Annotated in this window: 38 protein-coding genes, 1 tRNA gene and 2 pseudogenes; 31 read left to right on the forward strand and 10 right to left on the reverse strand. The window is 50.5% G+C overall.

Features of this window, described 5'->3' with window-relative positions; translation table 11 throughout:
* Positions 1-276 precede the first annotated feature (276 nt).
* Entirely contained in the window at positions 277-1,827 is a 1,551-nt protein-coding gene (locus B5D40_RS03705) for a hypothetical protein (RefSeq protein WP_078775819.1), read from the reverse strand.
* A gap of 73 nt (positions 1,828-1,900) precedes the next feature.
* On the opposite strand from B5D40_RS03705, the gene B5D40_RS03710 reads away from it, so the two are divergent.
* The 3 genes from B5D40_RS03710 to B5D40_RS03725 all read left to right on the forward strand — a co-directional run bounded on the left by B5D40_RS03710 (position 1,901) and on the right by B5D40_RS03725 (position 4,465).
* Positions 1,901-2,335 (forward strand): type II toxin-antitoxin system VapC family toxin, encoded by a 435-nt coding sequence (locus tag B5D40_RS03710; RefSeq protein WP_078775820.1) that lies wholly within the window; start codon positions 1,901-1,903, stop codon positions 2,333-2,335.
* Positions 2,336-2,656: 321 nt separating this feature from the next.
* Complete coding sequence (gene gatB / locus B5D40_RS03720; protein ID WP_078775822.1) at positions 2,657-4,111, forward strand: Asp-tRNA(Asn)/Glu-tRNA(Gln) amidotransferase subunit GatB; 1,455 nt, start codon at positions 2,657-2,659, stop codon at positions 4,109-4,111.
* A 63-nt stretch (positions 4,112-4,174) separates the two neighbouring features.
* A complete protein-coding gene (locus B5D40_RS03725) occupies positions 4,175-4,465 on the forward strand; it encodes a hypothetical protein (protein ID WP_143159479.1) in 291 nt (96 codons plus the stop codon).
* Here the strand turns inward: B5D40_RS03725 and hflX are convergent.
* From hflX to B5D40_RS03740, 4 genes are all read right to left on the reverse strand, one after another.
* Positions 4,407-5,561: a GTPase HflX gene (hflX, locus tag B5D40_RS03730; protein WP_078775823.1), complete on the reverse strand. Its 1,155-nt coding sequence runs from the start codon at positions 5,559-5,561 to the stop codon at positions 4,407-4,409. The two genes, B5D40_RS03725 and hflX, sit on opposite strands and share 59 nt — an antisense overlap.
* A gap of 91 nt (positions 5,562-5,652) precedes the next feature.
* A complete protein-coding gene (locus B5D40_RS15550; RefSeq protein WP_158222083.1) occupies positions 5,653-5,802 on the reverse strand; it encodes a hypothetical protein in 150 nt (49 codons plus the stop codon).
* A gap of 64 nt (positions 5,803-5,866) precedes the next feature.
* On the reverse strand, positions 5,867-7,627 hold the full coding sequence (locus tag B5D40_RS03735; RefSeq protein ID WP_078775824.1) for a 1-deoxy-D-xylulose-5-phosphate synthase: 1,761 nt from the start codon (positions 7,625-7,627) through the stop codon (positions 5,867-5,869).
* 110 nt (positions 7,628-7,737) lie between these two features.
* On the reverse strand, positions 7,738-8,376 hold the full coding sequence (locus B5D40_RS03740; RefSeq protein ID WP_078775825.1) for a hypothetical protein: 639 nt from the start codon (positions 8,374-8,376) through the stop codon (positions 7,738-7,740).
* 193 nt (positions 8,377-8,569) lie between these two features.
* Between B5D40_RS03740 and B5D40_RS03750 the strand changes: the two genes are divergently transcribed.
* The 4 genes from B5D40_RS03750 (at position 8,570) to trmFO (ending at position 14,508) form a co-directional block, all read left to right on the forward strand.
* Positions 8,570-11,077, forward strand: coding sequence for a fibro-slime domain-containing protein (locus tag B5D40_RS03750; RefSeq protein ID WP_078775826.1), 2,508 nt, complete (start codon positions 8,570-8,572; stop codon positions 11,075-11,077).
* A 584-nt stretch (positions 11,078-11,661) separates the two neighbouring features.
* On the forward strand, positions 11,662-12,714 hold the full coding sequence (locus tag B5D40_RS03760) for an IMP cyclohydrolase (protein WP_078775828.1): 1,053 nt from the start codon (positions 11,662-11,664) through the stop codon (positions 12,712-12,714).
* A 10-nt stretch (positions 12,715-12,724) separates the two neighbouring features.
* Positions 12,725-13,174, forward strand: a complete 450-nt coding sequence (locus B5D40_RS03765) for a hypothetical protein (protein ID WP_143394377.1) — start codon at positions 12,725-12,727, stop codon at positions 13,172-13,174.
* On the forward strand, positions 13,174-14,508 hold the full coding sequence (gene trmFO, locus B5D40_RS03770) for a methylenetetrahydrofolate--tRNA-(uracil(54)-C(5))-methyltransferase (FADH(2)-oxidizing) TrmFO (protein WP_073305754.1): 1,335 nt from the start codon (positions 13,174-13,176) through the stop codon (positions 14,506-14,508). The genes B5D40_RS03765 and trmFO overlap by 1 nt, the downstream gene beginning before the upstream one ends.
* Before the next feature lie 2 nt (positions 14,509-14,510).
* Here trmFO and tgt read toward each other — a convergent pair whose 3' ends face one another.
* The 3 genes from tgt to B5D40_RS15210 are packed head-to-tail and all read right to left on the reverse strand — an operon-like array spanning position 14,511 to position 17,140.
* A complete protein-coding gene (tgt, locus tag B5D40_RS03775) occupies positions 14,511-15,653 on the reverse strand; it encodes a tRNA guanosine(34) transglycosylase Tgt (protein WP_073305752.1) in 1,143 nt (380 codons plus the stop codon).
* Positions 15,654-15,671: 18 nt separating this feature from the next.
* Entirely contained in the window at positions 15,672-16,733 is a 1,062-nt protein-coding gene (locus B5D40_RS03780) for a polyamine ABC transporter substrate-binding protein (RefSeq protein WP_073305750.1), read from the reverse strand.
* Positions 16,730-17,140, reverse strand: coding sequence for a hypothetical protein (locus B5D40_RS15210; RefSeq protein WP_143394376.1), 411 nt, complete (start codon positions 17,138-17,140; stop codon positions 16,730-16,732). The genes B5D40_RS03780 and B5D40_RS15210 overlap by 4 nt, the downstream gene beginning before the upstream one ends.
* A gap of 466 nt (positions 17,141-17,606) precedes the next feature.
* Between B5D40_RS15210 and B5D40_RS03790 the strand changes: the two genes are divergently transcribed.
* From B5D40_RS03790 to B5D40_RS03810, 5 genes are read left to right on the forward strand one after another with little or no spacing between them, the layout of a single operon-like run.
* The gene (locus B5D40_RS03790) at positions 17,607-18,098 is read left to right on the forward strand and encodes a hypothetical protein (RefSeq protein WP_073305746.1); all 492 of its coding nucleotides are present in this window, start codon (positions 17,607-17,609) and stop codon (positions 18,096-18,098) included.
* Positions 18,098-19,192 carry an ABC transporter ATP-binding protein gene (locus B5D40_RS03795; protein WP_078775831.1) on the forward strand — a complete coding sequence of 365 codons (1,095 nt, stop codon included), beginning with the start codon at positions 18,098-18,100 and terminating at the stop codon, positions 19,190-19,192. Before B5D40_RS03790 ends, B5D40_RS03795 begins: the two co-directional genes overlap by 1 nt.
* A 14-nt stretch (positions 19,193-19,206) precedes the next feature.
* The gene (locus B5D40_RS03800) at positions 19,207-20,553 is read left to right on the forward strand and encodes an extracellular solute-binding protein (protein WP_143394375.1); all 1,347 of its coding nucleotides are present in this window, start codon (positions 19,207-19,209) and stop codon (positions 20,551-20,553) included.
* Positions 20,550-21,482 (forward strand): carbohydrate ABC transporter permease, encoded by a 933-nt coding sequence (locus tag B5D40_RS03805; RefSeq protein WP_078775833.1) that lies wholly within the window; start codon positions 20,550-20,552, stop codon positions 21,480-21,482. Before B5D40_RS03800 ends, B5D40_RS03805 begins: the two co-directional genes overlap by 4 nt.
* Positions 21,475-23,646 (forward strand): carbohydrate ABC transporter permease, encoded by a 2,172-nt coding sequence (locus B5D40_RS03810; RefSeq protein WP_078775834.1) that lies wholly within the window; start codon positions 21,475-21,477, stop codon positions 23,644-23,646. The genes B5D40_RS03805 and B5D40_RS03810 overlap by 8 nt, the downstream gene beginning before the upstream one ends.
* Positions 23,647-23,729: 83 nt before the next feature.
* Here B5D40_RS03810 and B5D40_RS03815 read toward each other — a convergent pair whose 3' ends face one another.
* Positions 23,730-24,008 carry a hypothetical protein gene (locus B5D40_RS03815; protein ID WP_078775835.1) on the reverse strand — a complete coding sequence of 93 codons (279 nt, stop codon included), beginning with the start codon at positions 24,006-24,008 and terminating at the stop codon, positions 23,730-23,732.
* Positions 24,009-24,115: 107 nt separating this feature from the next.
* On the opposite strand from B5D40_RS03815, the gene B5D40_RS03820 reads away from it, so the two are divergent.
* From B5D40_RS03820 to B5D40_RS03870, 11 genes are all read left to right on the forward strand, one after another.
* The gene (locus B5D40_RS03820) at positions 24,116-25,945 is read left to right on the forward strand and encodes a DUF1015 family protein (RefSeq protein ID WP_078775836.1); all 1,830 of its coding nucleotides are present in this window, start codon (positions 24,116-24,118) and stop codon (positions 25,943-25,945) included.
* A gap of 36 nt (positions 25,946-25,981) precedes the next feature.
* Positions 25,982-27,160 (forward strand): hypothetical protein, encoded by a 1,179-nt coding sequence (locus tag B5D40_RS03825; RefSeq protein WP_078775837.1) that lies wholly within the window; start codon positions 25,982-25,984, stop codon positions 27,158-27,160.
* Positions 27,157-27,507, forward strand: a complete 351-nt coding sequence (locus tag B5D40_RS03830; RefSeq protein ID WP_078775838.1) for a hypothetical protein — start codon at positions 27,157-27,159, stop codon at positions 27,505-27,507. Before B5D40_RS03825 ends, B5D40_RS03830 begins: the two co-directional genes overlap by 4 nt.
* Positions 27,508-27,537: 30 nt before the next feature.
* A complete protein-coding gene (gene smc / locus B5D40_RS03835) occupies positions 27,538-31,086 on the forward strand; it encodes a chromosome segregation protein SMC (protein ID WP_078775839.1) in 3,549 nt (1,182 codons plus the stop codon).
* A 155-nt stretch (positions 31,087-31,241) separates the two neighbouring features.
* A tRNA-Arg gene (locus tag B5D40_RS03840) sits at positions 31,242-31,314 on the forward strand.
* A 13-nt stretch (positions 31,315-31,327) separates the two neighbouring features.
* Positions 31,328-32,818, forward strand: a complete 1,491-nt coding sequence (locus tag B5D40_RS03845; protein ID WP_078775840.1) for an alginate O-acetyltransferase AlgX-related protein — start codon at positions 31,328-31,330, stop codon at positions 32,816-32,818.
* Positions 32,818-34,092, forward strand: coding sequence for a glutamate-1-semialdehyde 2,1-aminomutase (hemL, locus tag B5D40_RS03850; protein WP_078775841.1), 1,275 nt, complete (start codon positions 32,818-32,820; stop codon positions 34,090-34,092). The genes B5D40_RS03845 and hemL overlap by 1 nt, the downstream gene beginning before the upstream one ends.
* Complete coding sequence (locus B5D40_RS03855; RefSeq protein WP_073305733.1) at positions 34,093-35,421, forward strand: TldD/PmbA family protein; 1,329 nt, start codon at positions 34,093-34,095, stop codon at positions 35,419-35,421. It begins immediately after the preceding gene.
* Positions 35,422-35,619: 198 nt separating this feature from the next.
* Positions 35,620-36,720, forward strand: a complete 1,101-nt coding sequence (locus tag B5D40_RS03860) for an efflux RND transporter periplasmic adaptor subunit (protein WP_078775842.1) — start codon at positions 35,620-35,622, stop codon at positions 36,718-36,720.
* Positions 36,717-41,102, forward strand: coding sequence for an efflux RND transporter permease subunit (locus B5D40_RS03865; RefSeq protein WP_078775843.1), 4,386 nt, complete (start codon positions 36,717-36,719; stop codon positions 41,100-41,102). The genes B5D40_RS03860 and B5D40_RS03865 overlap by 4 nt, the downstream gene beginning before the upstream one ends.
* A 65-nt stretch (positions 41,103-41,167) precedes the next feature.
* On the forward strand, positions 41,168-42,181 hold the full coding sequence (locus tag B5D40_RS03870) for a hypothetical protein (protein WP_143394374.1): 1,014 nt from the start codon (positions 41,168-41,170) through the stop codon (positions 42,179-42,181).
* 540 nt (positions 42,182-42,721) lie between these two features.
* On the opposite strand, the gene typA is transcribed toward B5D40_RS03870, so the two are convergent.
* Positions 42,722-44,578 carry a translational GTPase TypA gene (typA, locus tag B5D40_RS03885; RefSeq protein WP_078775846.1) on the reverse strand — a complete coding sequence of 619 codons (1,857 nt, stop codon included), beginning with the start codon at positions 44,576-44,578 and terminating at the stop codon, positions 42,722-42,724.
* Positions 44,579-44,939: 361 nt separating this feature from the next.
* Between typA and B5D40_RS03895 the strand changes: the two are divergent.
* The 8 genes and pseudogenes from B5D40_RS03895 to ruvX form a co-directional block, all read left to right on the forward strand.
* Positions 44,940-48,251 (forward strand): annotated as a pseudogene (locus tag B5D40_RS03895) (DNA methyltransferase); the annotation flags it as partial.
* 204 nt (positions 48,252-48,455) lie between these two features.
* Positions 48,456-48,698 (forward strand): annotated as a pseudogene (locus B5D40_RS16450) (type IIL restriction-modification enzyme MmeI); the annotation flags it as partial.
* Between the two features lie 573 nt (positions 48,699-49,271).
* Positions 49,272-50,015 carry a DUF6261 family protein gene (locus B5D40_RS03900; protein ID WP_078775849.1) on the forward strand — a complete coding sequence of 248 codons (744 nt, stop codon included), beginning with the start codon at positions 49,272-49,274 and terminating at the stop codon, positions 50,013-50,015.
* 463 nt (positions 50,016-50,478) lie between these two features.
* A complete protein-coding gene (locus B5D40_RS03910) occupies positions 50,479-53,400 on the forward strand; it encodes a hypothetical protein (RefSeq protein ID WP_234978152.1) in 2,922 nt (973 codons plus the stop codon).
* The gene (locus B5D40_RS15215; RefSeq protein ID WP_143394372.1) at positions 53,397-54,167 is read left to right on the forward strand and encodes a hypothetical protein; all 771 of its coding nucleotides are present in this window, start codon (positions 53,397-53,399) and stop codon (positions 54,165-54,167) included. The genes B5D40_RS03910 and B5D40_RS15215 overlap by 4 nt, the downstream gene beginning before the upstream one ends.
* Before the next feature lie 12 nt (positions 54,168-54,179).
* Positions 54,180-54,395: a hypothetical protein gene (locus B5D40_RS03920; RefSeq protein WP_143394371.1), complete on the forward strand. Its 216-nt coding sequence runs from the start codon at positions 54,180-54,182 to the stop codon at positions 54,393-54,395.
* Complete coding sequence (locus tag B5D40_RS03925) at positions 54,392-55,240, forward strand: hypothetical protein (RefSeq protein ID WP_078775854.1); 849 nt, start codon at positions 54,392-54,394, stop codon at positions 55,238-55,240. The genes B5D40_RS03920 and B5D40_RS03925 overlap by 4 nt, the downstream gene beginning before the upstream one ends.
* A 394-nt stretch (positions 55,241-55,634) precedes the next feature.
* Positions 55,635-56,045 carry a Holliday junction resolvase RuvX gene (gene ruvX / locus B5D40_RS03930; protein WP_078775855.1) on the forward strand — a complete coding sequence of 137 codons (411 nt, stop codon included), beginning with the start codon at positions 55,635-55,637 and terminating at the stop codon, positions 56,043-56,045.
* Positions 56,046-56,178: the final 133 nt, after the last annotated feature.

Below are 56,178 nucleotides of genomic sequence, written 5' to 3' on the forward strand. Positions count from 1 at the left end.
TTTTAGAAAACCTTGCAATAATTTCACAGGGTAGAAATCAGTTTTTCCCAATAGTTATGCGGGCTGGGCGGGATTTTAAGGGAGGACTATTTAGTTATGAGTTATTAGTTTTCAGTTCCAACTCCCAACTTTCAACTAATCGAAGGGCGCTAACCCCAAACTTGCGTGAAGCGAATTTTGTATATCGGTCCCTTTAATCGCCTGATTTGCCGGGTGCGCTAGTGTGCAAAAAAATCCCGGCTTTGGCCGGGATTTTTCAAATCGTTTCCGATGCGATTAGTGGATGGTGCCGATCAGGTTGCCGGTAAATCCGTAGTCGCGGGAAGTGCCGTAGCTGTGCGCACCGAAAGAAAGCGTGAAGCGTTTGGTCAGCGGCTTTTCGATGTAGAACGCGGCGAGAACGTCTTTCACGTGCTTCTTGTCTTTGTCCGCATAATCGGTTTCTGCACGGTCGTGGATGTATTCCGCTTCGAGAATGATGCGGTAGTCGCGCGGCGTAAACAGGATGCCGCCGGTAATCGGGGCCACGAGATCCTTGGTGCGGGTGCGCTTTTTGCCAAAGCGGTCTTTGTAGGTTTCTTCGGCGTCAATGCCCATCAGCGCGCCTTCCAGGAAGAAGTAGGCGAGGTCGTTTACAATCGGCGTCTTGCCCTGCAAAGAAATCGTGTGCTGCACGTCGGTATCGTCGTCGTGGACAATGTCGAACACGTTTGTGCGGTAGCCCAGATCCAAGTTCAGAAATTCAATGCCCGAAAGATCGTGGAAACGGAACATCAAACGGAGATCGCCGGTGTTGAGATTCGGCGTCGTGCTGATGAACGCCACGTCCATCGACATGGTTTCCGTCGGCGTGAACGAGAACTGGAGAGCGTTTTCGCTGTTGGTTCCGCTCTTGAATCCGTTGTAGTAGCCATCGACGTAGTTACCGAAGTAGTCGCCATTCTTCTGTGTGAATTCCCAACGACCGAGCTTGATGGCCGCATAGCGGGTATGCTGCTCGGCGTAAGCTTCGTGGATTTCAAACAGGTCGCGATATTCATAGGTATCGGACGTGTCGCCGTTGGCGGTATGGTGCGTGTGGTACTGGTTGTCTTGCAGGTCGCCCGGATACATATAAATCAAGATGCGACCGTTGAAATCATTTGAACGGGTTTCCAAACCGAGGTTGGCGCGTCCCCACCATTCTTCGAGGTTGTCGCTGTTCTTGTCGTCTTCGCTGACCCAGAGGGTTTTTCCCGCCTGGATTTCAAAGCTGGCGTTGATGTCAAATTCAAATTGGCCCGCTTTCAAGAGGGGTTCTCTTTTCTTCTTTTTCTTTTTGGGTTCGGAATCGGCAGCTGCCATCGACATATCCGGAGCGGGCTGCGCTTTTTTTACAGCTTTTGCGGTGTCGGCTTTAGCGACTGGTTCCGCCTTAACGGAATCCGCCGCCACGTTTGCCGCTTCGGCTTCGAGGGCCTTTGCGGAATCGGCCTGTGCTACTGGTGCCGCCTTGACGGAATCCGCTGTAGCATTTACCGCTTCGGCTTCGGGCGCCTTTGCGGAGTCGGCCTGCGCGACGGTTTCCGCCTTGACGGAATCCGCAGTTGCATTTGCCGCTTCAGCTTCGGGCGCCTTTGCGGAGTCGGCCTGCGCGACGGTTTCCGCCTTGACGGAATCCGCTGCCACATTTGTCGCTTCGGCTTCGGGCGCCTTTACGGAGTCGGCCTGCGCGACCGGTGCCGTTTTTGTCGTATCGAGCGCGGGCTGCGCTGCGGTGGCCACTGGTGCCGCCTGGGCGAACAGTGTCGTCGCCATTGCAAGGGAAGCAAGTAGGACTTTGTTCATGGATGTCTCCTTTTTATGCGTAATTCAAACAAAATAATAACAATAATTCTTGCGGAATTTGTAATTTGTCCCCATGATTCGAGTCGAAAAATCCAGAATCCTTTTTTTAGACGAAAAACCGATTCGGCGGTTGCTGGAATTTCGGTCGGACTATTATCCGGTGATGCTCCGGATTCTCGACATCGTCTATGAACGCCAGATCCAGATGGTCGCCTCTCCCATTTCGTTGGCGAATCTTTCCGCCCGTGCTTACGAGAAAGGTCTTGCTGTGCTGGCTCGGGAATTGAAGGAGTTTTTCACGAACAGCGCACAGTTCCGACTGCGGGAAACGGATGCGGAAATCGCGCTCCTCTCTGCCGAATACCGGGTGAAGTACAAACTCTCTTTTGAAGATTCCTTGCAGCTTTCGACGGCTTTCGTTTCGGGCGCAGACCTCGTGCTGACGGAAAATGCCGCCTGGAAAGAAGTGGACGGTCTAAGCGTCGTGACTTTGGACGAATTGCTTTAAGGGCGTGCCCCGCCTTGGTCGGCGGGTCGGCGAGCTGCGGGCTGCCTTCCAGTCGGTGCTACGCACTGGCGCGGAAATTTTCAGCCGGGTTCCGCGCCCCCCTCCGCATGTCTCACGCGGTTTCTGGCTGCAAGCAAAGAAAGAAATGCGGAAAACCCGGCTTCGGACAAGACGCTCGGATTGCAAAATTTTATATTTGCAAAAAAAAACGGGCGCTTGCGTTCCCAAGAGGAAAGTTCTGGATTAGTCTTTGCCGATTCCGCTTTCTGAAGGCGGCGAAAGTTTGGCCCGGCAAAAGAAGGAAACTCGTTCGGAGTCATCATGTCTAAGTATTATCCTGTCATCGGTCTTGAAATCCATTGCCAGCTGGCGACCAAAACGAAAATGTTCTGCGGCTGCGAAATCGAAGTCAATACGAATCCGAATAAGCACGTTTGCCCTGTCTGCCTGGGGTTTCCCGGGGCGATGCCGGTTCCCAACAAGAAGGCTGTGGAATTTGCCATCCGTCTGGGACTCGCCCTGCACTGCGAAATCGATTTGAATGCGATGTGGACCCGCAAGAACTACTTTTACCCGGATTTGCCGAAAGGCTACCAGATAACCCAGACCGGTGGACTTCCCATTTACGACCATCCGATTTGCAGCAAGGGCTGGCTGGAAATCAAGCGTTCGGATGGCGTTGTTCGTCGCATTGGCATCACGCGTATCCACATGGAAGAAGATGCGGGAAAGCTGGTTCACGACATGAGTCCCACGGGCAGCCACTTTGACGCCAACCGTTGCGGAACTCCTCTTTGTGAAATCGTGACGGAACCCGATATCCGCAGTCCAGAGGAAGCGGTTCTCACTTTCAAAAAAATCAAGCAGATTCTGGAATACACGGGAGTTTCCCATGCGAATATGGAAAACGGCAACATCCGCTGCGACGGCAACATTTCCATTCGCCCGAGCGAAGACGCTCCATACGGGACCCGCGCCGAAATCAAGAACCTAAACAGCTTTACGAACCTGGAAAAGGCGCTGACCGCCGAATTGCTTTTGCAGACGGTCACTCTTGACGCCGGTCGGGAAGTGCAGCAGAGCACCAAACGCTACGATCCGAATGCGGACAAGACCATTGTCATCCGTTCCAAGGAAGATGCGCCGGACTACAAGTATTTCCCCGAACCGGACATGGTGCGCCTGGTAACGGATCCGTCGGTGGTCGAAGAAATCCGTCGGACTCTTCCGGAATTGCCGGACGCCCGTTTTGCACGCTTCTTGCAGGAATACAAATTGACGGAATATGACGCTCAGGTTTTGACGGATGAAATCCACGTCAGCAACTGGTTCGATTCGGCGGCGAAGACCTGCAAGAATCCGAAGATGCTCGCGAACTGGGTCATTACGGAACTGCTTTGCGAAGTGAAGGAGCTGGAAGGTGGCTTTGATGCGGTCAAGGTCCGGCCCGAACAGCTTTCCGCTCTGGTGAACTTGATCGAAGACGGGACCATCAACGGAAAAATTGCCAAGCAAGTCTTTGCCGAAATGTTTGCGTCGGGAAAAGATCCGGAGGTGATCGTCAAGGAAAAAGGTCTGGTGCAGATTACGGACACGGGTGCCATCGAAAAAACGGTGCGCGAAGTCGTGGAAAAGAACGCCGCCCAGTTCGCCGAATTTAAGGCGGGCAAGGTCGCTCTCAAGGGATTTTTTGTCGGTCAGGTCATAAAAAGTTCCGGCGGCAAAGCAAACCCGAAGATTGTAAACCAGATTCTCGACAAGCTTGCGCAGGAATAGTTTCTTTTGCCGCAGAAAATTTCGAAAAGCCCTTTCCGAGTTCCCTCTTTCGGAGGGGCTTTTGTGTTGGTTCTGCTACTGCTTTTCGCTGTTGCGGCTCCCGCCGCGGATTCGTTCGATTCCACTTACATCAATACGCTGAACATGACGGACGAAGAAATCGCCGAGGTTTACGGTGTGGATTCCACCAAGATCCAGGTGAAGCCGACACGGCAGGAATTGCAAGAAGAAAAGGAACCGCAATATGTCATCCGAGAATACAATCACCGGGAGCAGGTGATTGTTGGCGTCTCGGTCATGCTTTGCGTGGCGCTCGCGATGGTGATGATGAACAATTACAATCCGATGCGCTGATTTTTTCCCAATCCTGCATGGCAGAAATCAGTTTTTGCTTAAGTGCTTCCATGCCGATGTTTTCTTTCGCACTGATTTGCAGAGCTTCGGGATAGTGCGCAAGAAGTTCCTTTCGCCGTTCCTCCGAAGCGGCTTCCGCCTTGTTGAAAGCGATGATGCGAGGCACTTTTTCATCCACGAGTTCCTGTAAAATCCGGTGGGTAATTTCCAGATGCTCTTCATAATCGTTTGCAGTCGCATCGACGACATTTAAAATGCAGTTCGCATTGCTCGCTGCGCTGAGCGTGCTTTTGAAAGTGTCCAAAAGATGGGGCGGCAATTTGCGGATGAATCCCACCGTATCGGATAGCAAAATGAATTTTCCGTCGCCGACGTAGAGTTTTCGCATGGTGTTGTCGAGGGTCGCGAAAAGCTGGTCTTTCACATAGACGGAGCTGCTGGTCAGGCGATTGGTCAGAGTGCTTTTGCCCGCATTGGTGTAGCCGACGATGCCGACTTGAAAAATGCCTTTGCGGCGTTCCGCTTGACGTTCTCGGGCACTTTCGATTTTTTCCAGTTTCTTTTTGAGCTCCTGGATTTTTTTGCGGATAATCCGACGGTCGGTTTCAAGCTGCGTTTCGCCGGGGCCGTTCATGCCGATGCCCTTTCCGCCCGCTTGTCGGGAAAGGTGCGTCCAGGCGTGAGAAAGTCGCGGAACCAGGTACTGGAGCTGGGCGACTTCCACCATCAGGCGGCTTTCCGCCGTCACGGCATGCTTGGCAAAAATAGCGAGAATGATGCCCGTTCGATCGAGAACTTTGATTCCCGGAAGGCGTTCTTCGAGATTGCGTACTTGCGAACCGGAAAGATCTTCGTCGAAAACGAGCAGCTTGGCGTTTTCTTCGTCGAGCGCGGCTCGGATTTCCTGTACTTTTCCTTCGCCGATAAGGGTCGCCGGGTTGAACGCTTGGACTCTTTGTAAAAATGTGCGGCAGACGACGGCACCTGCGGTTTCGGCAAGGCGTTCCAGTTCGGACAGGTGTTCTTCGGCAGTGCTTTTTCGGATGTTCGGTGTAACAATGCCAACAAGGATGGCGTTTTCTAAAGTTTGTTGCATATAGGGAATCTCCCGAATTCAAATTTAGAGGAATCGGATTTATTTATCGAAGATGATTTTCAAAGAGGACTTGAAAATGGAAATCGGTTTCTTAATGGATATTCATTGTCGTAACATTCAATTTGGATTTTTTCAAAATATACATTAGAAGGTTTTCCCTGTCAAGATACTGTGCGCCTTCCCGCCGGATTTTATCTTGGAAAATCAGCTTGTACGGAGAAAGCTTGCGCCCTTTTGCCATGCAAACCGGATTTTTCCAAGACAGCTTTTGTCAAAGCTTCGTTTCTTTTTTCAAGATTTTTCCGTTATATTCCCGCGATGGATTCGGCGATGCCTTCCGATGTGATTCCCAGCGATTGCAGAAGCTCTTCGGGATTGTAACGGTCGTAAAATTTCTTTTCGAGCCCGTAAACTTTGACGCGAAGAGGAGAATCGGCAAGGTAGGTCGCCACTTTGGAACCAAAGCCGCCGTCGATAATGCCGTCTTCCAACGTGATGACTAGCGAATGGTTCTTTTTGAGGTTGTCCAGCGTCTGGGTATCGATGTCCGAAGCGAATCTCGGATTGATGAGCGTCGGGACGAAATGCAATTTTTCCTGAATGGTTTTGGCAAGCGATTCGCCCCGCTGGAAAAAATCGCCGAGGGCGATGATCGCCACTTTTTCCCCGGCCTGTTCCGTTTTAAAACGAACTTGTGCGTAATCCGAATCGGCTGCGCGGGAATCTTCTATCACGCCGTTTCCCGGAATCAAGACGATGGTCGGGTGATCCTGCTGCTCGATGGCGTATTCTACCATGGACAGATATTCCGCTTTATTGGTCGGTGCGAGCACACGGACATTCGGAATGTTGCCGTAAATCGAGTTGATGTAAATGCCGAGATGCGTCACGTCGGTCAGCGTGTTGAAACTGGAATAATTGAGAATGACGGCGATGGGATTATTGTTGATGGCTGTGTCCTGAGCCATCTGATCGTAAGTCCGCTGTAAAAAAGTCGCATTGGTCACGACGACGGGTTTTGCTCCGCGTTTTGCCGCCCCCGAAGCCATCGCGATGGCCTGTTCTTCGGCGATACCGACGTCGGCGTATTGGGAACCGAGCGCTTGCCGAATCGCAGGAGAAAGTCCGACCGAAGCGGGCATTGCCGGCGTAATCACCAGAAGTTTAGGGTCTTTTTTGGCTTTTTCGAGCAGATAGTTCGCAGTGATGGACTCATAACTTTCTCCGTCGCCCCAATCGACTGTCGGCTTGCCACTGGCCCTGTCAAAGGGCGCGCACCAATGCCAGGCTTCCTTGTTTTCTTCGGCGAACGGGTAGCCTTTTCCTTTGAGGGTGTGGATGTGCACGACGACAGGATGGTCGATGTCTTTCACTTTTTGGAAGGTTTGAATCAGGCTTTGGATGTCGTTGCCGTTCGGTTCATAAAGGTAATCGAACCCGAGCGCTTTGAAAAAATTCGGGTTGGCGTTTCCGTTGGAAAGGCGAAGGGCTTCCAGATTTTTATAGATGCCGCCGTGATTTTCGGCAATGGACATCTCGTTGTCGTTCACAATCACGATAAAGTTGGAATGCAGTTCGGAACCCGCATAATTCAAGGCTTCCAGAGCTTCGCCGCCCGAAAGGGAACCGTCGCCGATAAAAGCGATGATGTTTTCTTTTTCATGGGCGAGGTCGCGGGCTTTGGCAAGACCGGAAGCGAGGGAAATCGATGTAGAAGTATGCCCGACATTGAAAAAATCGTGTTCCGATTCGTCGGGATTTGTGTAGCCGGAATTTTCGTTCAGTTTGGCGCTGTCGATATAGCCGTTTTTTCTGCCAGTGATGATTTTGTGCGCATAGCTTTGGTGCGACACGTCAAAAACGATTTTGTCTTGAGGGGAAAGGAAAACGTAATGCAGGGCGATTTCCGCTTCGACCGTCCCGAAGTTGGGACCGAAATGTCCGCCTTTTTGAGTGAGCCGATTGAAAAGCGCTTCGCGAATTTCTGCGGCGAGAACTTCTAGTTCAGAGGCGTTTAAATTTTTAACGTCGGCGGGGAAGTTGACTTTTTGCAAAATTTCGTACATGAAAACCTCGTGTTTTGAATGCGATTATCAATATACATTCGAAAATGAAAATTGCAGTCGGCCTGTCCGCTTTGCTTGGAAAGCGATGAAGTCTCCCACAACGACTCGCTTCAATTCGCTTGCTCTTTTCTTTCGGAAATAAAATGCAATAGCGATTCCATCCATTCCTTTTTCGCTTGGGCGAGCTTTTCGATGGAAATCTCGTCGGCGGGGCTGGAGTCGCGCAGGGCTTTCAACTGGCGGTAGGCGTTGAGCATCTCGGCGGCTTGGGGAAAATCCGGCGTCAGATTTTGCAAAGCTTCTTCGATTTTTTCGTCGGAGTAGTAGCGCAAAACCCCTTGCAGATAGGTTCGGATAAATTCGTCGATATTGCCGTCTTCCTTTTGCTTTCGGGCGATTTCGAACTCAAACGGGCTGATTTTGTCCATCCATTCGGCTTCTCGGATGTATAAATCGTTATCCAAAGCGATGGCGTTTTCCTGCCTGGAGATGCGGAGCTGCTCGGCGAGTAGTGGACGGTAGGATTCCATGTCCACGTGGATTCCTTCCGCCAAGAGGAAAGCTCCCAGATTATTCAGATTTTTTTCGGAAGGGGCTTCCAAAACGCGTTCCTTTAAAATGGCGAGTCTGGATTCCCGGGGGAGTGCCTGGAATCGGGGATTGTCCAAATCGGTTGCCCGCAGGTGCAGGACAAAGGCTCGAAAAAGAAGCAGGGCAAGGAGGAGAGTAAAAATAATAGCGGCGGTCATCGTGCTGTAATCTTAGAAAAACAGATCATTATTCTCGGAAAGAAGCCGCGCTATTAAATGCTGTTGGTCACTCTTTTTTGCCTTTTTAGGGAAATTCGTAAAAAAAAGATTGCGGAAAGAATCGATTGAAGCGAAAAGTTTTATATTTGGGGGAAATATATTCCTACACCCTTTTTTGGTGGAGATTGTGTACATGATGAAAAAAATTTTGATGTTTGCCACGGCTCTTTCTGCGGGGGCTTTTGCTCAGGTCTCTTCAATACCCATTACGCTGGACGTGATTGTCCGCGACTTCCAACCCAGTCACCCCGACTTCGAAAACTTCTCGGAAGAGGCCGTAAACCATATGGACGCGATCTATGGTTACAACAAGCCGGGTTACGATGCGGATTGGTACAATCGGGCCGCGTATCATAATAGCTGCGGAAACAAGGAATCTTTCGCTAAATATCAAGCCGGTGTTCCTCTGGGCAAAGACGGCCTGCCTTGGACTGCAAACACGCTGCTTCCACCCTATTTGCAAAAGCAGACCGCTTCTTCTGCCATTTTGACCTATGGGCAGTGCAGTAACTCGGCAATTCCGGGGGTTAAGAATCAGCGCGGATTTGGATCGAATACAGCCACTCAGTTTAAGGGCGTTATAAAAAATACCTGTTTCGGTAGTATGTATTGGGAAAACAACGTGGTCTATACTCCAGGTATGGTTCAGCCTTATCTGACTTTTGATATGGATGAAGAGGGCAATCCGCTTTACCTGGAAGGTGCGCATATCCATAAATTGGGTGATGCTTGCGATAACTCGTTTTTTGAACAGTGGTTTGAAGATGTCGGCGGAATCAATAAACGTTCCAACTTGACATTGGATATTCCGACTGCTGCCGACGATCCCAAATACAAGGAATTGGACTACAACTACAACAACGGCGGCTATTTCCCGCTGGATGTTGTCGATCCGGCTTCTCAAAAATGGCTGGGTTCTGTGGAAGGAACGGACCAGTTTGGACCGCAGAGCTTTTCGATTTTCTGCCCTCCGTATAATTATCAATATGCTTCAACGCAGGACGACTTCCTTGGTCAGAATACCTATGCTCTTTGCTTGGATTGGCTGAATTATGGAGGTCCCCGCGCTTTGACTGCGGAACAGGCGATGACTATTGCCGCTTCTAAAGGCAATATCGGCGTTCAGCATTTGCGCAATTACAACTTCACCATGATGGGTTATGCGAATTTCCGCTATTACAAAGCCAACAATACCGACGAATTAAATCAGGAAATCTTTGAATTTGCCGGCGACGATGATATGTGGATTTTCGTGGATGGCGTGCTTGCCGTGGATTTGGGCGGCACCCACCTGGCGACTCCGGGCATTGTGAACATTCGGGAATTGGCGATGAATAATCACGGTTGTAATGCGGGCGAACCGTTGGCTGCTGTTCAGCAGAGCAAGGGTGCTTGTGCCGCGGACGGCTGGACGGACGGATCTTGGCACCATCTGCACTTCTTCTATGCGGACCGCCAGTCCGATGGCTCCAACCTTTACATCCGTGCAAACCTCGCCGAAGTCGCTGCTTCTGCCTATGGTCAGCCCCGTATTCTCGAAGCGGAACTCGTCAAAAACGACGCAGGCAACTTTGACACTTATATCTATGTCAGTTCGCAGCTTTCCGATGAAACGGTCAATTTGATCAATGCGGCGAATGGCCAGTATTTCCCGATTTTGACCAAGCGCGGAATGGATACTTTGGCCTATCAGATTACAGGTTTCAAGTATGTTCAAAGAACCGCCAAAGGTTATTCCTACGAAATCAAGGGAAAACTCTGTAAGGATGCCCTTTGCACCGATTTGCGTAATCCGGCTTTTGGCGACTCTTTGGCCTTTAACCATCCTGCCAACGATGTGGATCCCGTCAATAGCATTTTCGCTTCGGTGATGCAGGTGTTCTCGAAGACGGGCAAAGCTGTAGATACTTATCACTGGGGTCCGGTGACAACGGTTACGATGTCGCAATCGACGACGATTGTTCCCGCCGATACGACGATCGACCGTCCGCCGTTTGACGATTCCAGACTTCCGAGCGGGGAATTGAGTGACAAGCAGACCGGTGAAATCGTTGTCAGTGTTTTGCCGCCGAGTTATGCGAATGCGGAAGATCAGGGTGCTTGGATTGCCGATTCTTTGAAGCATTACACGCAGGCTCCTTCGATTGGTAGTGATGGGAAACCCGTGCCTGGTTCTTCAATCATTAATTCGACAACAGGAGGCGCCGCTTCTTCAAATGCGACGGCTCTTTGCGGAACCGATGCTGCCGGAACGGAAAACTGCGTAAGCTTCTCCTTTATAACCGATGAAGCTTTCCGCGTGAACGTCCGAATCTTTGACCATCTCGGCCATTTTGTGAACCAGTATAACCAGGAACTTTCTACAGAACAGTTCAATGCGATTACGGGTTCTTATGCGCCGACGGATTGCAGTTTGATTCCAGAAACGACGATGGGCACAATTGCCGCCAGCGTCAAGATGTATCCGGTTTCTAAGAATGGACGCAAGCTTGGAACGGGTGCTTACATCTATCAGATTTCCCTGATTGAATTCCCGCAGCCGCATTGCACCAATGTGGGCGGTGAACTGAACTGGTCTGCGGGAACGTATCGTCGAACCGAATACAAGCAGACCCGCGGCTTCCGTCGCATTACCGAATAGCGGCGAGTTTTAGAAATTCATCCCGGGCGTTTCGCTCGGGATTTTTTTGTGGATTATATATTCCGCCCAAGTCGTCAAAAATCTAGAATGGCAATTGGCCTGAATAACAGCGACCATTGTGAGTTCCAAAGTAGCTTCTGTCATAGCGAGTTCCGAATTTGCATTCATCATTGCGAACATCCCCCCCCCCGTCATTGCGAACGTAGTGAAGCAATCCAAACGCATGCAAGAAGATTGCTTCACCCTAAAGGGTTCGCAATGACAAATGACCGCCACGCTTCCACGAAACTTGGCAATTTATTGCCTTAGGGAGTCGCTCGCATCGCAAGGAGGGACGGTCAGCCGGCAGACAAGAGGCTCCTCGCCATGACTTAGAACACTCGCTCGCAATGGCGCGTGCAACTTTGCCGCCACGTGACGGGGATAAAAATAAGCGGCAGAGTTCAAAATGTGGGGAAGCACCTTCTTCCAGTCAATTTTTGGCGACCCTCTTTATTAAATGACTTGGAGAGTATTCTTTTTTTGAAAATGGAATTGGTAAATACCCGCCGGTTTTCTAAATTTGGGATATCAAAGAGGTATTTATGTCCGAAGAATTGAATTTGAAATTTGTCTCCCCGCAACCGCTTCGCTACGGTGAAAATTCCCACCAGTCCGCTGTTTTTTATCGGGATCCGACTTGTGATGAAGCAAGCCTTGCGATGGCAAAGCAGCTCCATGGAAAAGAACTTTCCTACAATAACATTGTCGATGCCGACGCGGCTCTGGAAATGGCTCGCGAGTTTAGCGATTCCAATGCGATTGTCATTGTGAAGCACATGAATCCCTGCGGCTTGGCGACGGGCGAAACCCTGCTGGAAGCGATGGAAGCGGCTTGGGCTGGGGATCCGGTTTCGGCTTTTGGTTCTGTCATCGCTTCATCTCGCAAAATCGACCTCAAGACGGCAGAATTTCTGAAGGGCAAGTTTGTGGAAATTCTTTTGGCTCCGGCTTTTGACGAGGACGCTCTTGAATTTTTGAAGAACAAGTCGAAGGATATTCGCCTGCTGGAAGTCGGCAAAATCGAAAAGGCGAAGCGTGTCAAGGTCTATAAGCATGTGATTGGCGGGATGCTGGTGCAGGATCGCGATGTCGATACTTATGAAAAATTTGAATGCGTCACCAAAGCGCAATTCCCGAAGAACAAAGAAGAACTGGCTCGCTTTACATGGCTCGTGACCAAGCATACCAAGTCGAATGCGATAGTCATGGGCTACGAATACAAGCCCGGCTATTTTCAAGTGTTGGGACTTGGACCGGGACAGCCGAACCGCATTGACAGCAATTTGCGCCTTTGCCAGCCGCGTGTCCGGGACAACGTCGCCCGGATGGATGCCGCCAAGCCTTTCTTTGATGCCGAAGGAAAACTGGTCGATGAAGCTGGCCTTAAAGCTTTGGAACGGAAGGTCTTTGGCGAAGTCGTCATGGGTTCCGACGCCTTCTTCCCGTTCCCGGATAACGTGGAAGCGGCTCACGATGCCGGAGTTCGCTACATTGTTCAACCCGGCGGATCCAAGAAGGATGACTTGTCCATTGCCGCAGCGGACGATTTCGGCATGGCGATGGTCTTTACCGGAATGCGCCACTTCCGTCATTGATTTGGTTCCGATGAGTTTGAAAAATACACGGACAAGTGCCTGCGAAACTTACCTTATGGTTTTGGACTTTTTGAAAAAGGCCTACCGCAAGGGGCTTCGCAAGGTCAATTCCTCGGATTGGAAATCCTTTTGCGATAAATTGAAGACTTCTTCGGTTTCTGCGGAAGAGGCAAACGCCATCGGTTTTTGGACAATCGAAAATCTGGCTTGTCACAATCCGTCTCGGATGCAGCCGCGCTCCCTGCAAGAATTTGAAGAGAGAATTTTTCCGGGGGCGGTACATAGCGAGCTGGTGGAAGCCGTACAATTTGGCATGGTCAGCGAATTGCAGTGCGAAAACATTCTGGAAGAATTTTTGGAAAATTCATCGCAGGCGGTTTTGCCCGACAAGATGCTTTCATCGCTTTCCGATGTCTGGTCCAGGAATATCCAAGGCTTTCGTTCAATTAAGGTCAGCTGATGCGAGTGCGTGTAATCGGAGGCGGTCTTGCCGGTTGCGAAGCGGCGTTGCAGCTGGCGTGCCGCGGTTTTGACGTGGATCTTTACGAGATGCGTCCGCATCGGATGACGCCCGCCCATCGGGACGGTTCTTTGGCGCAGCTGGTCTGTTCGAACAGCCTGAAGGGAATGGAGCCGACGTCGGCGCACGGCCTCTTGAAGCGGGAATTGCGGCTGCTCGGGAGTTTCCTTTTGAAATCGGCGGACGAGGCCCGGGTTCCGGCGGGGGAGTCGCTGACGGTCAATCGGGAGCTTTTCAGCCAATCGGTGGAAAGGGCGATAGCTTCGGCTTCTCGCATTCACTTGCATCGGGAAGAAGTGGCGAGTCTTGCGGGCGACTTGCCGACGATTGTGGCGGCGGGTCCTTTGGCGAGCGATGCTTTGGCGGACGATATTTTCGCGCGGTTGGGCGGTGAACGCCTGCACTTCTTTGATGCGATTGCTCCTGTTGTGGAAACGGATTCCATCGACATGGATCACGCATTTTACATGAACCGCTGGGAAAAGGGTGAAACGGCGGATTTCATCAACTGCCCGCTGGACAAGGAAACCTACGATGAGTTTGTGAGAAGGCTTCGCGAAGCGGAGTCGGTGGAGCCTCGTCCGTTTGAAAAAAAGGAATTGTTTGAAGGCTGCCTTCCGATAGAGGAAATGGCGCGTCGCGGAGAAAATACGCTGCGCTTTGGACCGATGCGGCCCGTGGGACTTGGGCTTGGAAACAACGGGCATAAATGGTATGCGGTAATCCAGCTGCGAGCGGAGAACAAGGAAAAGACGCTTTTCAATATGGTCGGATTTCAGACCCGCTTGCATTATGGAACTCAGAAGGAAATTTTCACTCTCGTGCCCGCATTGCGGAATGCCCGCTTTGCTCGTCTTGGAGCTATGCATCGCAATACCTTTATTGAAAGCCCTAAACTTTTGGATGAAACGCTTCGATTAAAACCCGAAGTGGAAAAAGAAAACGGCCTGCCGCCGACTTGGTTCGCGGGCCAGATTACGGGGGCCGAAGGCTATACGGAAGCGATTGCGACGGGATGGTATTCCGCTTGGAATATGGCGAATACGCTGCTCCACGATAAAACGGACGAACTTCCGGAAGAAAGCTGCATCCGTTCGCTGCTGCATCATCTGGTGAGTCCTAATGAAAATTTCCAGCCGATGAATTTCAATTTCGGTCTGCTGCCGCACAAGCAGGATTACAAAAAGAAAGACAAGAAACGCCTTTTGGCGGAGCAGGAAGATTTGGCTATTCGGGAATGGATTGCCGGACGCTCTCTTCCCGATGTCGAATAGAATCAATCGCAGACGTGCTGGAGCTTGATAATCTGCTCCTTGCCCCATTCTTCGAAGGTGTCGCTTTGGATGTGCGCTTTGGCGTCGCGCATGAGCTTTAAATAGAAATGCACGTTGTGGATGCTCGCCAGGGTCATGGCGAGAATTTCGCCGGAATGAAAAAGGTGGCGCAGATAGGCGCGGCTAAAGTTTTTGCAGCAGTAGCAATCGCAGTTTGGGTCGGGTGCTAAGTCGAGGGATTTGGCGTAGCGACCGGCTTTGTAATGCAGAACTCCTTCGCTGGTAAAGAGCATGCCGTTGCGGGCGTTGCGCGTGGGCATGACGCAGTCGCACATGTCCACCCCGCGGAAAATCAGTTCGAGCAGGTTCCAGGGAGTACCCACACCCATGACGTAGCGGGGCTTGTCTTCGGGCATCAGGTTTGTGCAGAAGTCGGCGATTTCATACAGGGTTTCGGTCGGCTCTCCCACGGAAAGTCCGCCGAGCGCATAACCGTCCGGGTTGATTTTTTGGATTTCTGCAATCGCTTTTGCCCGGAGTTCTTTGTGCATTCCGCCTTGGATGATGCCGAAAAAACTCTGGTCGTAGCCAAAGAGCGGGGGATTTTTTTCCAGGTATTCTTTCGCGAGGCGCGTCCAGTGCAGGGTGTAGTTCAGCGACTTGAGTGCTTCCTGTTCCGTGCTGGGGTAGGGCGTGCATTCGTCGAGAGCCATAATGATATCGGCTCCGATTTCCCGCTCCGCCTTCATAACGCTTTCGGGAGAAAAGAAATGCTTGGAACCGTCCAGATTACTGCGAAATTCGATGCCGTCCTTTTTGATTTTGCGTAAATCCTTGAGACTCCACACTTGAAATCCGCCGCTATCCGTGAGAATCGGGCCGTGCCAGTGCATAAAGCGATGCAGCCCGCCAGCGTTTTTGATGAGTTCTGTTCCCGGGCGCAAATACAGATGGTAGGTGTTTCCCAAAATGATTTCTGCTTGAGCTTCGTCCAGATCGCGGGGAGTGAGGCCTTTGACGCTTGCCTGAGTGCCGACGGGCATAAAGATGGGCGTCGTGATTTCACCGTGGCCGGTTTTGATTTTTCCCAACCGGGCTTTCGATTTGGCGGATGTTTTCAGAAGTTCGAAGCAGTTCTTTTGCATAAACGTATCGCAGTATATTTAACGGGTTTTGACGATGGTCCATGCTTCATCGAAAAGGCGGGCGGCGTCCCCCGGATCTTGCAGGAAGACCATGCGCTTGATTTCTTCTGCTGTTGGGTTGATGACGCGGTTTTCGGTAAAGTCCTTGTCCAAAAATTCGAGTGCCTTGGTGTTCGGCGTGGCGTAGTTGATGTATTTGGCCAGCTGCGCGCCGATTTTTCCATCGAGAATGTAGTTCATGAATTTGTACGCACCGTCGGGATTGGGAGCCTTGCTGCTGAGAGTCATGGCATCCACCCACATGAAGGATCCTTCCGTGGGAATCGCGAACTGGAGAGTGGAATCCTCGTCGATAGCTGCCATCGCTTCGCCGTTGAAAACGATGGCCGCCCAGTCCATTTTGGAAAGCACTTTGTCCTTGCCGCCGACGGAACCGTCAAAGCCGAGGAAGTGCGGATCCTTTTTCGCCTGCAAAATATATTCGACGGCCTGGTTGATTTCGTCCTTGCTTGTGCTGTTTGCATTGAAACCCTTTGCCTGCAAAGCCATGGAGAGCATGGAACGGCTCTCTTCGAGCAAACTAAAATTGCCTTTGGTGTTCTTGGCGTCGAAAAGCATGCTGTAGCTGACGTTCATCGGGTCGATGGTGGAATCGCGATAGAGAATGCCGGTCGTTCCCCACAGATACGGAACGGTGTATTCGTTTGTCGGGTCGTAGCTCGGATTTTTGAATTGGTCGGCGATGTTTGTCTTGTTCGGGATTTTTTCCATATCGATTTTGCCGATAAGCCCCAAGTGGATCATCTGCTGGATAACGACATCGCTTGCGATGATGACGTCGTATTGGGCGGTGCCGACGGTCTGCAATTTGCTAATCATCTCTTCTTGCGCTTCGTAGAGTTCGATTTGCAGCTTGTAACCGGTCTGTTTTTCAAAATCGGTAATCATATCCGGATCGATATATTCGCTGTAAATCATGACGGTGACTTTCGTCGGCTTGGCGGCTTCGTTTTTGGCCTCTTTGCAGCCGAACAGAGTGGCGACTGTCAAAATGGAGAGTGCGAGAAGAAATTTTTTCAAGGTGAGTCCTTTTGAAGAAAGTGAACGGCTTGTTTTGGGGTAAATTTAGGAATTTTTCGTGAAAAATAGGGAGGATTTTTCGGAATGCGGAAATTGTTAGGCTTTTCTAAAAATGATGTTGAAGCTTGCTTCGACTCGTTCGGCTGGCTCAGCGACAGGTGTGCGGTGTTGTGGCGAAAAATAAAGTGTGATTTTTTTCCCTTTCGCGGGAGCGTTTCTGTTTCGGGAAGGACACTCTCTTTTGGGCGGGGCGTGCTTTTTTGCACGAGAAATTTTTTCATGAGTGATTTCGTTTGGAAGAAGAAGTTCTCCGTGGAACAAGTGAAGGTTTTTTTCACTAATGCTTCGTCTTCTCGGACGGTGCTTTTTTGCAGGACAGGTGGAGTGTTCGGAGTTGCGAAGCCCACCCTCCCCCTATCCTGCACCAACCCCCTTGAGCACGCTTCTTGTCTGTTCTTGTCTGCTGATGCGGGGCGCAAGTTTTTTGAACGGGACTGCCGTTTGGGAGGAAAATTTCGTTACGGAAAGAAAAGAGGTTTCCCTTTCGCGGGAGCGTTTCTGTTTCGGGAAGGACGCTCTATTTTGGATGGGGCGTGCTTTTTTGCACGAGAAATTTTTTCACGAGTGATTTCGTTTGGAAGAAGCGTTGTTTTTTCTGAACTTTCCTTTTTGGAAATGAGTTTTCTTTTGGAACGGGCATTGCTTGTTTGCAAAGGCGTTACTTTTTCCGCGGACGTTGCTGGTAACGTTTTTGTGAGAGACAAGGAGAGCGGCAGGCTTGCTAACCCCTATTCACCATCCGCGAGTCGATATTCACTTCCATTTTGATCGGGATATTTTCTATTATTAGGAATAAAAGCATAAAGGATTTCTATGGCAAATTTGAATGATGATGACGAACTCGACTCTTTTTCGAATGAGCGGGCGAATGAAGACAATATCGAAAGCGCGATGAAACCGCATGATTACAGTTCTCGTCGCGTTCTTGTATGGGAGGGCGACGATCAACGCCGGAATTACGCTGTCGAAGTGATTTCGACTCTTTTGACGGGGGCTTTTGTGGAGGGTGTCGCGACAGAGGCCGAAGCTTTGCAGAAATTGGACGAGGAGCTTTGGGATACTTTTGTCGTTGATTTTTATAACGAAGGCTGTTCTGAATCCGAATTTGTGAAAAAGGTGAACAACTATCCGGATTCGATTCTGGTCGCTTTGAACCTGGCGCCGTTTACCCTTCCCGAAGAGCGCAACCGTTACAAGATTGAACCTCTCCGCAAATTGTTTGAAATTGAAAAGCCCAAGGCGGAAGACGAAGAAGCATCTTCCGAGGATGAGGATTCCTTCAACGAGGATAATTTCAGGGATTGATGATGGCAGAAGCCAAATCGGCGATTGATCTTGTCCATGTTTCCAAGGCTTACCCCGGAGAAGCCGATGCGGTAAACGATGTTTCGCTTTCCATTCGGGAGGGCGAATTCATCGTTCTGGTCGGTCCGTCCGGGTGCGGAAAGTCTTCGGTCTTGCGGATGATTGCCGGCTTGGAATCTCCGTCGCGCGGTAAATTGTTTTTGCATGGCAAGGACGCCAGTCGTCTGGAGCCGAAGGACCGCGACATTGCGATGGTCTTTCAAACCCATGCGCTTTATCCGCACATGACGGTTCGCGAGAATCTGGAATTTGCCTTGCGCATGCGGGGAATTTATTCGGCGGCGGAAATCAAGGAGCGTCTCCGCGAAGCGATTGAAATTTTGGATCTGGATTCCATCTTGGACAGGAAGCCGAAGCATCTTTCCGGAGGGCAGCGGCAACGCGTTGCTCTGGGGCGCGCCTTGGTGCGGAAGCCGAAGATATTTCTCTTTGACGAACCGCTTTCCGGTCTGGATGCCAAAATGAAAAACCAGATGTACGTGGAACTGGGACGGCTGCATTCCCGTTTGCAGGCGACGATGGTGTTTGTCACCCATGACCAGAACGAAGCGATGATGATAGGGGACAGGGTCGTCTGCCTTTCCAAGGGAGCCATCCAGCAGGTGGGAACGCCCATGGAATTGTATTCGCACCCGGCGAACGATTTTGTGGCGAGTTTTATCGGCAACCCTCCGATGAATATCTTTGCGGCGCAGTGGACGTGGGACGGGCTCTTTTTTGAAAAGGCGGCTTTTACGTTTCCCGTTTCCGAAGATTTTCGGCGTCGCTTTGCCAATGTTCCAAGGCTTCTTGTCGGCGTTCGTCCGGAATTTTTTACGGTTTCAAATGCGTCGCCGACAGCGATGGCCGTTACGGTTGAAGTCATCGAGCGGCTGGGGTTTGAAACCCTGATCTATGCCCAGTGCAACGACCAGAGCTTTGTTTTGCGCGTGCCTCCGACGGAATCTTTTTTTGTCGGGGAAAAGATATTTCTGTCTTTGGACGAAAAGAATATCCACCTGTTTGATATTTCGACGGGAGTCAGTTTCCTTTGATCGAGCGGTGCGCCATGCGGATTTTCGCCGCTTTGCTGTGTGCGCTCGCCCTTTGGGGCTGTGAAACGGAGCGTTCCCTCAAAAAGGAAGTTCTTCAGCTTTGGATTATGCCGAACAGTCCGGATCCGGCTGCGGATATGCTGCACGTCCTGCGCAATTTTGAATTGGAAAATCCCGGCATTGAAGTGCAGGTGACGATTCTCGACTGGAGCGTCGCCTGGACAAAAATCACGACGGCTGCGGCGACGCATAGCGGACCCGATGTCCTGCAGATGCCGACGACGTGGGCGGCTTCCATTTCGGCGATGGGAGCTTTGATGCCCCTTGATTCGCTGCTTGCCGTTTCGGGTGGGGATTCCGCTTTTGCGGAGGTTTCCATGAAGTTTGCGCGACCGGGGACTTCCTTTGCGACTTCGCTTCCTTGGTTTCTGGATGTTCGACCGCTTTTCTTTCGCCGGGACGTGCTGGCCGAAGCGGGAGTGGACCCGAAAACGCTGCTGAACTGGACGGATTTCCGAAAGGCTCTTTTAAAAATTCAGAAGGCGGATTTGACAATCGAGGGAATGCGCATTGCGCCTATCGGATATCCCGGAAAGCACGATTGGAATGTCATCCATAATTTGGCTCCCTGGATTTGGGGCGCTGGTGGGGATTTTCTGGATTCGACGGGAAGCGAAAGCCGTTTGGCGACAAAGGAAAGCATTGCCGGTATCCTTTTTTATTTGAATCTGGTCCGCGACGGATTTAACAGCAAAAAGAACTTGACGAAGAATACGAATCAGGTGAGCATGGATTTTGATGAAGGGCGGCTGGCTTTCTGGTTCGATGTGACGAACAAGACGCTTTATTTGGACAGTCCGCGTTTTTTGGGAGGCTCTTCCAAGAATGTGACGGCGCGCAATTATTCCGTGATGCTTCCGCCGACGGCCCCTGCCGGAAAAAGCACCTATTATTTTGCGGGCGGCTCCAATCTTTCCGTCTCCCGCTTTACCAAGCACAAGCGTTCGGCGATGGCGCTGGTTCGCTACCTTTCTTCCCGTCCGGACGTGCAGTTGGAACTTTCGCGCGTGACCGGTTTTTTGCCGGCGCTTCTTTCGACGTATGAATATCCGTATTTCAAGGAAGATGAAACGCGGGGCGTTTTTCAGCAGATGATTTCACGCTTGCGTTCGTATCCGGCGGTACCTTATTGGGGAGAAATCGAAACGGAAATTCTTTTGCGTCGTTTTGGCAACATCTTTGACTTGATTACGTTGAGCGGCGACAACGCCTGGCCGGAAAAAGAAATCCTCTCGGAAATTCGTGCGGCGGACAGCGAAATCAACCGCTTTATTAAACGGCAGCGGGAGAGCGGCAAATGACGAGGCGTTATTTCTTTATTTTGCCGATGCTGGCTTTTGCTGTCGTTTTTTTGATGGTGCCCGTCCTGTTCGGTCTGCTCCTTCCTTTTTTTGACGGAAATTCGCAGAACGCTCTGGGCGGTTCGTTCAGCATCCAGAATTTTTTCAAGGCGGTTTCTTCGGCTTCGGGAACGGGGCTTATCGACGCGGCGCGCAATACGGTGATTTACACGCTTTGCGTTTCTAGCGGAAGCATTGTGCTCGGTCTTTTTGGCGCGGTTATTGTAACGCAGAAGTTTCCCACGGTGAAAATCGTTCGCGGGCTGATGATGATTTCCTGGGTGGTTCCGACGTATATTGTCGGGCTTCTTTGGGGATTCATGTGGCAGCAGGATGAAGGCATTATCAATACGCTCCTGTTCGACTATTTGCATTGGGATCGGATTTCCGGCTTGTTCGGCGCCGTCTGGACGTATTCGGACAACGGAATTCTGATCAAGCCGAATTGGCTGACGGGACCGAATACGATTTGGGCGATTATCGTTCCGGCTATCTGGAGAAACTGGCCGTTTTGCATGATGATGTTTTTGTCGGCGATGGCGGCGATTCCACGGGATATTTACGAAGCGGCGGAATTGGACGGCGTGCCTAGCCGCGAGCGTTTTTTGCATATCACGCTTCCGATTCTCAAACCGATTTTTGCCGTCATTATTTTGGAATGCCTGGTCATCAATATGTATAGCTTCAATCTGGTGGCGATGATGTTCGGAAATGGAGCCGGCTTTCCGGGAAAATACGGCGACCTGATGATGACTTTTTTGTACCGCACGTCTTTCCAGACCTGGAATTTCGGGGCGGGAGCCGCTTTGGGAACGTTGATGATGATTGTAGCACTTTTCGGCGTTTCGCTTTGGTATCGGAATTTTGCAAAGGATTTGCACCATGCTTAAATTCCTCGCCTGGGCTTTCGCTTTTTTGAATATCGCGCCGCTTTTATGGATGGTGTGGAGTTCCCTTTTGGGATCGAGCGAAATCCAGCAGGGGAAAATTCTTCCCGATCCGTATCCGAATGACGTCGTGTTTGTGGAAAAAATTTCGGATGGCCGCATTGTGGCGGGGACTTTGCACGGTCAGATTTACCAGTTTGAAAACGGAAATCTGGACTCTCCGATTCGCCGCTCTTTGGATCTCTCGGCGGTTTCTGTAAATTACACCGTTGCGGATTCCAGCCTCTATGCGTTTTCTCCGGATGAAGGCGTGATGCGGGTGAATTTGAATCGCTGGAAAGTGGATAATCGTTGGGATCTGGGGGATTTTGAAGAGGCGTATCGGAAAAGCGATTTCTCGGAATTCCGCTACGTTCCAAACCAGATGCCTGAAGGAGAATTTTCCAGGCTCGGTGCCCTTCTCGATTCGCTTCCGCTTGCGGAAAACGCCAAGTGGACTTTGGCGGAAGTTTTGGGTTCGCCTTTTCCCCGGGATTCTTCGATAATTCAAAAACTCAATGGCATTTTGAATTCTCCGCAAGTGCTTGCGCGGGTAATTGGCGTCTGGCAGGGAAAATCGGACTGGGTGAACCCGGCTATCGGCAGCCTTTTGAAAAAAAGGAACCGCTCCGATGCAGATAATCGTCGTCTGTTCCGCTGGTGCCTTGCAGAACGGGCTCCTAGCCCGCTGACGATTTTTCGGCAGATTCCGTGGACGCCTATCTGGGTGAATCGTGTTCCTGCCAGCGATCACGGGGTTTCAGTGGTGAGCGCTGGCGATTACTTGTGCGTGGGCATGTGGTGGGAACAGTTTCCGGGAATTGCCTTTGTACACAAAAAGACGGGAAAAATCCATTGGCTGACTTCGCAGTGGGGGCTTCCCTCCAGTTCCGTGCAGCGGATTTTGCGGATTTCGGATTCGGAAATCCTGGTGGCGCACGACCAGGGATTTTCCTTGGTCGAAGTGGAGAGGCAAAAAGTCAAGGCGAATTATCTTTTTGGCGAAGGCGGTCTTCCCTTTTATAACGGGCGGGATTTGCGCTTGTCCGTGGTGAATCGCAGTGCGATGCTGTTTGCCTGCGGGCGGCAGATTGTCTTTTTCGATATCCGCGCGGGGCGCGCCATAAAACGGCTTTACGAGGATTCGGAGCTTTTCCAGTCCGATATTTCCGTTATCAAGAGCGGCGAAGAACGCGTCTTTTTTGGACTTGTAGGCGGGCTCGTGGAAATGAACTTGTGGGATTTGTTGAGCGAAGTCGGCAACCAGAAAACCTATTCCGTTCTAGGGACGGCGACAAGTCTTTCTTTGGATGGAAACCGCTTGCTGGTCGGCATGCAGGGCGGCAAAATCTCCCTTCTCGACTTGGAAAATCCAGAAAGAAATCAAAATCTCCAATTGCCAGAAGGCGGCATTTATTTGCATTGGCGAAATTATGAAGACTTGCTCCGTATGATTCCCTTTGGCACTTTTTTCACCAACTCGCTCTTGATTTGCGGGACGACGGTTTTGATTTGCCTTTTGCTGGGTTCTTTGGCGGGCTTCGGGCTTTCCCGGGCGACGAGAAAGTTGCGTATTGTGGTCAATGCGGGGCTAATCTGGAGCCAGATTGTGCCAAACGTCCTCCTTTTGATTCCCGCTTTTTTGCTGGCTTCGTATTGGCAACTGCATACGCCGATTCAAATGCTGAACACCCGATGGGGAATCATTCTGTTGTACTCGGTCCTTTTCTTGCCGATGACGGCTTGGATTTTGCAGAATTTTTTCCGCTCGGTTCCCCGGGAAATCGAAGAAGCGGCGATGATTGACGGCTGCACGGCGTTTTCCGCCTTTTTTCGGGTCATTGTGCCGTCGTCTTTGCCGGGGATTTTGGCGACGGGAATTTACGTCTTTATTCTGGCGTGGGACGAGCTGATGTTCGCCTGGGTATTTTCGATGGACACTTCGTCGGCGACGATTCCTGTCGGTCTGCGCCTCTTTTTTGGACAATTCGGCTCCCGTTTTGACTTGATGATGGCTGCGGCGACTTTATCGACTTTGCCTGTCATCGTCCTCTTTTTGATTGTGCAACGCAAATTGCTGAGTGGATTCGCCGGTAGCCATTCGGCAGACGTTAAGAACAAGGGTTAGTAATCAGTTGGAAGTAGAATGTGGGGAGTTGGGTCACTCCGAGGCGCGGAGTGAACTCCGTCATTGCGATCCGTGCTACATCGTCATTGCGAGCGGTAGCGAAGCAATCTTATAGCCCATTCCCGAACTTTAGGATGGAGGCTTTGCTCTATTCGCCTAAAGGGAGCAAAGCTTCCAAGCCTTATGGGGGCAGCCACTTCTTCCATTGCTAGCGTCTCGTTGTCTGCGAAAAACTTCGAAGTTCCATTTTGTAATTTTACGAAGCTTTGTCCTTGCGCATAAGAAATCCCCGGAAAAATCCATTCCTGCCTGGGAATACGGCGATTCCTTGTGACAAAAGGCGGTTGCGGAACATTGACCATAATTTCCCAAAATATCGTCAATTGAAAATGCCGCGGCTTTGCGCTTGTTGGGGCATATAACTCCCTAAAAATTCTATATTCTCGGCGGTTCTTTTTGGAGTTTTTTGATGGCTGTTGCAAGAAAAAAATCGGAAGAGTCCCGGATGACGCGGATTTCCCGGATGTATTTCAATCGGATGTTTCCCAAACGAATGGATGCTTTGAAGGTCGCTCTTTCGGTTTTTGCGGGCGTGTTCATCGGAATCATGCCCACAATCGGCATCGCCATCATTTTGACTGTCGCCGCCTGTGCTTTTTTCAAACTTCCCAAGGTGCCGGGAGTCGTGTCGTCTTTTGTGGCGAATCCGCTGACCCAGTTCGGTTTCTTTTATCCGTCGGGATATTATATCGGGAAAAAAATTCTCCAGCCTTCGGCGATTTCTTTTGATTTCCTTCGGGAATTGGAAGGCCTCTCCTTTAGAAATTGCATCGATGTCGTGACTCGGCTTTGGAACGAAGCCTCCGGACACCTTTTGGCATTTTTGCTCGGCATCACCTTTATTGCGCTGGTTTTTGGAATCGCTTTCGGAGTTGCCGCCTATTTCATCGTTTCCTACCGCAAAAAGAAGCACATTGCGATTAAAAACAAGTATATTCAGGAACTGATTTCCGAAGACCAGAAAATCATTAAAGAAGCTAAACTCAAAGGAAAACACATGCATATCTTTCCGTTTAAAGCACTCCGTCCTGTGGATCCGAGTCAGGCCAAGGACATTTCCGCTTTGCCTTATGACGTCATGAACCGCGAAGAAGCCAAGGAAATGGCGAAGGGTTTGCCCCATTCCTATTTGCGCATCACCCGTGCGGAACTGGAACTGCCGGATTCTGTCGAGGCTTACGACCCGCAGGTCTATGCCCACGCTAAAGAAAATCTGGACAAGTTCATTGCGGACGGCGTTATCGCTTTCGATAAAAAGAACTGCCTCTACATTTATCGCCAGACGATGAATGGGCGGGAACAATACGGACTGGTCTGCACAGTTCCAGCAAAGGATTATTTTGACAACATCATCAAGAAGCACGAGCTGACCCGCAAGGATAAGGAAGACGACCGTCTGCGCCACGTTCTGGCGACGAATTCGAATACGGGGCCCGTGTTTCTCACCTATCGGGATCAGGGACAGTTTGAACTGCTCAAAAAAATTATCGCCCGCGACCCGGTCTATGATTTTGTGACGGAGGCCGACGGCTTTGGGCATACGGTATGGGTCATTGACGACGACAATGAAATCGAAGAAATTTGCCGTTCGTTCGATTCTGTTCCCGTGTGCTATATCGCCGACGGGCATCATCGCAGTGCCGCTGGAGCTCGTGCCGCCGGATACCGTGCCGCCCAGAATCCCAATAACCGCGGCGACGAGGAATACAACCGCTACCTGGCGATTCTCTTCCCGAGTACCCAGCTGAAAATTCTGGATTACAACCGCGTCCTCAAAGATTTGAACGGGCGCACGCAGGAAGAATTTTTTGCGGAACTGGAAAAAGTCTTTTCTATTGAGAAGCTCCCGTCCGCGGCGCATCCGTCCAAGCAGAACGTGGTGAATATGTATATCGGCGGAAACTGGTATGCGTGCGCGTTTAAGCCGGAATATCTGGAGGATTTGGGACCTGTCGATAGTCTGGACGTCGCCCTTTTGCAGAAGCTCGTTCTGAAGCCGCTCTTCAACGTGGACGATCCGCGCACGGCGAAGAACATCGATTTTGTGGGCGGAATCCGCGGGCTGGGCGAACTCGAGAAACGCGTGGATTCCGGTGAATGCGCCTGCGCTTTTGCCATGTATCCGACGACCCTTGACCAGTTGATGGCGATTGCGGATGCTGGCGAAATCATGCCGCCGAAGAGCACCTGGTTTGAACCGAAACTTCGGGACGGCCTTTTGGTCCACTCCTTGGATTGATTCGTGAGCGGGATTTGCGGAAATCGGATTTTAGGAATGCGCGCTGTTTTGTGCGTATTCCTTTTGGCGTTTTCCGCTTATGCGGGCAATGTAAAAACCGCAGGCGTTTCGGCGGGCGATGCCGCGACTCGCGACTTGCAGCTGCGCGAATTCGGGATGGTTTTTCATCCGCAGACATACGGCTATCTGGGGGCGAATCTCCTCTATTTTCCTCTTCCTGTTCAGACAAAACTCTCGACGGAATACGGCAAGCACGAGGGCTATGTCTTGCGCCAGAATTTTGCGGCCTACTTTGCGGATTCTTTGGGAAAAAGTCCGTGGCAACTCGGCGTTTTGTGGTGGTTTGAACGCCACGGCTGGGACAGCGAGGACTTTCTTCTTTTTCCGCATTACGGCGATTTCTCGCTGATTCGCAGTGTGCAGACGGCGGGCGTTACCCTTTCCCGCCCGGATCTTGGTTGGGGCATTGCGGGCGGCATCCAGTATTCCAATCCGGAATTTGTCGGCAAGGGCTACGAAGCGGAAACGGATTCGCTGTTTGAGTGGGCGGCTTTTACCTGGTCTTCTTTTTCTGTGCAGACGAGTTTCCGTCATTCGCATTTTCGCCATGCTCGCTTTTCGCTGAATTTGGAATCCAAACAGGTTTTGGGCGGGCGTTCCTCGGGGCCTCTCACCTATTTGCCCAATATCGATGTCGCCCTTTATGACCGGAACGGTGATAGCAACGACTCCCTGCGACTTTCTTGGGAACAAAATCTGATTGCGCAGCGCTTGTATGCGGAAGTTCTGGTTTATTTTCCGGACAAGGCTTTGCGCTCGGTTTCCCTCAAGTATTATCCCGATCCGTCTAAAATTGTTTCCTTCGACGTGACCTGCTACCGCAAGCCGGGCGGGGATTTGCTGTGGGGCGGGGGAATTACCATGCCTTTTATCCGGGTCGCTTACAATCACGCCGACGATATCGAAAATGTTTTTGGTCTGCGGGGAACCTGGATTGTCCAGTTCCATCTGGGAATTGAAAAAATCCTGGACAAGTTTGTCGGACTGAACGGTTCCCGTTCGACGCCCATGATGACCCGCTCCATCGATACGGACGAATCCTTAAAGAAACAGCGCCGTGAAGAACGGGAAAAGACGCTTCGCTCTTCGGACGGGCTTTCGTCTAGGACCAAGGAAATCACGGCGAAGGGCATTGTCGTGGAGGAGGCGAAATGAAAAAATTTTTGGCATTAGCCTTTCTCTGTTTATCCGCCTGTTCGCATCTGGTGGTGGATTCTACGGAGCGTTTGCAGATTAAAAATTTGTCCGATAAGGCGATTACGCGTTTTTCCGTTGTCGGCAAATCGGACACGTTGCTCTGGGTTCCGGACACGGTCCTTCCGGGCGAGCTTTCGTTTGTACGTGAAGCGGATTTTGTCGGGACTTTCCGGACGATTTTTTACGCCGCCGATTCGACGGGAAAATTTCATCTGGTCGATGCGGGCAAAATCCATTTTGACGGCGGAAGCGAACTTCTCAAGTTTTCAGAAAAGGACGATGTTTGGGATTTGGAATTTGAATAACGCCTTTGATTAAGCTACTTTTTCCATAACGTGAAGATTACCAAATTAAAGATTTTCGGCTTCAAGTCGTTTGCCCAGCGAACAGAAATCACGTTTTCTGGGAACGGGCTTACCGCGGTTGTCGGTCCGAACGGAGCAGGCAAGTCCAATATCGTGGACTCGATTCGTTGGGTTCTGGGCGAACAGCGCGCGTCGGTTCTGCGTATGGATAAAATGCAGAGCGTCATCTTTTCTGGAACGGAAGAGCGCGCGGCCATGAGCCTTGCCGAAGTCTCCTTGGTCATCGACAACAGCGACGGGGATTTGGCTTCGGAATATTCGGAAGTAATGGTGACTCGCCGGGCGCACCGCGACGGCCTGACCGAATATCTGATCAACAATCAGGAATGCCGCCTGAAGGACATTCAAAATCTTTTTTTCGATTCGGGGTTGGGTTCCGGCAGTTATTCCCAGATGAACGAAGTGATGATTCGCAATGTTCTCGCGGATAGTCCGGAATACCGCCGTACACTTTTTGAAGAAGCCGCCGGCGTCAGCAAGTATAAGAAGCAGCGCAAGGAGACGGTCAGCCAACTGGAAAGGGTTCGCACCGATCTGGAACGCGTCGAAGACAATTTGAAGCACGAGCGCAATACGGTTCGCCAATACGAGAAACAGGCGGAAAAGGCGAACGAATGGAAACGATTGCGCACCAGACTGCGGGAATTGGATCTCTCGGTCAGTTTGGACAGGCACGAGGACAACCGGAAAAATCTGGCGGTTCTGAACGACGCCAAGACTCGGATTCAGCATGAGCAGGATGCGGATAAAACCCGTCTGTCGGAATTGGAAACGAAAATTGCCGAACGCCAGCTGCTGATCGCGGGCGACGAAGAAAATCTGCGCGGCCTGGAGAACGAGGTCAAAAAACAGGAATTTGAACTGAATGATTTGAACAACGAGCTTTCCCGCAACCGAGAGGCGCAGGGAAATGCAGAGATGAACATTCAGAAATATCTCGGGGAAATCGAGGATTCCAAAAACCGGATTGCGTCTTTAAAGCAGGAAAGCGACCGGTTGGAAAACGAAACCAGCCAGTTGGGCTCGGAAGATGTCCTTTCGGAGCAGCAGGCGGAACTGGAGCGGGAAGAAGAAGCGTTGCAGGTCTTGCGGGACAGCGTAGATGATTTGCGGGAATCTTCCCGGGCGCTTGCGGATAAGCGCATTGCGTGCGTGAACAAGGCTAGCAGTCTGCGCGCCAACTGGCAACGTCGGGACGCGGAATCGGAAATCCTTCTGGCGAATGCGCAAAAATGGAAGTCGGAGTATTCGGACTTGGAACGCCGAAAGAACGAGTCCGAAGAAACGCTGCGCGAAATCGCTGCTGGCGTTGAATCCGCCCAGCGGGAAATAGAAATTTTGCAGGAACGCAAAAGCGTGCAGGAAGAGGAAATCGAAACCCTTTCCGCCTCCCTTTCTCAGCAAGAAGAAAAAATGCTGCAGGCGAAATCGCGGATTGCGGGGCTTGAATCGCGCATCGAATTGCTGGAAAATATGGGAAGCGACGCCCTTGCTGGCGAAACTTTCCTGCTGAATTCCCGGGCGTCCGAAGTGCGCGGCCTGTTAGGTTCGCTGATGACCGTGGAACCGGCGTATGCAAGCGCCATCGAATTTGCCTTGGGAAGAGCGCTGAACGCCGTTGTAACCGATTCTTCTCGATTGGATGCGCTGCTGGACAATTTGGATGCCGCCGAAGCGGGGGGCGCCATTCTCGCTTTTGTTAGTGGGAACGCCGATGTCCAAGAATTTCCTCACCGTCCGGGGGTCATTGGTGTCGCCAGCCGATTTGTCCAAGCGGAGCCGGCAATTCTTCCTTTGGTCGAAAGACTGCTTTCCCGAGCCGTTCTTGTTGAAAATTTTGCCACGGCCAAATCGCTTGCCCAGGAGTTTGCCAGCGAAGACTACTGGTTCCTTTCTCTTGACGGACGTTATGTTTCTACGCGCGGACTTGTCTGGGGCGGTTCCGGGAAGAATGAAGCACCGGGCGTGCTGGCGCGCAAAGCCGAACTGGAAAAAGACGTGGCGGAAGTCGAAGCGATTCGGGCGGAAGCCGAGCGCATTGCCGATGAACGGGAACGGTTGAAAGAAAGATTGGAAGAATCCCGGGCGGTGCTTTCGGAAACGGAGGATTCCATTCGGGATGCGGATGGACGGATGCGTTCGGGAGAAGCGGCAAAAAAAATTCATCAAGGCGTTCTTTCCGATGTGGAACGGCAGATGGCCAATCTGCGCTCCAGTCTGGAAAATGCGGAAGCTCGCATTGCGCAAGCGCAATCCGAAAAATCCGACGATGCCGAGCTCGCCGCCGCCGATGCGGAGTCCAAAAGCATCGAAGACGAATACGCCAAAGTGATGGACGCCCTGTCGGAAAAAGAACAGATCTGCAAGGACAAAGAAGAAGATGTTCGGGAAATGCGTTCTCGGCTCGGAGCAACTCAATCTTCTTTGCAGAACAGTTTAAACCGCATCCGTTCCATTGCGGAGCAAATTCAGGTTTTTGACGGCATTATCGAAGGCCGTCATCAGGAAATCGAAAAAATCGCTTTGCAAAAGGAAAATTTGCAGGCAAAAGAAAACGAGCTGGCGGAGAAAATCCAAAACAAAGACGAAGAGCTCCGCGTCAAGGAAGGCGAGCGGGATGCGGCACGCGAACGTTACAATGTCGTTGCGGGAGACTTGGCCGACTGGCGTTCCGAAGTGAATGAAATCAACCGGAAATTGCTGAATCGATTGAACGATATCAACGATTTGACGTTGCGCATCAATGCGCTCGGTACCAATATCGACCGGATGAAGGAACGCGTTTTCAGCGAATGGGAAGTGGACATCGACCATGCGGAAGATGTGGAACGCGTAGAATACAATGAAAGCGCCGCCAAAAAGGAAATCTCCGATTTAAAAAGCCAGATAAAGAACTTGGGTCCGGTGAACGTCGATATCATGGAAGATTTCGATGCGCAAAAAGCGCGCTTGGCAGAAGTGGAGAAGCAATTCAACGACTTGGACAAGGCGCGCGCGTCCTTGGATCGCACTATCACCAAATTGGACGGCATTGCCCGCGAGCGTTTCTTGGAAACTTTCCGTCGTATCCAAAAAAATTTCCAGGACGTGTTCAGCCGGGTCATGGTGAACGGCGAAGCCAAGCTGGCGCTTCAGGGCGACGATCCTTTGGAAGCGGCCATCGAAGTGAACGCGCGGCCTACGGGCAAAAAAATGCGTGGAACGACTGCGCTTTCCGGTGGGGAACGCGCTTTGACCGCGGTTTCCCTCCTCTTTGCCATTTACATGGAGAAGCCTTCGCCCTATTGCGTTCTGGACGAAGTCGATGCGCCTTTGGACGATGCGAATATCGGTCGCTTTATGGAACTCTTGCGCCATTTTTCAAACAAGACGCAGTTCATCCTTGTCACGCACAACAAGCGTACGATGGCCGCCGCCGATATGCTTTACGGTGTGACGCAAGAAATCAAGGGCATTTCGCGAATCGCTTCGGTAAAGTTGGACGACGCTGTCGCTTTGGAATTGCACCGTTCGACTTAATGGACTGCGCTTTTCTGCCGTTTCGCATTCTTTCAAATTTCCGGGTGGCTTAAATCGCTTAAAGAATGCTATATTTGTGCTGCTGAAAAGGAAGCGTTTAGCTTTGGGGACGAATCCAATCGTCTGCGAAGTTCGACGTTCTAGAATGCATTTAAGCCCTCATAGCTCAAAAGGATAGAGCACGCCCCTCCTAAGGGTGAGATCTACGTTCGATTCGCAGTGGGGGTATTTTTTAGAGCCTATGAAACGCTATTACGTTTTATTTACCGTCGTCTTTTTTTTGATGCTGCTCCTGCCGCTTTCTTGGGAATTGGCTCATTCCGCTTGCGAAAAAAAAGCGTTTGCCCCGTTTGACCTTTTTCGGGATGCCGTTCGCCCTGTTGTTCGGGAATCGGTTTTGCAAAGGGAAGCGGATTCTCTCTATGCGGTTTGGCGGGAAGCCCTTTCTGTGGCGGAATCTTCGGACGTTTCTTTGGAAAAACGCGAAGAGGCTTTTTCCCTTGTGGATGAATGCGCGCAAAATCTCAAGCGCACGATCATGAATGTCAATGCCTACCTTCCTTTGGATTCGCTGGATTCGGCGGTGCAAAACATCTCCGCGATGCAAAAGCTCCTTGCCGCATGGGAATCGGAAGAGGACGTTCGGGATTCGCTGGAACATTTGGCTTTGGCGATTCGCGAGGAGTATTCGTCGTTTTCGTGGAAGCGTCTTGGGAATGCCTGGCTTTACCACGGTTTTTTGAACGGGGATTATCTGCGGGCTTATGAAAATCAGCAGGAAAAAGAAAACGCCTTTGTCAAAAAGACGCGCCCCGTTTATCAGGCTTTTGCATGGAAAGTTCTGCGGGATCCTGGAGAGAAGGCGGTTGTCGCCGATTCGAATTTTCTTTTTTACCGGCAAGATGTGGATTTTTTGGTAAAGCCCGCTCCATGGACCACGGACAGTTTGGACAATCCCATTGAAGCGGTTCTCGATTTTAAAAAGGAATTGGAAAAAAAGGGAATTGAACTGCTGGTCGTTGTCGTTCCGGGAAAGTCCACCATCTATCCGGAAATTTTGAATCCGCAGCTATACGGGCTTTCGGGAATGAATATTTCCTTGGGTCGGCGTTTTGTGGATACCCTCCGCTCGTTAAATGTGAATGTGGTGAATCTTTATACGCCGTTGATGCAAGCCAAGCAAAAAGATCGGCGCAAGGATTTTCTCTACTTGAATACGGATACGCACTGGACGCCGCGCGGGGCGCAAATCGCTGCCAAAGTCATTGCGGATGATGTGAAGAAATTGCCTGTGGCAAAAAATCTGCCGCATGAAGACTGGGTGGATTCGCTGGTGATGGCCGACCGTGTCGGCGACGTGGCGACGATGGCAAATCTGGAATACGCTTTTCCCCAGCAAAGAGTCGAAGCGTTTCAGGTGAAAAATGCGAAAACGGGAACGCCCCGCGGCAACGATTTTCGCAAAGCGAAAATTTTGATTTTGGGAGACAGCTATTCCCGCATTTATGAAACGGATGCGCCGATGTCGTCCGGATGGATTTCCCACTTGGCGAAGGAATTGCGTACTCCTGTTGCAAGCATTGTTTCCGATGGCGGCTCCAGCACCCTTGTCCGGGAAAAGCTCGCGCGCCGTTCTGGCGTTCTCAAAGGAAAAACGCTGGTGATTTGGGAATTTGTCGAAAGGGATTTGCGCTTTGGAGCCGAAGGCTGGAAAAAAGTGAGGTTGGACTGATGGAAAATTCTTGGTGGAATCGTGCGTTGAAAGTGTTGCCGGGCGGCGTGGACTCTCCTGTCCGCGCATTCGGCGGAGTCGGGGGTGTTCCTCTTTTCATTCAACGTGCGCAGGGACCTTATTTGTATGCAGACGACGGAAAGGCCTATGTGGATTTTATCGGCTCTTGGGGGCCGATGATTTTGGGACACAACCCGAAAGAAGTCGTGGAAGCCCTGAAGGAACAGCTTTCCCGGGGGCTCAGTTTTGGAATGTGCACGGACATCGAAGTGGAACTTGCCGAATGCATTCTTTCGAAAATTCCGGGGATGGAAAAAATCCGTTTGGTCAATTCGGGAACGGAAGCGACGATGAGTGCGATTCGCGTGGCTCGCGGGGCGACTGGTCGCCATAAAATCATCAAGTTCCGCGGCTGCTATCACGGGCACGGCGATTCGTTTTTGATTCAGGCGGGCTCTGGCGCGCTGACGCATGGAACTCCCAGTTCTCGGGGCGTAACGCCGGGAGTTGCTCAAGACACGCTTGTAGCGGACTACAATCATTTAGAAGACGTGTCCGCTCTCTTTGACGCAAATCCGAACGAAATTGCTGCGGTCATTGTGGAACCTGTTGCGGGAAATATGGGCTGCGTGCCTCCTCGCGCAGGATTTCTCGAAGGCTTGCGGGAACTCTGCACAAAAAATGGGGCGGTTCTCATCTTTGACGAAGTGATGACGGGCTTTCGCGTTTCGGACGGGGGAGCGGCAAAACGCTTCGGTGTTTTGCCCGATATGATTACGCTGGGAAAAATTGTCGGCGGGGGAATGCCGCTTGCCGCTTATGCCGGCAAGGAATCGCTGATGCGCAATGTGAGTCCGCTCGGAAAAGTCTATCAGGCGGGAACGCTTTCCGGCAATCCGATGGCGGTGACGGCGGGGCTTTCGCAATTGCGGGCCCTCTTCCAACTGAATCCGTGGGAGTCCTTGGAGAAGAAGGGCGCATTTCTGGAGTCTGCATTGAAAGCGGCTGCCGCTTCGGCGGGATGTTCCGTACAAATAAATCGTGTCGGAGCGATGTTCACCGTTTTCTTTTCCTCGCTTTCTGTTGTCGATACGGAAACGGCGATGTCTTCGGACACCAAGCGCTTTGCGGCCTTTTTTCATGCGATGCTTTCTCAGGGAATTCTCTTTCCGCCTTCGCAATTTGAAACGACATTCTTCGGCACGTCCCATACCGAGGAAATTTTTGAAAGGACCATCTCGGCGGCTCGTACCGCATTTGAAAAGGCGATTTAAATGAATATCTTTGAAGCTGTCCAGTTTCTTTCCGACGAGGCTAAAAAATCGACGACCGCGTTTGACATTGTGGCGGGGCATTCCAAATCGGAAGGCGTTTCCGTTTTTCAGGGTAAAGTGCAAAATACGGAAATTTCCGAATCCGTCGGTGTCGGGATTCGCGCTTTCTGCGGGGCAAAACCCGGCTATGCTTACACAGAGCGTTTGACAGAGAGCGCCTTGATGCAGACTTTAAAAGATGCTTTGCAGCACACGAAACTTACCAAGGATTTGCCCATATCGCTTCCGCATCCGGAAAATCACGCTTTTCGCAGGGAACATTATAATCCGCATTTAAAAGACGTTTCGCTTTCGCAAATGACGGATTTGGCGTTGGACATTGAAAAACGTTGCTATGCGCTTTCCGCAGATGTCAAAAATGTGCCGTATTTGGGATGCCAAAAGAGCGAGAGCCAGATGATTTTCGCCAATTCAAACGGTGTCTATTTTGAATCCGTCGGCAATGGAATCGGAGCGGGCGCGGGGCTTGTCGCGGAACGGAATGGTTCCCGCAAAATGGGAAGCTTCGACCAGGACAAAGAGCGGATTGAAGACATTTCCGCCGAGAAAATCGCCCAAAAGTCTGTAGAACGCGCTTTGGAACTTTTGGAACCGCAAAAAATCGTTTCGGGAAAAATGCCTGTCGTGATTTCCGAACGCGTTGCCGGGCAGCTGCTGGGCATGTATGCTTCTTCCTTTATCGCGGAGCAGGTGCAAAAAGGGCAATCCCGCTTGCAGGGAAAGCTCGGGCAAAAAATCGCCGGAGCGAATCTGACTCTTCTTTCCGATCCGACTCGCGAAGATTTGCCGGGAGTAAAAACTTACGATGCCGAAGGCACTTATGCGGACACGGTTACGGTTGTTCGTGACGGCGTTCTTTCCGAATTTCTTTACAATTTGGAAACCGCCGCGGTGGAAGGGAAAAAGAGCAACGGCTGTGCAGCCCGTTCGTATGGCGGAAAGGTGGGAACGGCTTTTTCCAATCTTGTCGTTCTTCCCGGTGAAAAAACGACTGCGGAGCTTCTGCGGCTTTTCCCGCGCTGTCTGCTAGTCGTGAAACTCGAAGGCAATTCCGGTTGCAGCGCGATAAGTGGCGACATGAGCATCGGCGTGCAGGGGCTTTATGCGGAAAACGGAGAGGTTCTTCATCCGGTCGAAGGCGCTACTTTGAGCGCGAACTTTATCGATCTTCTGGAAACCCTTGTTGCTATCGGAAGCGAATACCCGGATGCTTTTTCCGGTTTGCAGGTCCCCGCTTTGGCGTTCCCCGAGATTTCGGTTTCCAACTGATTCTTTGGTAGCGCTTGCAACCATTTGAATCGGGTGGGCATCCAAATGGCGTAAAAAAACGCTTCTAAAAATGGCTTTGATGAAGCGGTTCAACAAACGGCTGCTGTGCTTCACGGGCTCACCAACCAGATGCTGTGTCGTAACCGATTTTTTGAAAATGAATTTTTAGAAGTGACTGTAAATGAAATAGGTTGAATCATGAAAAAATCGACAATTTCTTTCTCTTGTTTTATAACTGGAATTTTTATTGGAATTTTTGTATTGACCGCTTGCTCTTCGGAAAATACGCCTCAGCCGTCCAAGGCAGCCCGAAAAGGCGCAGGGGCGAAAACGCTTCGTGTTTCGGGCTACATCGCTCGGGAAGATTCCACATCGGGAGTATATAGCACGGACGGTGAACTTGTCGCAGCGAATCAGGTGGATGTCGCCGCGGAAACGGCGGGCAAAGTTGTCAAGCTCTATGCAAAAGACGGCCAATCGGTTTCTCAGGGATTTCTCCTTGCCAAACTCGACGATGCGGAGTTGCAGGCGAATTTGAAAAGCGCAAAGGCTTCCCTGGATCTGGCGCAAAAAAAGGCGGCGCGCATCAAGACGCTCTTTGAAAAGGACGGGGCGACAGCCGAAGAGCTGGAAGCCGCAGAGAGTGCGGTTCAATCGGCAGAGGCTTCCCGGGATTTGATTCTTGCCCAATTGAAAAAAACGGAAATTCGCGCGCCTTTCGTCGGCGTTTTGGGAGTGGTCGATATTTCCGAGGGGGCTTGGATTACTGCGGGTTCTAAAATTGCCACTCTCACGGACAAGCGAAAACTCAAAGTGGATTTTGATTTGCCGCAGCGCTATGCGTATAGCGTTAAAAATGGGGACAAGGTGGAACTGATGGATTCGGAACGGGGCGAAAGTTTTGTTGCGAAAATCGCTTTCATGGATGCCACGCTCTCCAATTCCAGTCGCACACGCAAAGTTCGAGCGATTGTCGATAATGCGAATAAAAAATTGCTCGCCGGAACCTATGTCCGCGTTCGCTTGAATTTTGGAAACGGAACCGTCGCGGGCTTTCCGATTCCCTCCGAAGCGGTGACTTTGGATGCGAACGGGGCGTTTGTCTTTATCGTCAAAGAGGGCAAAGCGCAGGAAGTCCGCGTAAAAACGGGGCTTCGCACGCCGATAACGGTGAATATTCTCTCCGGCCTTTCGGCGGGAGACACCGTCGTTGTTTCCGGTTTGATGAATGTCCGTAACGGAATGTCTTTGGAAATCAAGGACATTGTGAACAACATGAATTACGGGGTAAAGGAATGAGTTTTTCGACTCTTTCAATTCGTCGTCCCGTATTGATGACGGTGCTGGCTTTGGGCATTGTCCTTGTCGGGGCTTTCGGGGCGATGAATTTGGGCATTCGGGAATATCCCAATGTGGATTCGCCAATTATTACTGTTCGCACGACTTATACGGGGGCGAATGCCGCGGTCGTGGAATCAGAAGTGACGGAAATCATCGAGGCTTCGGTGAACAGCGCGGCGGGCATCAAGTCGCTCACTTCGACCAGTTCCGATGGCAGCTCCACAATTCGTGCGGAATTTGAAGTGGGAACGGATTTGGAAGCGGCGGCGAATGATATTCGGGACCGGGTTTCCCGGGTGACGCGGAGATTGCCCGATGCTGCGGACGCTCCTGTGGTTTATAAGTCGGACTCGGATTCGGATCCGATTTTAATCGTGAGCCTTTTGTCCGATACGCGGGATGCGATGGAGCTTTCGGAGATTGCGACGAATGTGGTCAAGGAAAAATTGCAGACGATTGCGGGAGTTTCCGAAGTGAGCCTTTGGGGCGCAAGAACGCCCGTCGTTCGCCTGTGGCTGGATCCGCTTCGTATGAAAGCTTTGGGTGTGACCCCTTCCGATGTTTCGCAGGCCATCAGCCGCGAAAATGAAGAACTTCCTGCGGGAAAAATTGAAGGCCAGACAATGGATCTTTCGATTCGTACCTTGGGCCGTTTGGAAAAACCTGCCGAGTTTAATTCAATCCCGATAAAAACGGCTTCGGACGGCTCTATTGTCAGGCTTTCCGATGTGGCTACTATCCATTATGAACCCAAGGATACGCGCACGGGATTTAAACGCAATGGCAAAAATACGATTGCTGTCGCCTTGATAGCCCAACCGGGGTCGAACCATGTCTCCATTGCCGACGATTTTTACAAGCGCGTGGAAGAACTCCGCCGGGATATGCCTTCGGACGTGAAAATCGTGAGCGGCATGGATTCCTCCATCAATATCCGTTCTTCGATTCGCGAAGTGATAGAAACGATTTTCATTTCTTTTCTCTTGGTCGTTGCCGTCATTTTCTTCTTTTTGCGGGAAGCTCGGACCACGTTGATTCCGATGATTGTCATTCCCGTTTCCCTTGTCGGTAGCTTTTTCGTCCTCTATCTTTTCGGATTTTCCATCAACGTGCTGACTCTTTTGGCGATGGTTCTGGCGATAGGCCTGGTTGTCGATGATGCGATTGTCATTGTGGAAAACATCTACCAGAAAATCGAACGGAAGATGTCTCCTAAACAAGCCGCCGTAGCGGGAATCAACGAAATCTTTTTTGCGGTTATCGCAACCTCTGTCGTTCTGATGGCCGTCTTTGTGCCGATGCTCGCCTTGGGTGGAATGACGGGGCTTCTTTTTCGGGAATTTGTGGCGGTGATGATTGGGACCGTCGTGATTTCCACATTCTGCGCTCTGACTTTGACGCCCATGCTTTGCTCCAAAGTGTTGCGCGTGCAGAAAAAAGGCTTTCTGTACGAAAAAACGGAACCGATATTTGTGTGGCTGAACGAGCTTTACAACACGTTGCTCAACGGTTTTTTGCGGGTGCGCGGACTGATTTTCGTCATCATCGCTTTGTTGCTTGGCGCAGCCTATTTCTGCTTTAACAATCTTTCTAGCGAAATGGCTCCGCAAGAGGACAGCAATATGTTCATGGTGAACATCTCGGCTCCCGAAGGGACGGGACTCGGGCAGACAAAAAAGATGACCGAGGCTTTTGTCGAAGAAATGACGGCCTTGATGGATTCTTCGGAATATGAAGAAATTCAGGCGGGCGCGCGTTCCGGCGGCAGTTCCATGATTCGCGTGACGCTTTCTAGCGACAAGTCCAAACGCCGTTCGCAAAGCGAGATCGCCCGTTCCGTACAGATTCTGGGAGCGAGCTATCCGGATTTGCGGGTGATGGTATTTGAACCGCAGAGCATTAGTACGGGGCGCGGTGGACTTCCTGTGCAATTCGTACTTCAGGCGGGGAATATCGAAACCCTTCGGGACTTGCTTCCCGTCTTTACCGCCGAAGCGGAAAAAAGCGATGTTTTTAGCGTGGTCAATGCCAACTTGAAATTCACGAAACCGGAACTTCATGTACAGATTAACCGCGACAAGGCTCACGACCAGAACGTTTCTGTGGACGACATTGCCAAAGCGGTAGCCCTCTCGATGGGCGACCAGACTTATGGGGAATTTTATCAGGACGGCAGGCAATACGATGTCATCGGGGCGGTCCCTTACGAATATCGCGCCGAGCCGACGAACTTGGAAGAACTCAGCGTGCGAAACGGCGCAGGGGAAATGCTTTCCGTTTCAAATTTCGTCTCCTATGTGGAAAAATCGGCGTCTCCATCTCTTCCGCGTTACAACCGCTTTAGTGCTGCGACGATTTCCGCAGGTCTCATGCCGGGAAAGACCATCGGCGACGGGGTTGCCGAAATGCGGCGAATCGCTAAAAAGGTCATTCCGGATTCTTTGAATATTCAAACGGAACTTGCGGGCACTTCCAAGGAATACGAGGAAAGTTCTTCGGGGCTTTACATCGTTTTCCTTTTGGCGCTGGCTTGCATTTTCTTGGTTCTTGCCGGGCAGTTTGAAAGCTACCGTTCGCCCTTCGTCACTTTCTTCACCGTGCCGCTGGCGATTGCGGGTGCCATCATTTCGCTTTATCTCTTTGGGCAGACTCTGAATATATTCAGTGAAATCGCCCTGATTCTTTTGCTGGGACTGGTGACAAAAAATGGCATTCTGATTGTGGAATTTGCGAATCAGATTATGGCTAGAACCGGTTGCTCTCGATTGGCTGCGGCGAAAAAGTCTGCGCGTTTGCGCTTCCGCCCGATTCTCATGACGAGCCTTTCCACGGTTCTGGGGGCGGTTCCCCTGATTATGACGGGAACGCCTAGCCGTGTGGCGATGGGCGTTACCATCGTCTGCGGTCTTACCTTTGCGACATTCCTGACGCTATTTGTCGTCCCTGCTGCCTATTCGTTTTTTGCGGGAAAGCCTGTGGAAAAAGCGAATGCCCAAAATGGAAAGGGCGGTCTGGCGAAATCGCCGGCTCTCTCCCTCTTGTTGGGCGCGTTCTTGATTTTGCCGGTGAAATCCTTTGCTGGACTTTCTCCCGAAGAGGCGGTGCGCACGGCTCTCGAAAAGAATACGGGCGTGCTGATTTCCGAAGAAAAGGTCAAAAACGCCGAAGTTGCTCAGAAAAGCGCGCGCAAAGGCCTTTTGCCGACTCTGGATCTTTCGCTCTCCCGTTATTACACCTACGGCGATTCCTATTCCAAAACGCAGGCTGGAGTGGCTACGGATATCGACGATAATTTGGGGCGCAGCGATGCGTTTCAGATTGCGGTGAATTATACCGTTTTCGATGGCTTTCGGGATATTTCCAGTTACAAATCGAGCAAGGCTCAAATCGAAAGTTCCAGGGCGGCATTTCGGGCAGAAAGGGAAGCTTTGGCTGCAAAAGTTTTAAACGCCTATTTCGAAGCCGTTCATGCAAAATCCGCGTCGGCTCTTTCCGATTCCAATCTTCAGGTTTCTCGTGCCCGCCGGGAACTTTTCCAAAATAAACTGGACGCCGGATCCGTTACCCGCTTGGATTATCTCTCTGCGGAAATGGATTTTAAAAGCGACAGTGCGGCAAACCTTTCCACCAAATCGCAGCTGGCGTCGGCGATCCGTTCTTTGGATGAATTGCTGGGAGGGAACGTGATTTCGGATGCCCGGGATTTACCGGATTCCGTTGCCGTAGAAAGAAATCTGTATTGGCTCTCTCCGGAAGGACTTTTGGAAGCGAAGCAACGCGCCGTCGAAAACAATGCGGAACTCGCTGCGGCCAGAGCGCAGATGAATTATGCGCAAATCCATCGGCAGGGTTCGTCCTCGTCCTTGTATCCCAAGCTCAATTTGCAGGGTTCCTGGAATGCGACAGCCAGCGAATCGGACAAGGGAAATCCCGAGAAATCGAACAGCCAGTATTTTCGGATTGGTGCGGATTTGACGTGGAATCTTTTTAACGGTTTTGCCGACAACGCGACAGTGGAAACCGCGAAAATCGCGGAACGTTCTGCGGAATTGCAGGTGGAAAACGTACGCTTGAATGTCGAAACAAATGTGGCGAATGCCGTAGAGTCGCATTCTCGGGCGCTAGAATCTTTGGAAGTGGCGGAGGGCAATGATTCGCTGGCAAGGGAATTGCTGCAGCTCGGCGAGGAACGTCTCAAAGCGGGACGCATTACCGCTTTTGAATTTCGGGAAACGCAGAGCCAGTGGCGTTCTGTGCGGGAAGCGTTGCTCTCGGCGGCGGTAACGGCCCGAAAGGCGCAAATCCAAGTGGAACTGCTGACGGGGGAGATTTTGAAGTAGCAGTCTTCATCGATATTTTTACATTTGGCGGAAAGAAAAAAATCTAAATCTATAGGAGTATGGATATGAAAAAATGGATTTGCCTTTTCCTGAGTTTGTGCGCCTTTCTTTTTGCCGATCAGACTTTGCCCGTTTATCAAAAAGAAAATCCGCAGTCCCGCATTTTAGGGTATTTGAACGCTTCCGACCAAGTAGAGGAATTGCCGATTCCGCCGATCAAGAAAAAAGAAGTGAAATACGTAAAGCAGCGGCATTCCAAAAAGAAGAAAAAAGTCGTCCGCTATGTCGAAGTGCCCAGGCAGGAGCCGCCTGAATACATCCCGGTTAAAACGCGATTTGCTAAAAAGGGATATGTCCGCCGGGCCGATTTGGCGCGCTTCAAAGAGCGCAGCGCGGATTTGAGCGGCATCTATTCTTCCAAGACGGGAACGGTCGTGCTTTCCAAATCGCCGAATTCGCCGGGCCGCTTCAACATCCGGATTCAAAATGGGGAAGGGGCTTCTCGGGCGGAAATCGCAATAGGCAATGTTCAAGCCAAAGAGCACTTTGGGCATACCCGCTTTGAATACGCCGAATCGGGCTGCAAATTGGATATCGATCTTTTTGACCGCAAGGTTCGGGTCGCCGAAAATGGTTGCGAAGAATATGACGCTCCGAATTTCCGATTGGCGGGAACCTATGACGCCTATAAGGAATATCGCCATCGGGTGGAAGTTTTTCGAGATCCGGAAGTCCGCCAAAAATTCAAAAAATTTCTCTGGTGTCCGGAAGGTCCCGCTTCTTGTGAAAAAATCCGGGACGAGGACGGCTGCGATGTGGAAATCGTCTGGAGCAAGGATTCCCAAGGGATGATCGAACGCCATTGCGGGGAGCAAGTTCACAAGTATCGTCCGATGGAACGCATGATTCCGCACAAACGGGATTTTTTTCAGGGCGAAAAGCCTGTCATGATCAAGGCGAAACGAGCGGATATGGCGAACGAATGGATGGTCTGGTCTTATTATCCGAAAGCGGAGCGTTTTAAAATGGTGCGTCAGGGCGCACGGGAAGACGTCGCCTATATGGAAATTTACGAGTAGTTTTAGAAAATGGGTTTTGCACGAGATTGTATGCAATCCGCTAAAGCTGCAAAAAATTCATTTTCAAAAAATCGGTTGCGCTACGTCGCACTGCGTTGTTGCGCCACGTCTCGCCCCACGTCTTTGCGAGCGAAGCGCGGCAATCTGGACGCATACAAGGATTGCTTCACCCCTTCGGGGTTCGCAATGACTGTAGTGCTAAATTTTTCCGATTCCGCCTTTGCTCGGTCCCGCTTGATTTCTCTTTAGCAAAGCAATTTTAAAAGGCCTACAGGGGATGCGGCGCATTTAGATGCCTAAAAGCCTTGCCGGACGGTCGGGAGACCGTCCCTCCTTGAATGACGGGAATGCGACCGACCGCAATGAAAGTGTCCGCTAGCATATAGCCCAGGGATATCCTGCAATCCCCAGTGACAATTGACAGCTCCTGTGAAAAATTACCGTTCGCTTCCCGGTTGATCCCGATTCCCATTCCATAAAAAAACGGCGCCGCCTTTGGAGGTTGCGCCGTAAATTTGTACGCGAAGATGCTTTGCGGAATTATTCGTCGTCCTCTTCCACGGGGGATTTGGATTCCTGCTTCCGTTTGTGCGGATCCAGCGTGATTTTCCGCAAGCGCAATGCCTGCGGGGTCACTTCGACGCATTCATCGTCGTTGATAAAGGTGACGCATTCTTCCAGCGTCATACGGCGATAGGGAGTCAGCTGAATGTTGTCGTCCGACGCCTTGGAACGCATATTGGTCAAGTGCTTGCCTTTGGTCGCGTTCACGATGATGTCGGTGGTGCGGTTGTGCTCGCCGATAATCATGCCCGGATAGACTTCCGTCGCCGGCGGAATAAAGAGCGCTCCGCGGTCTTCGAGCTTGGAAAGCGCGTAACTGGCCGCTTGTCCCGGTTCCTTGGCGATGAGAACGCCGTTGATGCGGGCGGGAATGTCGCCTTTGTAAGGTTCAAAATCCAGGAAGAGCGATTGCGAAACCGCATAGCCCTTGGTGAGCGAGAGCAGCTTGGAACGGATGCCCAAGAGTCCGCGGCTCGGGATGTTGTATTCCAAAGCGACGCGGTTGTTGTCGTCCGTGAGCATATCGACCATTTCGCCCTTGCGGTGCCCGAGTTCTTCGATGACGGCTCCGCTGTATTCCGAGGGGACTTCGACCTTGAACTTTTCGACAGGTTCCAAAAGTTTGCCGTTTTCGTCCTTTTGGAAAATCACCTGCGGAGAACCGATGGTAAATTCGTAAAGTTCGCGACGCATGCTTTCAATGAGAATCGTCAAGTGCAGAATGCCGCGTCCGGAGACTTTGAATGTCGAAGCGCCTTCGGCTTTTTCGACGAGCAACGCCGGGTCGGCCATGTGTGCGCGTTCCAAGCGTTCCGCCAGGTTGTTTCCCGTCAGGAATTTTCCGCCGCCCTTGCCGGCGAGCGGGGAAGTGTTCACCGTGAACAGCATGGAAATGGTGGGCGGGTCAATATGGATGCGGGGAAGATGAACGGGATTGTCCACAGAGGAAAGCGTGTCGCCGATGTCGAACATTTCCAAGCCGGCGATCTGGATGATTTCGCCGGGGCCCGCTTCGTTGATGGGAATGGACTGGATGCCGTCGTAGTGGAGAATTTTTTGGATGCGGATATTTTTGACCTTCGGTGTTGCGGAGTCGTCGTCCGTGACGAAGCTCTGCGCAATGGTCATACCCGTTTTGAACGTTCCCTGCTGGACGCGTCCCACGGCCATACGACCGAGAAAACTCGAATACTCCAGCGTGCTTATCTGAAGCAGCGGCGCTGCCGCCGGGTCACCTTTCGGAGCGGGAATCTTGTCGATGACCAGATCCATCAGGATTCGCATGTCGCCATCGGGATCGTTCACTTCCTTGCGGCAAATGCCTTTGCGACCGCTGGCATAGACGCAGGAAAAGTCAAGCTGCTCTTCGGTCGCGTTCAGTTCGCAGAAGAGGTCGAAGACCTTGTTCAGCGCATTGTGCGGATTGCAGCCGTCGCGGTCGATTTTATTGATGACGACAATCGGGGTAAGACCAAGAGAAAGGGCCTTCTGGGTGACAAAGCGGGTCTGCGCCATCGGGCCTTCAAAGGCATCGACAATCAAAAGGACGCCGTCCACCGTGCCGAGAACGCGTTCCACCTGGCCGCCAAAGTCGGCGTGCCCCGGCGTATCGACGATGTTGATGTGGTAGCCTTTGTAATTGACGCTGGCATTTTTGGAAAGAATGGTAATGCCGCGTTCCCGTTCGATAGCACCCGAATCCATCACGCGTTCGTTCACTTCTTCGCTTTCGTGGAACGTGCCGCATTGTTTAAGAATCTGATCCACGAGAGTCGTTTTGCCGTGGTCAACGTGCGCGATAATCGCAATGTTTCTGATTTTGTTCTGATCCATTTTGGATGTCCTATTTAAGGTGCTTCCGATTTATTTTGCGGCAAAATTTAGAAATTTTTCGAGGAAATGGAAGCCGCGGTTTAGGGAGTGGGGGAGTTGGGAGTTTGTAGTTGGGAGTTGGAAGTCGGGTGGTGCAAGGAGGGACGGTCTCCCGACCGTCCGAAAGTCTGGTGGTGTGCAAAAGAGTTTTTTTTCAAAATTAGACGGTAGATTCCCCTCGGAAAAGTAACGCCAAGCGGCGGTGCCGCCGCTTCTCCCGAGAGAATCTCTCCGTCCGCCATGCCGCTGGCGTTTTTTGTGGACATAGCCCGTAAATCCCGTTATTTTTATACTTTTGAAAAATCAAATACAATGAGGATTTATGCTGGCCAAAGAGCAAAAGGCGAGAGCGAAAGAATTTGTGGAAAAATGGTCCGGAAAAAACGACGAAAAGGAGCACTGTCAGCTTTTCTGGATAGACCTTTTGCAGGATGTTTTCGGAATAAAAAATGTCAGCGAGTACATTTCTTTTGAAGATAAAGTCAAGCTGGGCCACACCAGCTTTATCGATGCGCGGATAAAGTCCGCCAAAGTCCTCATTGAACAGAAATCGGGTTCCGTGGATTTGCGAAGTGCCGCAAAGCAAAGCGACGGAACGCTTTTGACTCCCTACCAGCAGGCGAAAAGATACGCCAGCGAATTGCCGGTTTCGGAACACCCCCGTTGGATTGTCTGCTGCAACTTCAAGTCCTTTCTGGTCTATGACATGGACGCCTTAGGGAAGGAGCCCGAAGAAATTTTGCTTGCCGATTTGCCCAAGGAATACAACCGGCTGAATTTCCTGTTGAACGAGACGAAAGTGAACCTGCAAAGGGAAATGGACATTTCCATCCAGGCGGGGGAGCTGGTGGGTAAAATTTACGATGCCCTTTTCAAAGAGTTCCCGGACAAAAATTCCATCGTTACCCACCGCAGCATAAACACCTTGTGCGTCAGGCTGGTCTTTTGTCTTTATGCCGAGGATTCCGGCATTTTCGGCCACGACATGTTCAGCAACTATGTCAATAGTTTCCATGCGGACAACGTGGACTTGGGGCTTAAGGAATTGTTCAAAATTTTGAACACGAAGGAAGAGTCCCGCAGCCCCCTGTTGAAAGACAAGCTGAAATGCTTTCCCTACGTGAACGGCGGGCTGTTCGACGATGGGAAACTGGACGAAGATTCCATACTCATTCCGCCATTCAGCGAAGAAACGAAAAAAGTCCTGGTGGAAGAATGCGGCTTCGGCTTTGACTGGAGCGGCATCAGCCCCACTATTTTCGGCGCCGTTTTTGAATCAACATTGAACCCGGAAACCAGGCGCAACGGCGGAATGCACTACACCAGCATCGAAAACATCCACAAGGTCATCGACCCGCTGTTCCTTGGCGGCCTGAACGAAGAATTTGAAAGCCTGGTTTCCAAAAAGGGCTTAAGCAGGAAATCGAAGAGGGAGGCCCTGGAAAAATTCCGGGACAAAATTTCGAAGCTGAAATTTCTGGACCCCGCCTGCGGCAGCGGCAACTTTCTGACGGAATCCTTTATGAGCTTGCGCAGGCTCGAAAACAAAGTCCTGCGGGAACTGCAAGACGGAAGCAGACAGATGGAGCTGGGCGGCGAGTTCTCTCCCGTCAAGGTGAGCATCCACCAGTTTTTCGGCATCGAAATCAACGACTTCGCGGCCACGGTGGCGATGACCGCGCTATGGATTGCCGAATGCCAAATGCTGCAGGAAACGGAAGACATCCTGGGCGAAGCATTGGACTTTTTGCCCTTGAAGAATTACGCCAACATTGTTTTAGGGAACGCCCTGAAAATCGACTGGAAGACGTTGAATGCGAACGAAAGTCTTGGCGGCATCTTTGCCGACGCCGAAAAATCCGAAGACGAAATCCACTACGACTACATCATGGGAAATCCGCCGTTCGTGGGATATTCTTTGCAGAGCAAGGGGCAAAAGGAGGATGTGGCATCCATAATGCCCAAAGGAATCAAGAACGTCGATTACGTCGCCCTGTGGTACTACAAGGCGGCTCGGCTGATACAAAACACGGCCACGCGCTGCGCCTTCGTTTCCACAAACTCTATCTGCCAAGGCGAGCAGGTGACGGCGGTTTGGAAGCACTTGTTCGAAGAGCTTGGCATAACCATCGACTTTGCCTACCGCACCTTCCGCTGGGACAGCGAATCGACGCAAAAAGCGCACGTCCATTGCGTGATAGTGGGATTTAGCATGGGAGAAGCGGCTCTGGGGAAAGCGGCTCTGGGGGAAGCGGCGTCCTCGCCGCTTAATCTCAAAACATCATCAAGCGGCGGGGAAGCCGCTTCTCCTAAACGCATCTTCGACGGCGAAAAAGTAGAGTTCGCCGACAACATCAATGCCTACCTGCTGAATGCGCCGAACGTTTGGATTGACAAACGGACAACGCCGCTGTGCGATGTGCCTCAGTTTGTCAGGGGCTGCCAACCTACGGACGACGGCAACCTGATTCTGATGAATGAAGAAAAAGAGCAATACCTCAAAAATGAGCCGCAGGCCGAAAAGTTCTTGCGCCCGTTCATGATGGGCAAGGATTTCATCGACCGCAAACCCCGTTGGTGCTTCTGGCTTGTGGAAGCGAACCCCTCCGACTTGCGCAAGTGCCACTCACTGCTTGGACGAATAGAGAACGTGCGGAAATTCCGCCAAAGCAGTACAAAACCCGCCACCCAAAAGAAAGCCGAAACCCCCACTCTTTTTGACGAGATAAGGGAGCCGCAAAGCGATTATGTAGCCTTACCTACTGTTTCTTCGGAGGGTAGGCGGTATATACCTATCGATTTTTTACCCAAAGAAGTAATCCCTGGAAACAAAATATATTTTTTGCAAGGGGCGACTCTTTATCACTTCGGCGTGCTCGTGTCGAGCGTTCACATGGCGTGGATGCGGGCAGTTTGCGGTCGCCTCGAGATGCGATACAACTACTCGAACACAATCGTCTACAACAACTTCCCGTGGCCGGGAAAAGCGGCTCTGGGGGAAGCGGCGTCTCGCCGCTTGAATAACAATTCTACCCCGGGAGAAGCAACCTCCTCGCCGCTTAATCTCAAAACATCATCAAGCGGCGGGGACGCCGCTTCTCCTAACTACCTCGAAAAAAGCGCCGAAATCAAAGTCAAGCAGGCCAATCTGCCGCATTGGGAACAGGACGGAACAACGTGTTTTGTCACCTTCCGCCTTGCCGACGCCATGCCGCAAGAAAAATTGGACGAATGGCGCGCCGAAAAAGAACTCTGGCTCAAGCGAAACCCCGATCCATGGGACATGGAAACGGAAATCATCTATCACGAGCGCTTTGGCGAACAGATAAACCGCTATCTCGACAGCAACTACGGCTCGTGCGTGCTGCAAGAGCCGCAGATACGCAAGATTGTCGAAGACTCCCTCGCGCACTTCGACGGCGAAAGGTATCGTCTGTTCGCGTTTGTGGTGATGCCCAATCATGTGCATGTGCTGTTCACTCCCATGCCGGGTAACACCATCTCGGACATCCTGCACACATGGAAAAGTTTCACCGCCCATAGCATCAACAAAGCACTCGAACTTTCGGGCCCACTCTGGCAAAAAGAGTATTGGGACAGATACATCCGCAACGAACGCCAATTCGAACGCACCGTCGATTACATCATAGACAACAATCCCGAATTGGCAAAAATAGGAGAAGCGGCTCTGGGGGAAGCGGCGTCCCGCCGCTTAAATAGTAAAAACACAGGAGAAGCGGCGTCCCGCCGCTTGAATAACAATTCTACCTCGGAAGAAGCAACCTCCTCGCCGTTTAATCTTAAAACATCATCAAGCGGCGGGGACGCCGCTTCTCCTATCTCCCGCACCGCCCAAGCCATCCTCGATGCCCGCGCGCTCTACCCGGACTCATCCCTTGCCGACCTCTACGATGAAACCACCATGCCGGTAGAACTGCGAAACGCCCACGAGGCCAACGACCGCGCCGTCATGCAAGCGTACGGATTCGACCCTAAAATGACCGAAAGCGAAATCGTCGCGGAGTTGTTTAAGATGTACGAGGAGCTGAGTGGAGGGAAGGGATTAGGGATTAGTAATTAGCGACTAGCGATTAGTGATGAGTGGTTAGAGAAAATAGGAGAAACGACAACAGCCATTTTTTCGTCTTTTGGGGCTTCGACTAAATGAACAAAACCGTTTTTTCGTCTTTTGGGGTCTCGACTAAATGAACAAAGCCATTTTTTCGTCTTTTGGGGCCTCGACTAAATGAACAAAACCGTTTTTTCGCCTTTTGGAGCCTCGACTAAATGAACAAAACTGTTTTTTCTGCCTTTTGGAGCCTCGACTAAATGAATAAAGGCTTTTCCGAAGCTATGACGGTCTTCGTCAAATGGAACATGGATTTCTTGACGCTATTTTGAAGTTCGTTAAATGATACAAGAGTCGGTGGGGAGTGGCTATGCTTTTCGGTCGTTTTATTTTCACCGGAATGCGGAACGGATTCCATGAAGTCCTGTAAAAATAATTTTTATTGGAGGATGATAGTCTTGAAATCTATGTTTATGGCACAAAAGTTGTCTTTGCGGTTGTGGAGGAGGCTTTTGGGGTTGGACGTTTTGATTTCGCGGGGCAAAATGGGCAATCGGAACAGTTCACATTTCCGCGGGAGTAAACATGAATAAAATCAAGACAACATTGCGTGTTTCAGAAATGGACACGCTTTCCGGTACGTTTGTACGCCTGTATCGGGCCAGCATCCAAGAGAACGAGAGCTTGGCGAAGGACGGGAATCTTGCCGCTTTGATGGCGGAGGTGGAGCATTTCTCTTCTGAAATTTCGCTTGCGATCAAGAGCGATCGGGCAGAAAGCTCTCTTGACGAGGCGGATATCGTCCGCGACGAAATTGTCAGGGACATTTCCAATCTTCTGACGGGATATGCGTCGATTCCCTTTCCTGAAAAGAAGTCTGCTGCGGTTCGGCTTCTTTCTGTTTTTCAAAAATACGGACGCGGGATCACTGTCAAAAGTTATGCGGAGGAATCTTCGCTTATTGAAAGTATGCTGGGGGACTTTTCCTCGGATAGCGCAAAGTCGGATTTGCAGCTTCTCGAAGGTGTCGGCGAACTCCTCTCTTCGCTCCGTTCCGCTCAAGATGCTTTTCATCAGGCGAACGATGCCTTTACCGCTGCGAAAGTGGCGCAGGGCGGCTGCGCGTCTAGTGTCAAGAAAAGTCTTCTCGCCTTGCTCAACGGTAGGCTGATTCCTTACTTGAGCGCTCTTGCTTTGGTGCCTGATTATGCGGCTTTTATCGCCAAATGTATGGCGGAGATTAAGCGGGCGAACTCGTCTTCGGGCGGTCGCGGAAAGCCGGTTGAAGCAAATAATGCGGAGGACGAATTGGAAACGCCGCAAGCGTAATGAACTTTCGCAAAAAGGAAATGGACGGCTTTCGGGCTGTCCGTTCTTTTTTGTCGGCGTACGAATTCAGGTGCAGGCGGGAATGGGGGATTTTAGGAACTGTGCCGCTATTTGGAAAATGCCGGCAACTAGATTTCTCTGATTTCCCATCGTTTTCTTCATCGCGACGAAAGCAATCTCTCTAGAAACTAATCGTTTATGCGAAAGAATGTTGTAAATTCCGTTCTGTTTCTGAAGAAAAAAATATACTTTTTTTGTATGAAAAAGTCGCTATTGGTACTGCTCGTTTTGACCGCAATTTCTTTTTCCCAGGAAATGCTTGCCGTTCAAGCCTATGATGAGCAGCCCGATAACGAGTCGTCCCTTACGTTGAGAGTCAAGGTTGTCAACAATTCTCCACACACATTTGAAAATGTCGAACTTCGCTATTATTTTGCTCCGAAGCAGGGCAAGCAGGTAGTCTTTGAAAATTATTATTTGGCTGGGGGGGGCGGCCGCCTTGGTCAAGATGGATTCGGCACAATCCTATTTGCAAATTTTGATTCGGGAACTTCGGCCTGGCGAAATGCCCAATCAAAGTGGATTTAGTATAGGGCTGCATTATTCCGATTGGTCGCCCTGGCAAAAATCCGAGGATTTCAGTTATCCGGGAGTTGGTGTTTTTTCCGAAACACAAAAGATTCCGCTGTTTATTGACCAGGCCCTTGTGGCGGGACTCACCCCGAACAGTGTAAAAGAATCTCCGGTCATGCTTAGTCTCGTGGCGATTCAGCCGGAAAACGGAACGCAGCCAGCTTTTGTTACGATAAAAAACGATGGCCTGCGCACGATTCATTTGGACTCGGTGTTTGTCAAAAAAGGGAATGGAACAAGAGTTGCTGTTAGTGGGGACAGTCTGATTGTTGGAGGAAAGGCCACATACAAGCTGGATTCCTTAGGACAAAATTTTAGTGGCAGGAATGGGGAACTCTTGTTTAGCGTCGCCGAAGGTTTCCCTGTGGCTTACGTTTGCTGGGGCGGTAAAGGTGCGCTGACAGACTATGCAGTAGAAAGTGAATTGTGGGAATCGGAGTGCTTGAAAACGAGTCCAGGTATTGGCGTATATTACAGCGCGGGAGATTTTTATAGGGTCGCTCCCGAAATGTCCGGCAGGAATGGGGATAACTGGCTGCGCTATGGGGCGGCTGAACTTGATAAGGTCGATGGCGAACTCCCCGATGCAGAACCGATTTCTTTGCAGGATGGTTCTGCGGTGGTTAAGGCGGCCAAAGAACCCATGCACTTTGCCTGGCATCCGGTTCCGGGTGCTGCACAATACCAATTGGTGGTGGCACGGGCGGCAGATTCCTCTATCGTTTTTGAAAAGACGACCACGAATACCCAGGAAGATGTTTTGCTGGATGAAGGGGATTACCTTTGGGGTGTGGGAGCTATCAATGAGACTTCTGTTGCCGCAAAAAAATTGAAGGTTGCTGGAAGCGTCTTTTCTAATTTGCGAAGATATTTGAAAAAACGATTGACGATTCTGCTGGAGTCGTTAAAGTATGCAGAAAGAGTGGAATTAAACGCGCCGCAGCTTGCTGCGCGAAAGGATACCTACTTGCTGGATTTGAAATGGGGCGAATTGGCTTTAGCACGAGAATGGGACAGACCCCATACCGATATGGCAACGCATCCAAATTATGATGACGAGGAAAGTTATCGCTGCTGGGCCGTGGGAGCCAATATTTTGAATCGGTATTATGGGGGAAATTTAACGCAGGATGAAATAAAAATGTATGGGGTTACATTCAATGAAAATTTTTATGATGTGGAAAATCCTCAATTAGTGGCTTTTTTACATTTTAGTCAAGGTGCTGCGCCTAATGAAACAATAAATGAAGTCTTGCAATGGACCTTGAACACGAATACACTCAATCGAATTGCCGGAAAAATTTCAGAAAATCTTCTTGTATCCGCTTTGCAGTCACGGCAACTCATTTACATGAGCAATGGACCTCACATAATGACTATTGATGCCTATAGAAAAAGGATTGATGGGCAAATCGAAATTCGACTTTTAAATACGGATAATAACGGGACAATCGAATGGAGATTGTTGAGCGCGCAAGAATTTGAAGGATTCTGGATTCCCGATGTAACCGACGGAAATGTCCGCATGACGGATCCACGAGTTCATGTGGATTCCGATGAAGATGGCATGATGGACTACGATGAAATCGTGCGGTTCCATACAAATCCAAATCTTGTGGACTCCGACGGAGATGGAATTGGCGACAAGACGGAAATCATGTCGTATACATTTTTAGAAAAAATACCTGATGATAGTGTTTCCGCTATACGGGGTGTAAAAAAAGAAATTTATGCAGATATCGACGGGGATGGATTGCGTGCAGAACTGGATGAGGATTCTGATAACGGCGGTTTGTTGGATGGTTTGGAAGATATAAATCACAATGGTATTTTTGAAGAAAATGAAAAAAATCCTTTTGATGAAAAGGATGATTTAAGTGCTGTAGATATAAGATTAGACATTCCTCTAGATATAACAATCTTTGCTAATGGAAGAATACGTTTAAATGATTATGTTAAATGTTATGACTTATCTTTTAAAGGAGTGAAATATTGCAAGTTTGCTTCGAATTATGTTCCTAATGATTTTGGTATTGTTTTAGGAGTGGGAGTAACTGTTGACGAATTGTTTGTAAAATCATCAGTATTTATTAGAAATAAGGCTGTTATTTATGGTCATGTTCGTTTCTATACTTTGCCAAATGAAAATGCATTTGTAATGTCTCAAAAGGACGCTTATATCAAAAATTCCTTAGTTATAAAAAAATTAAGTCAATTGTGGCCTTTTTCAATGGCTGATTTACCGCCGATGGAAGATGTTGGTCAAAGGGAAGTGAGGGTGAAATATGGCGAAGTACTGACTTTACAAAGTGGAGATAAATTCAGGAAACTTTCTGTTGCTCCCGGTGGCACGTTGCGCGTTCCCATGGGGGAATTCCATTTTGGTGAATTGCAAATGGATGCCAGCAGTCAAATTGAGTATGTAAATCCCGGGTATAAAAGTGTATTCCATGTGAACGGATCCTGTATATGGCGCGCTAAATTAAATCGACAAAATAATGTTCAAGATTCTACAATCGCCCGCGGCGTAATGCTTATGCAACATGGCTCCGAGACAATGTTTATCGAGGGGGAATGGGCGGGAACGATTCTTGCGCCGAATGCCGATCTGGTATTGGGGCAATCCAATAAAATAGTGTACGGCCGCTTTGCCGGCAAGAATGTAACCGTTCATCAATTTGCAATTATTTACAAAGTCCCATATTCACCTAAAGAATATTATGATGTGGCTTTGTTTGGGAGGGGAAAATGAAAATAGTATTACTTTGTGCAATTTTATATTCTATATCTTTGGCAGATGGACCTTGGTCAGAATTGTATTTCAATAATAAACTTTTTCAAATAGATGGCGAGGAAATAGAGCCGTTTTGCTATAAATTAAACTCGATTTTAGATTTTGCCATGAAAATTGGAGTTGAAAGTTGTGAACAAAGTACTGTTTCCTATTATTCCCCAATAGATACAACCATATTCTTAGTATTTTCATTTGAAGACAATTATTTAACAGAAGTTTATCTACATAGAATTCAAACTTGTGGAGATGATGATATAAAAAAGGGAAAATTAAATTTAAGTCGGGGTTGGGTAGAAGAAATGAATCGGTTTCAAAAATTGGGGCTGCTGCAAATGGATTCCTCATCATTGTCTGAATTGTTGGATTCAATTATAAAGAAAATGTTGGCTGTTAGAATTTACAATGATATTGAAAATATTGTTTTTTATGATAGTATTGCTGAAGCGGTTAAAGGCCCAGGCTGTTCATCGGTGCTTGTAGATTCCACGGAACAAGATTCCGCATCGGGTTTTGTTCAAACGGCCCTTACGGACGTTCCCCTAAAAGTGCGGCCTTTGGCAGACAATCGGTTCTTTGTTGAAAAAGGGCTGGGCAAGGCCTACGATGTTTTTGATTTGAACGGCAAGCGCATCGGCGGCGGCACATTCCGCAGCAATGTTCTGCACGTAAAATCTTTGCCCGTCATTTTGAAAGTCGACGGCATGGGCAGTGTGCTGCTGAAGTGAGGGGCGATGCTTATGCAGCACGGCAGCGAGACAATGTTTATCGAGGGGGAATGGGCGGGGACGATTCTTGCGCCGAACGCCGATCTGGTACTAGGGCAATCCAATAAAATAGTGTACGGCCGCTTTGCCGGCAAGAATGTAACCGTCCATCAATATGCAATGGTTAAGATTGTTCCGTTCAACCCGACGGCGCTTTACGAAGTTGTTTTCTTGGGAGGTGCAAGATGAATCGCTGTTTAATGGCGTTGTTTTCGTTGATGATTTCATTCTCTTTTGCCAGTCGTGATCCTATGCCAGATACGGGATATCCGTCAAATGACTTTGTCTTTATGCCTGGAGAATTTCCTATGGATTCCATTGCTTGGAATAAAGTAGGTTTCAGGGATTGTTCATCTTGGGATAATGACGGGGTTTGTTCGGATTTCAAGGGTTGTGCGGTTGTGAGGGGGGGAGTTTTTTGTGATGAATCTTCATTTGATCCGACAGTTGAGATTTCCATCGTTATTCAAGGTACTTACATCGAAAGCATTACACTTTTACGTAATAATCAAGAATGTTTGGATTACCTTGGACATGAAGTGGAAGTGGTTGGGGAAAAGGGGAGTCTTCCATTTAGTGAAGTCCTGAAATTGGAATTGGGCAGACTCAGGGACTATGGGGTGCTATTGGCGACCGATTCCATGGTGAATGCGTTCATTGCCAAAGTATTTGATTATAGCCGTTTTGACTGTGATAATCCAGATGGGTGTGATGGTACATGCGACGATATAGATGGCATGCTTTACGCAAATGGAAATCCTTATATGGTTATTGGCCAGGGGAGATGTTGCTCTGTATTGAAAGATTCCACATCGGGTTTTGTTCAAACGGCCCTTGCGGCCGTTCCCCTAAAAGTGCGGCCTTTGACAGACAAACGTTTTTTTGTTGAAAATGGGCAGGGCAAGGCCTACGATATTTTTGATTTGAACGGCAAGCGTATCGGCGGCGGCATCTTCCGCAGCAATGTTCTGCACGTAAAAGCTTTGCCCGTCATTTTGAAAGTCGACGGCATGGGCAGTGTGCTGCTGAAGTGAGGGACAACCGCGAACTTGCGGGATGGTCGGGGAAACGGGAATGCTATCCGTTTTCTCCCGTTCGACCCTTTGGGGGGGGGGGCAAATTTCCGTCTGCAGGTGGCTGCCCTCTGTATATGGATTTTCTGCGTGAGGGATGGTGACCCGGATGGGCGGAGACGCACTGGCGCGGCTCCGTTGCCCTTGGCGGCTTTGCCGGTTAGGGCAATACAGCCCGACCCGCCGCGAGGCGGGGCACGCCTGGTTCAGTTCGGGTTGGCACAGCAGCGGTAGGGGATGGAGACGTCCGTGTAGAATGCCACCGCTTCTCCGGTATTCGGCAGTGTGGCTGGCTTCGCCGAATCGCGCTTTGGGTAAATCCTTCCGGATCCGTGGAAAGAGCTATATTTGAAATGTGAATTATCTAGGCATCGATTACGGAGAACATCGGGTCGGGATTGCTTTTGCCGATTCCGAACTCAAGTGGGCGTTTGCCCGGGAAACCATCGACCAGAAAAAGACGGATTTGATGAAACGCCTTTCGGAACTGGTCAAGGAAAATAAAGTGGACGTTTTTGTCGTGGGGATGCCCTTTCGCCCCGACGGTCGCCCGGATGGGAAAAACCTGGTCGTAGAAGAATTTGTTCGCAGGCTCGCCGAGCGGTTTCCGCAGATTCCGATTCAAACGGAGGACGAGGCCTATACTTCTGTCGCGGCACTCCAGGAAACGAGCTACTTAAAAAAGAAAAAGAAGCAGCAGGACAAGGGCCTTGTGGACAGGCTTGCCGCCCAGCATATTCTGCAATCGTATTTGGATGGTCTTTGAAGTCGGTTCTTCAAAACAGGAATTTTTTCACCAAGTGAATTTTTCTCGCGGGTCGCGAGGTGCTTCGCAAAGGATTTCCGCGCTTCGCTCGCAATGACAACGAACGTCAGGCGAGGAAAGAACGAATAGAATG

Origin of the sequence: Fibrobacter intestinalis, from assembly GCF_900167415.1 — a bacterium.
Classification (GTDB): Bacteria; Fibrobacterota; Fibrobacteria; order Fibrobacterales; family Fibrobacteraceae; genus Hallerella; species Hallerella intestinalis.

Excerpts from the sequence above, each read along its gene's own strand:
- B5D40_RS03705 (WP_078775819.1), bottom strand. The coding sequence starts at position 1,827 with ATGAACAAAGTCCTACTTGCTTCCCTTGCAATGGCGACGACACTGTTC.
- B5D40_RS03710 (WP_078775820.1), top strand. The coding sequence starts at position 1,901 with ATGATTCGAGTCGAAAAATCCAGAATCCTTTTTTTAGACGAAAAACCG.
- gatB (WP_078775822.1), top strand. The coding sequence starts at position 2,657 with ATGTCTAAGTATTATCCTGTCATCGGTCTTGAAATCCATTGCCAGCTG.
- hflX (WP_078775823.1), bottom strand. The coding sequence starts at position 5,561 with ATGCAACAAACTTTAGAAAACGCCATCCTTGTTGGCATTGTTACACCG.
- B5D40_RS15550 (WP_158222083.1), bottom strand. The coding sequence starts at position 5,802 with ATGGCAAAAGGGCGCAAGCTTTCTCCGTACAAGCTGATTTTCCAAGAT.
- B5D40_RS03735 (WP_078775824.1), bottom strand. The coding sequence starts at position 7,627 with ATGTACGAAATTTTGCAAAAAGTCAACTTCCCCGCCGACGTTAAAAAT.
- B5D40_RS03740 (WP_078775825.1), bottom strand. The coding sequence starts at position 8,376 with ATGACCGCCGCTATTATTTTTACTCTCCTCCTTGCCCTGCTTCTTTTT.
- B5D40_RS03750 (WP_078775826.1), top strand. The coding sequence starts at position 8,570 with ATGATGAAAAAAATTTTGATGTTTGCCACGGCTCTTTCTGCGGGGGCT.
- B5D40_RS03760 (WP_078775828.1), top strand. The coding sequence starts at position 11,662 with ATGTCCGAAGAATTGAATTTGAAATTTGTCTCCCCGCAACCGCTTCGC.
- B5D40_RS03765 (WP_143394377.1), top strand. The coding sequence starts at position 12,725 with ATGAGTTTGAAAAATACACGGACAAGTGCCTGCGAAACTTACCTTATG.
- trmFO (WP_073305754.1), top strand. The coding sequence starts at position 13,174 with ATGCGAGTGCGTGTAATCGGAGGCGGTCTTGCCGGTTGCGAAGCGGCG.
- tgt (WP_073305752.1), bottom strand. The coding sequence starts at position 15,653 with ATGCAAAAGAACTGCTTCGAACTTCTGAAAACATCCGCCAAATCGAAA.
- B5D40_RS03790 (WP_073305746.1), top strand. The coding sequence starts at position 17,607 with ATGGCAAATTTGAATGATGATGACGAACTCGACTCTTTTTCGAATGAG.
- B5D40_RS03795 (WP_078775831.1), top strand. The coding sequence starts at position 18,098 with ATGATGGCAGAAGCCAAATCGGCGATTGATCTTGTCCATGTTTCCAAG.
- B5D40_RS03800 (WP_143394375.1), top strand. The coding sequence starts at position 19,207 with ATGCGGATTTTCGCCGCTTTGCTGTGTGCGCTCGCCCTTTGGGGCTGT.
- B5D40_RS03805 (WP_078775833.1), top strand. The coding sequence starts at position 20,550 with ATGACGAGGCGTTATTTCTTTATTTTGCCGATGCTGGCTTTTGCTGTC.
- B5D40_RS03810 (WP_078775834.1), top strand. The coding sequence starts at position 21,475 with ATGCTTAAATTCCTCGCCTGGGCTTTCGCTTTTTTGAATATCGCGCCG.
- B5D40_RS03815 (WP_078775835.1), bottom strand. The coding sequence starts at position 24,008 with ATGGTCAATGTTCCGCAACCGCCTTTTGTCACAAGGAATCGCCGTATT.
- B5D40_RS03820 (WP_078775836.1), top strand. The coding sequence starts at position 24,116 with ATGGCTGTTGCAAGAAAAAAATCGGAAGAGTCCCGGATGACGCGGATT.
- B5D40_RS03825 (WP_078775837.1), top strand. The coding sequence starts at position 25,982 with ATGCGCGCTGTTTTGTGCGTATTCCTTTTGGCGTTTTCCGCTTATGCG.
- B5D40_RS03830 (WP_078775838.1), top strand. The coding sequence starts at position 27,157 with ATGAAAAAATTTTTGGCATTAGCCTTTCTCTGTTTATCCGCCTGTTCG.
- B5D40_RS03845 (WP_078775840.1), top strand. The coding sequence starts at position 31,328 with ATGAAACGCTATTACGTTTTATTTACCGTCGTCTTTTTTTTGATGCTG.
- hemL (WP_078775841.1), top strand. The coding sequence starts at position 32,818 with ATGGAAAATTCTTGGTGGAATCGTGCGTTGAAAGTGTTGCCGGGCGGC.
- B5D40_RS03855 (WP_073305733.1), top strand. The coding sequence starts at position 34,093 with ATGAATATCTTTGAAGCTGTCCAGTTTCTTTCCGACGAGGCTAAAAAA.
- B5D40_RS03860 (WP_078775842.1), top strand. The coding sequence starts at position 35,620 with ATGAAAAAATCGACAATTTCTTTCTCTTGTTTTATAACTGGAATTTTT.
- B5D40_RS03865 (WP_078775843.1), top strand. The coding sequence starts at position 36,717 with ATGAGTTTTTCGACTCTTTCAATTCGTCGTCCCGTATTGATGACGGTG.
- B5D40_RS03870 (WP_143394374.1), top strand. The coding sequence starts at position 41,168 with ATGAAAAAATGGATTTGCCTTTTCCTGAGTTTGTGCGCCTTTCTTTTT.
- typA (WP_078775846.1), bottom strand. The coding sequence starts at position 44,578 with ATGGATCAGAACAAAATCAGAAACATTGCGATTATCGCGCACGTTGAC.
- B5D40_RS03900 (WP_078775849.1), top strand. The coding sequence starts at position 49,272 with ATGAATAAAATCAAGACAACATTGCGTGTTTCAGAAATGGACACGCTT.
- B5D40_RS15215 (WP_143394372.1), top strand. The coding sequence starts at position 53,397 with ATGAAAATAGTATTACTTTGTGCAATTTTATATTCTATATCTTTGGCA.
- B5D40_RS03920 (WP_143394371.1), top strand. The coding sequence starts at position 54,180 with ATGCAGCACGGCAGCGAGACAATGTTTATCGAGGGGGAATGGGCGGGG.
- B5D40_RS03925 (WP_078775854.1), top strand. The coding sequence starts at position 54,392 with ATGAATCGCTGTTTAATGGCGTTGTTTTCGTTGATGATTTCATTCTCT.